The sequence below is a fragment of the Leclercia sp. LSNIH3 genome (assembly GCF_002935105.1).
GTDB lineage: Bacteria > Pseudomonadota > Gammaproteobacteria > Enterobacterales > Enterobacteriaceae > Enterobacter > Enterobacter adecarboxylatus.
This window is the reverse complement of the sequence record NZ_CP026387.1, coordinates 1,719,981-1,776,700: the sequence shown is the minus strand read 5'-3', so window position 1 is coordinate 1,776,700 and position 56,720 is coordinate 1,719,981. Positions and strand designations below refer to the sequence as shown.

General features: G+C 55.9%; 55 protein-coding genes, 3 tRNA genes, 1 pseudogene and 1 other annotated feature (2 of these 60 cut by a window edge). Of the genes and pseudogenes, 39 read left to right on the top strand and 20 right to left on the bottom strand.

Features of this window, described 5'->3' with window-relative positions:
* Positions 1-42 carry the 3' portion of a PTS sugar transporter subunit IIC gene (locus C3F35_RS08605; RefSeq protein ID WP_103792698.1) on the top strand. It extends 1,302 nt beyond the left edge of the window, so 42 of the gene's 1,344 nt are visible here — the last part of the coding sequence; its start codon lies beyond the left edge, outside the window; its stop codon occupies positions 40-42.
* Between the two features lie 78 nt (positions 43-120).
* On the opposite strand, the gene fhuF is transcribed toward C3F35_RS08605, so the two are convergent.
* Complete coding sequence (gene fhuF, locus C3F35_RS08600; RefSeq protein WP_103792699.1) at positions 121-909, bottom strand: siderophore-iron reductase FhuF; 789 nt, start codon at positions 907-909, stop codon at positions 121-123.
* A 166-nt stretch (positions 910-1,075) separates the two neighbouring features.
* Here fhuF and C3F35_RS08595 point away from each other — a divergent pair, with 166 nt between their 5' ends.
* Positions 1,076-1,306 carry a DUF1435 domain-containing protein gene (locus C3F35_RS08595; RefSeq protein ID WP_032616400.1) on the top strand — a complete coding sequence of 77 codons (231 nt, stop codon included), beginning with the start codon at positions 1,076-1,078 and terminating at the stop codon, positions 1,304-1,306.
* 39 nt (positions 1,307-1,345) lie between these two features.
* Here the strand turns inward: C3F35_RS08595 and C3F35_RS08590 are convergent.
* The 4 genes from C3F35_RS08590 to rsmC form a co-directional block, all read right to left on the bottom strand.
* A tRNA-Leu gene (locus C3F35_RS08590) sits at positions 1,346-1,431 on the bottom strand.
* Positions 1,432-1,463: 32 nt separating this feature from the next.
* A tRNA-Leu gene (locus C3F35_RS08585) sits at positions 1,464-1,549 on the bottom strand.
* A gap of 29 nt (positions 1,550-1,578) precedes the next feature.
* Positions 1,579-1,664, bottom strand: a tRNA-Leu gene (locus C3F35_RS08580).
* A gap of 141 nt (positions 1,665-1,805) precedes the next feature.
* Positions 1,806-2,834 carry a 16S rRNA (guanine(1207)-N(2))-methyltransferase RsmC gene (rsmC, locus tag C3F35_RS08575; RefSeq protein ID WP_103792700.1) on the bottom strand — a complete coding sequence of 343 codons (1,029 nt, stop codon included), beginning with the start codon at positions 2,832-2,834 and terminating at the stop codon, positions 1,806-1,808.
* A gap of 102 nt (positions 2,835-2,936) precedes the next feature.
* Between rsmC and C3F35_RS08570 the strand changes: the two genes are divergently transcribed.
* From C3F35_RS08570 to C3F35_RS08535, 8 genes are all read left to right on the top strand, one after another.
* Positions 2,937-3,350 carry a DNA polymerase III subunit psi gene (locus C3F35_RS08570; RefSeq protein ID WP_032616402.1) on the top strand — a complete coding sequence of 138 codons (414 nt, stop codon included), beginning with the start codon at positions 2,937-2,939 and terminating at the stop codon, positions 3,348-3,350.
* Positions 3,319-3,762, top strand: coding sequence for a ribosomal protein S18-alanine N-acetyltransferase (gene rimI / locus C3F35_RS08565; protein WP_103792701.1), 444 nt, complete (start codon positions 3,319-3,321; stop codon positions 3,760-3,762). Before C3F35_RS08570 ends, rimI begins: the two co-directional genes overlap by 32 nt.
* Before the next feature lie 17 nt (positions 3,763-3,779).
* Positions 3,780-4,457, top strand: coding sequence for a pyrimidine 5'-nucleotidase (gene yjjG / locus C3F35_RS08560; protein ID WP_059308773.1), 678 nt, complete (start codon positions 3,780-3,782; stop codon positions 4,455-4,457).
* 90 nt (positions 4,458-4,547) lie between these two features.
* Positions 4,548-6,137 carry a peptide chain release factor 3 gene (prfC, locus tag C3F35_RS08555; RefSeq protein WP_032616405.1) on the top strand — a complete coding sequence of 530 codons (1,590 nt, stop codon included), beginning with the start codon at positions 4,548-4,550 and terminating at the stop codon, positions 6,135-6,137.
* A gap of 304 nt (positions 6,138-6,441) precedes the next feature.
* Positions 6,442-7,059, top strand: coding sequence for a molecular chaperone OsmY (osmY, locus tag C3F35_RS08550; RefSeq protein ID WP_032616406.1), 618 nt, complete (start codon positions 6,442-6,444; stop codon positions 7,057-7,059).
* 123 nt (positions 7,060-7,182) lie between these two features.
* Positions 7,183-7,344: a DUF1328 domain-containing protein gene (locus C3F35_RS08545; protein ID WP_002887716.1), complete on the top strand. Its 162-nt coding sequence runs from the start codon at positions 7,183-7,185 to the stop codon at positions 7,342-7,344.
* Positions 7,345-7,491: 147 nt separating this feature from the next.
* Positions 7,492-8,562 (top strand): patatin-like phospholipase family protein, encoded by a 1,071-nt coding sequence (locus tag C3F35_RS08540; protein WP_032616407.1) that lies wholly within the window; start codon positions 7,492-7,494, stop codon positions 8,560-8,562.
* Positions 8,559-9,341: a metal-dependent hydrolase gene (locus tag C3F35_RS08535; RefSeq protein ID WP_032616408.1), complete on the top strand. Its 783-nt coding sequence runs from the start codon at positions 8,559-8,561 to the stop codon at positions 9,339-9,341. The genes C3F35_RS08540 and C3F35_RS08535 overlap by 4 nt, the downstream gene beginning before the upstream one ends.
* On the opposite strand, the gene C3F35_RS08530 is transcribed toward C3F35_RS08535, so the two are convergent.
* The gene (locus C3F35_RS08530) at positions 9,336-10,196 is read right to left on the bottom strand and encodes a YjjW family glycine radical enzyme activase (RefSeq protein WP_103792702.1); all 861 of its coding nucleotides are present in this window, start codon (positions 10,194-10,196) and stop codon (positions 9,336-9,338) included. The genes C3F35_RS08535 and C3F35_RS08530 overlap by 6 nt on opposite strands.
* The gene (locus tag C3F35_RS08525) at positions 10,168-11,709 is read right to left on the bottom strand and encodes a YjjI family glycine radical enzyme (RefSeq protein WP_103792703.1); all 1,542 of its coding nucleotides are present in this window, start codon (positions 11,707-11,709) and stop codon (positions 10,168-10,170) included. The genes C3F35_RS08530 and C3F35_RS08525 overlap by 29 nt, the downstream gene beginning before the upstream one ends.
* A gap of 260 nt (positions 11,710-11,969) precedes the next feature.
* Here C3F35_RS08525 and deoC point away from each other — a divergent pair, with 260 nt between their 5' ends.
* From deoC to deoD, 4 genes are all read left to right on the top strand, one after another.
* Positions 11,970-12,749, top strand: a complete 780-nt coding sequence (gene deoC, locus C3F35_RS08520) for a deoxyribose-phosphate aldolase (RefSeq protein WP_059308769.1) — start codon at positions 11,970-11,972, stop codon at positions 12,747-12,749.
* A 55-nt stretch (positions 12,750-12,804) separates the two neighbouring features.
* A complete protein-coding gene (gene deoA, locus C3F35_RS08515) occupies positions 12,805-14,127 on the top strand; it encodes a thymidine phosphorylase (RefSeq protein ID WP_032616412.1) in 1,323 nt (440 codons plus the stop codon).
* A gap of 50 nt (positions 14,128-14,177) precedes the next feature.
* Positions 14,178-15,401: a phosphopentomutase gene (gene deoB, locus C3F35_RS08510; protein ID WP_059308768.1), complete on the top strand. Its 1,224-nt coding sequence runs from the start codon at positions 14,178-14,180 to the stop codon at positions 15,399-15,401.
* Positions 15,402-15,528: 127 nt separating this feature from the next.
* Complete coding sequence (deoD, locus tag C3F35_RS08505; protein WP_006174049.1) at positions 15,529-16,248, top strand: purine-nucleoside phosphorylase; 720 nt, start codon at positions 15,529-15,531, stop codon at positions 16,246-16,248.
* A gap of 51 nt (positions 16,249-16,299) precedes the next feature.
* Here deoD and lplA read toward each other — a convergent pair whose 3' ends face one another.
* Both lplA and C3F35_RS08495 read right to left on the bottom strand, forming a co-directional pair.
* Complete coding sequence (gene lplA / locus C3F35_RS08500) at positions 16,300-17,316, bottom strand: lipoate--protein ligase LplA (protein ID WP_103792704.1); 1,017 nt, start codon at positions 17,314-17,316, stop codon at positions 16,300-16,302.
* 39 nt (positions 17,317-17,355) lie between these two features.
* Positions 17,356-18,000, bottom strand: a complete 645-nt coding sequence (locus C3F35_RS08495) for a YtjB family periplasmic protein (RefSeq protein WP_032616416.1) — start codon at positions 17,998-18,000, stop codon at positions 17,356-17,358.
* A gap of 121 nt (positions 18,001-18,121) precedes the next feature.
* On the opposite strand from C3F35_RS08495, the gene serB reads away from it, so the two are divergent.
* The 3 genes from serB to nadR are packed head-to-tail and all read left to right on the top strand — an operon-like array spanning position 18,122 to position 21,755.
* The gene (serB, locus tag C3F35_RS08490) at positions 18,122-19,090 is read left to right on the top strand and encodes a phosphoserine phosphatase (protein ID WP_103792705.1); all 969 of its coding nucleotides are present in this window, start codon (positions 18,122-18,124) and stop codon (positions 19,088-19,090) included.
* 11 nt (positions 19,091-19,101) lie between these two features.
* Positions 19,102-20,487 carry a DNA repair protein RadA gene (gene radA / locus C3F35_RS08485; RefSeq protein WP_032616418.1) on the top strand — a complete coding sequence of 462 codons (1,386 nt, stop codon included), beginning with the start codon at positions 19,102-19,104 and terminating at the stop codon, positions 20,485-20,487.
* Between the two features lie 35 nt (positions 20,488-20,522).
* Positions 20,523-21,755 (top strand): multifunctional transcriptional regulator/nicotinamide-nucleotide adenylyltransferase/ribosylnicotinamide kinase NadR, encoded by a 1,233-nt coding sequence (gene nadR, locus C3F35_RS08480; RefSeq protein WP_103792706.1) that lies wholly within the window; start codon positions 20,523-20,525, stop codon positions 21,753-21,755.
* Between the two features lie 78 nt (positions 21,756-21,833).
* Here nadR and ettA read toward each other — a convergent pair whose 3' ends face one another.
* Positions 21,834-23,501 carry an energy-dependent translational throttle protein EttA gene (gene ettA / locus C3F35_RS08475; RefSeq protein ID WP_032616421.1) on the bottom strand — a complete coding sequence of 556 codons (1,668 nt, stop codon included), beginning with the start codon at positions 23,499-23,501 and terminating at the stop codon, positions 21,834-21,836.
* A gap of 220 nt (positions 23,502-23,721) precedes the next feature.
* Here ettA and sltY point away from each other — a divergent pair, with 220 nt between their 5' ends.
* On the top strand, positions 23,722-25,659 hold the full coding sequence (gene sltY, locus C3F35_RS08465; protein ID WP_032616422.1) for a murein transglycosylase: 1,938 nt from the start codon (positions 23,722-23,724) through the stop codon (positions 25,657-25,659).
* A 56-nt stretch (positions 25,660-25,715) separates the two neighbouring features.
* Entirely contained in the window at positions 25,716-26,042 is a 327-nt protein-coding gene (gene trpR / locus C3F35_RS08460; RefSeq protein ID WP_032616423.1) for a trp operon repressor, read from the top strand.
* A 75-nt stretch (positions 26,043-26,117) separates the two neighbouring features.
* On the opposite strand, the gene yjjX is transcribed toward trpR, so the two are convergent.
* A complete protein-coding gene (gene yjjX, locus C3F35_RS08455; protein ID WP_032616510.1) occupies positions 26,118-26,633 on the bottom strand; it encodes an inosine/xanthosine triphosphatase in 516 nt (171 codons plus the stop codon).
* Positions 26,634-26,682: 49 nt separating this feature from the next.
* Here yjjX and gpmB point away from each other — a divergent pair, with 49 nt between their 5' ends.
* Entirely contained in the window at positions 26,683-27,330 is a 648-nt protein-coding gene (gpmB, locus tag C3F35_RS08450) for a 2,3-diphosphoglycerate-dependent phosphoglycerate mutase GpmB (RefSeq protein WP_032616424.1), read from the top strand.
* Here gpmB and robA read toward each other — a convergent pair.
* Positions 27,327-28,196 (bottom strand): MDR efflux pump AcrAB transcriptional activator RobA, encoded by an 870-nt coding sequence (robA, locus tag C3F35_RS08445; RefSeq protein ID WP_032616425.1) that lies wholly within the window; start codon positions 28,194-28,196, stop codon positions 27,327-27,329. The genes gpmB and robA overlap by 4 nt on opposite strands.
* 213 nt (positions 28,197-28,409) lie before the next feature.
* Between robA and creA the strand changes: the two genes are divergently transcribed.
* Positions 28,410-28,880 (top strand): protein CreA, encoded by a 471-nt coding sequence (gene creA / locus C3F35_RS08440; protein WP_103792707.1) that lies wholly within the window; start codon positions 28,410-28,412, stop codon positions 28,878-28,880.
* Between the two features lie 54 nt (positions 28,881-28,934).
* On the opposite strand, the gene arcA is transcribed toward creA, so the two are convergent.
* Positions 28,935-29,651, bottom strand: a complete 717-nt coding sequence (arcA, locus tag C3F35_RS08435; RefSeq protein ID WP_032616427.1) for a two-component system response regulator ArcA — start codon at positions 29,649-29,651, stop codon at positions 28,935-28,937.
* A gap of 95 nt (positions 29,652-29,746) precedes the next feature.
* Here arcA and yjjY point away from each other — a divergent pair, with 95 nt between their 5' ends.
* The 7 genes from yjjY (at position 29,747) to C3F35_RS08400 (ending at position 36,590) form a co-directional block, all read left to right on the top strand.
* Positions 29,747-29,887: a protein YjjY gene (gene yjjY / locus C3F35_RS08430; RefSeq protein WP_001541509.1), complete on the top strand. Its 141-nt coding sequence runs from the start codon at positions 29,747-29,749 to the stop codon at positions 29,885-29,887.
* Between the two features lie 399 nt (positions 29,888-30,286).
* Positions 30,287-30,973: a tRNA/rRNA methyltransferase gene (locus tag C3F35_RS08425; protein ID WP_059308764.1), complete on the top strand. Its 687-nt coding sequence runs from the start codon at positions 30,287-30,289 to the stop codon at positions 30,971-30,973.
* Positions 30,974-31,185: 212 nt separating this feature from the next.
* Positions 31,186-31,254 (top strand): thr operon leader peptide, encoded by a 69-nt coding sequence (thrL, locus tag C3F35_RS08420; protein ID WP_103181027.1) that lies wholly within the window; start codon positions 31,186-31,188, stop codon positions 31,252-31,254.
* Positions 31,193-31,310 (top strand) — a sequence feature (Thr leader region). It overlaps the preceding gene by 62 nt.
* A gap of 25 nt (positions 31,311-31,335) precedes the next feature.
* Complete coding sequence (thrA, locus tag C3F35_RS08415) at positions 31,336-33,798, top strand: bifunctional aspartate kinase/homoserine dehydrogenase I (RefSeq protein ID WP_032616429.1); 2,463 nt, start codon at positions 31,336-31,338, stop codon at positions 33,796-33,798.
* A gap of 1 nt (position 33,799) precedes the next feature.
* Positions 33,800-34,729, top strand: a complete 930-nt coding sequence (thrB, locus tag C3F35_RS08410) for a homoserine kinase (RefSeq protein ID WP_077227122.1) — start codon at positions 33,800-33,802, stop codon at positions 34,727-34,729.
* Between the two features lie 3 nt (positions 34,730-34,732).
* Positions 34,733-36,019 carry a threonine synthase gene (gene thrC / locus C3F35_RS08405; protein WP_032616431.1) on the top strand — a complete coding sequence of 429 codons (1,287 nt, stop codon included), beginning with the start codon at positions 34,733-34,735 and terminating at the stop codon, positions 36,017-36,019.
* Positions 36,020-36,302: 283 nt separating this feature from the next.
* The gene (locus C3F35_RS08400; RefSeq protein WP_032616432.1) at positions 36,303-36,590 is read left to right on the top strand and encodes a DUF2502 domain-containing protein; all 288 of its coding nucleotides are present in this window, start codon (positions 36,303-36,305) and stop codon (positions 36,588-36,590) included.
* Positions 36,591-36,620: 30 nt separating this feature from the next.
* Here C3F35_RS08400 and yaaA read toward each other — a convergent pair whose 3' ends face one another.
* The gene (gene yaaA / locus C3F35_RS08395) at positions 36,621-37,394 is read right to left on the bottom strand and encodes a peroxide stress protein YaaA (protein ID WP_103792708.1); all 774 of its coding nucleotides are present in this window, start codon (positions 37,392-37,394) and stop codon (positions 36,621-36,623) included.
* Positions 37,395-37,460: 66 nt separating this feature from the next.
* On the bottom strand, positions 37,461-38,891 hold the full coding sequence (locus C3F35_RS08390) for an alanine/glycine:cation symporter family protein (RefSeq protein WP_103792709.1): 1,431 nt from the start codon (positions 38,889-38,891) through the stop codon (positions 37,461-37,463).
* A gap of 261 nt (positions 38,892-39,152) precedes the next feature.
* Here C3F35_RS08390 and tal point away from each other — a divergent pair, with 261 nt between their 5' ends.
* The 3 genes from tal to C3F35_RS08375 all read left to right on the top strand — a co-directional run bounded on the left by tal (position 39,153) and on the right by C3F35_RS08375 (position 42,217).
* Positions 39,153-40,106, top strand: a complete 954-nt coding sequence (tal, locus tag C3F35_RS08385) for a transaldolase (protein WP_032616436.1) — start codon at positions 39,153-39,155, stop codon at positions 40,104-40,106.
* Positions 40,107-40,216: 110 nt separating this feature from the next.
* Positions 40,217-40,804, top strand: a complete 588-nt coding sequence (mog, locus tag C3F35_RS08380; protein ID WP_032616437.1) for a molybdopterin adenylyltransferase — start codon at positions 40,217-40,219, stop codon at positions 40,802-40,804.
* Positions 40,805-40,927: 123 nt separating this feature from the next.
* Entirely contained in the window at positions 40,928-42,217 is a 1,290-nt protein-coding gene (locus C3F35_RS08375) for an MFS transporter (RefSeq protein ID WP_103792710.1), read from the top strand.
* A gap of 38 nt (positions 42,218-42,255) precedes the next feature.
* Here the strand turns inward: C3F35_RS08375 and C3F35_RS08370 are convergent, their stop codons facing one another.
* From C3F35_RS08370 to satP, 4 genes are all read right to left on the bottom strand, one after another.
* On the bottom strand, positions 42,256-43,392 hold the full coding sequence (locus tag C3F35_RS08370) for an ABC transporter substrate-binding protein (protein ID WP_103792711.1): 1,137 nt from the start codon (positions 43,390-43,392) through the stop codon (positions 42,256-42,258).
* An 18-nt stretch (positions 43,393-43,410) separates the two neighbouring features.
* Positions 43,411-44,187 carry an ABC transporter ATP-binding protein gene (locus C3F35_RS08365; RefSeq protein ID WP_103792712.1) on the bottom strand — a complete coding sequence of 259 codons (777 nt, stop codon included), beginning with the start codon at positions 44,185-44,187 and terminating at the stop codon, positions 43,411-43,413.
* A complete protein-coding gene (locus C3F35_RS08360) occupies positions 44,184-45,257 on the bottom strand; it encodes a FecCD family ABC transporter permease (protein ID WP_103792713.1) in 1,074 nt (357 codons plus the stop codon). The genes C3F35_RS08365 and C3F35_RS08360 overlap by 4 nt, the downstream gene beginning before the upstream one ends.
* 255 nt (positions 45,258-45,512) lie before the next feature.
* A complete protein-coding gene (gene satP / locus C3F35_RS08355; RefSeq protein WP_059308758.1) occupies positions 45,513-46,082 on the bottom strand; it encodes an acetate uptake transporter in 570 nt (189 codons plus the stop codon).
* 296 nt (positions 46,083-46,378) lie between these two features.
* On the opposite strand from satP, the gene dnaK reads away from it, so the two are divergent.
* The 4 genes from dnaK (at position 46,379) to nhaR (ending at position 51,829) form a co-directional block, all read left to right on the top strand.
* Positions 46,379-48,298 carry a molecular chaperone DnaK gene (gene dnaK / locus C3F35_RS08350; protein WP_032616446.1) on the top strand — a complete coding sequence of 640 codons (1,920 nt, stop codon included), beginning with the start codon at positions 46,379-46,381 and terminating at the stop codon, positions 48,296-48,298.
* Positions 48,299-48,384: 86 nt separating this feature from the next.
* Positions 48,385-49,521, top strand: a complete 1,137-nt coding sequence (gene dnaJ / locus C3F35_RS08345) for a molecular chaperone DnaJ (RefSeq protein WP_032616447.1) — start codon at positions 48,385-48,387, stop codon at positions 49,519-49,521.
* A gap of 174 nt (positions 49,522-49,695) precedes the next feature.
* Entirely contained in the window at positions 49,696-50,871 is a 1,176-nt protein-coding gene (gene nhaA, locus C3F35_RS08340; protein ID WP_103792714.1) for a Na+/H+ antiporter NhaA, read from the top strand.
* A 58-nt stretch (positions 50,872-50,929) separates the two neighbouring features.
* The gene (gene nhaR, locus C3F35_RS08335; protein ID WP_103792715.1) at positions 50,930-51,829 is read left to right on the top strand and encodes a transcriptional activator NhaR; all 900 of its coding nucleotides are present in this window, start codon (positions 50,930-50,932) and stop codon (positions 51,827-51,829) included.
* Between the two features lie 57 nt (positions 51,830-51,886).
* Here nhaR and rpsT read toward each other — a convergent pair whose 3' ends face one another.
* Positions 51,887-52,150 (bottom strand): 30S ribosomal protein S20, encoded by a 264-nt coding sequence (gene rpsT / locus C3F35_RS08330; RefSeq protein WP_032616451.1) that lies wholly within the window; start codon positions 52,148-52,150, stop codon positions 51,887-51,889.
* Positions 52,151-52,251: 101 nt separating this feature from the next.
* On the opposite strand from rpsT, the pseudogene C3F35_RS27040 reads away from it, so the two are divergent.
* The 4 genes and pseudogenes from C3F35_RS27040 to lspA all read left to right on the top strand — a co-directional run.
* Positions 52,252-52,470, top strand: a pseudogene (locus tag C3F35_RS27040) (DUF2575 domain-containing protein).
* A gap of 7 nt (positions 52,471-52,477) precedes the next feature.
* Positions 52,478-53,416: a bifunctional riboflavin kinase/FAD synthetase gene (gene ribF, locus C3F35_RS08320; RefSeq protein ID WP_032616452.1), complete on the top strand. Its 939-nt coding sequence runs from the start codon at positions 52,478-52,480 to the stop codon at positions 53,414-53,416.
* A gap of 33 nt (positions 53,417-53,449) precedes the next feature.
* Positions 53,450-56,266, top strand: coding sequence for an isoleucine--tRNA ligase (ileS, locus tag C3F35_RS08315; RefSeq protein WP_077227132.1), 2,817 nt, complete (start codon positions 53,450-53,452; stop codon positions 56,264-56,266).
* On the top strand, positions 56,266-56,720 hold the 5' portion of the coding sequence (gene lspA / locus C3F35_RS08310; RefSeq protein WP_032616454.1) for a signal peptidase II. The gene runs 46 nt beyond the window's last position; 455 of the gene's 501 nt are visible here — the first part of the coding sequence; it begins with the start codon at positions 56,266-56,268; the stop codon falls past the right edge of the window. Before ileS ends, lspA begins: the two co-directional genes overlap by 1 nt.

Sequence of the window (56,720 nt, the reverse complement as noted above, 5' to 3'; positions counted from 1 at the left end):
GAGGCCCAACGTGCCGACGAAGAAAGTCAGCAGGTGGCATAGGTAAAAGCAAAACGGCGACCAGAGGTCGCCGTTTTGAGTATTTGTTGGGAGAGGGTGAGGGCATCAGGCCGCACCCGTTTATTTAAGCGTGCAATCCCCACATTGCTGAACATCCGGCAGGCGATAACGCTGGCAGCAGGTACGACGCACCAGCAGCCCGTCGCGCGGCACCACGGTGCGGTAAAGCGGGTTATCACGCCCATCCGACAGCTGGCGGGCAAAGAAAATGGCCTGACGCAATGCGTCCACCTTCTCATCACCCAGCAGGGTTTTCATTTCGGTCAGATACCAGTGAATTAAATATCCGGTATTGCTCCAGATAAGTTTGCCGTTGATCTCACCTGTCTCTTCCAGCGCCTCAACCACCGGGATCAGCGCCCGGGTAATCAGCACTTCCATTCGTTGCTGTGCAGAAAGCGAGGTCGTCTGGCTGTCTTCCTGGACGTCGATCCAGAAGCAGGCGGCACGCCCGGTTTCATGAAACTCAACGTGGAAGTGTTCAGGGGAGAGATCCAGCGCCACGTCCTGGGTAAGCAGAGCCAGCATCATCGGCGGTACCATTAGCCCGATATACCATTGCGCCCAAAGTGACAGCAGCGGCTTGTTCTCGCGCGCCAGAGTAGGTTGGTTGCGGTAGATATGATCGGAGTAGGTGGCCAGCAGTGACTGTAGCTCGGCAGGGCGTTGCCACTGTGCCAGCGTCAGGGCATGGTGCGGAGGCGTTTCATCCAGCTTGATGACATCCAGCATATGCGCACGCGTCTCGGCAATGGCGTCACGCACCGCATCCGCAAGCCCTGAAGGCCCGGTCGGAAGGCGGGTTTGCCAGATGACATTCTCAATGACGTGTGCAGAGCGTATGGCCATAATTGGGCTGGATAAAAATCTAAATGATAATGATTGCCAATCCTAACTATAGATAAAACCGGGCGCAAGATGTTTTACACAATTAAGCATCACATAAGCCCACGCTGACAAATGAGAAATTATGTCATATGATATTGGTTATCATTATCGGGTTGGGAGACAGATCATGTTGAGCAGAGCGTTAGGGAGTGGATGGGGAGTGATATTGCCGGGGGCGATGATTGCCGGGCTGGCATTTACCGATCTGTCGCTGGCGGTCTGGAAACTGATTATCGTGTCGGGATTACTCATGTCATCCGCCATGATCTGGCATAAACAACTGCGGCACTTTGTGCTGCTGCCATCATGTGTTGCGCTTATTGCGGGAATGTGGGTTCTGGTGATGAATCTAAACTGAAAGGGTAACAAGAGAGAAAATCAGGAGAGATAAGATAATTGGTGCGAGGGGGGGGACTCGAACCCCCACATCCTAAGGACACTAACACCTGAAGCTAGCGCGTCTACCAATTCCGCCACCTTCGCACAGTCATCTTATTGTATTGATATCGCCTCGTTGGTGCGAGGGGGGGGACTCGAACCCCCACATCCTAAGGACACTAACACCTGAAGCTAGCGCGTCTACCAATTCCGCCACCTTCGCCCAGTGCGAGCAATATCAATCATGGTTATTGGTGCGAGGGGGGGGACTCGAACCCCCACATCCTAAGGACACTAACACCTGAAGCTAGCGCGTCTACCAATTCCGCCACCTTCGCATACCATCGATACAAAAAAAGTATCGTAACCACGGAGGCGCATTCTAGATGTTTTCAGCTATTCGTCAATAGATAATTGTGCCGGATGTTTTGATCGTTGCAAAAATGGCCTGATCGCGCAGATCAGGCCGGAGGGAGACGTTACTTCTTCGCCTGACGGGTCATGATCGCACGGTAGATCTTAAAGCGGCCCGTTTGCGCCAGCACTTCGTGGAAGCCGAAGACTTCGTCCAGCACTTTTGGATACGGCAGGAAGGCGTTAGCCACGATGCGCAGCTCACCGCCGCTGTTCAGATGGCGTACCGCAGTGCGGATCAATGTCTGCGCGGCCTCGAGGGTGGTTTCTACCCCGTCATGGAACGGCGGGTTGGAGATAATCATATCGAAACGACCGGTCACGTCGGAGAGCACGTTGGAGGCGAACACCTCGCCCTCAATGCCGTTGGCGGCCAGGGTCGCACGGCTGGCTTCAATGGCGGATGCGCCGACGTCGGTGAGGGTCAAACGCACCTTTGGTGAGTGGCTGGCGAGTACGGCGGAGAGCACGCCTGCGCCACAGCCGACATCCAGCACTTTGCCTTTGGTGTGCGGCGTAAAGGTGGAAAGCAGCAGTTGGCTGCCAACGTCCAGACCATCACGGCTGAATACGCCCGGCAGCGTTTTGATGGTCAGGCCATCCAGGTGATATTCGCCCCAGTATTTTTCCGCGTCGAAGGTTGGTTTTTTGTCCAGACGGCCATGGTACAGGCCGCAGCGGCGAGCGCTGTCAACTTTGTTCAGTGTGGTGTAATCCGCCAGCATCTGCTCGGCGCTACGCACGCCGCTGCGGTTTTCACCGACCACGAAAATATCGCAGCCCACCGGCAGCAGGGAGAGCAGGTTCATCAGCTGGAACTGGGCTTCAGGTTTGTTCTTCGGCCAGTAGTAGATCAGCGTATCGCAATCCGCGATGTCGCTCTGCTCAGCCACCAGGCTAAAGCGAACGCGCTCGCCCATCTGGCGGCTCAGTACCTGCCAGTGGTGATACTGCTGGGTGTGCGCGCGGCTCGCGGCGCACTCGAAACGGGCAGGCAGGTCATCCTGCATATCTCCGGCAAACAGAATACGGCTTTGTTCGAAATCATCACTGTGGCGCAGCAAGACTTCACTTGCCGGGGTAAATGCAGACATGAATTGTTCCTCAATAAACTCAGGCGGGGATTATAGTAGGTAGATGGCGCAGATTCGACACATTTGGTATATTTGCGCGCCTGACAGACAGGAGTTTTCGCAATGGCATCCCGACGAGACAGGCAATTACAGCAACTGGGTATCACCCAGTGGGCGCTGCGCCGCCCGGCGGCCTTGCAGGGCGAAATCGCCATCTCGCTTCCGGCGCACATTCGTCTGGTGATGGTGGCGCAGAGCCTGCCCGCGCTGAACGAGCCGCTGATTGCCGACGTGCTGCGCGCCCTGAAGCTGGGGGCCGACCAGGTGCTCCAGCTCACGCCCGATCGCGTGGCCATGCTACCGCCAGACGGTCGCTGTAACAGCTGGCAGCTTGGCGTGATGGAAGAAATAGCGCTGGAGGGCGGCAACCTGGCCACCCCGGCATTGGACGAACTTAACGCGAACCCGGCGGCACGTCGCGCGCTGTGGCAACAAATCTGCGAACATGAACACAATTTCTTCCCTCACGACGACTGATTTAGCGCAGGCTTTTGAGATCGAAAAACGCGCCCACGCCTTTCCGTGGAGTGAAAAAACGTTTGCCAGCAACCAGGGCGAGCGTTACCTCAACTATCGACTGGATGTCGATAGTACCCTGGCGGCTTTCGCCATTACGCAGGTCGTTCTGGATGAGGCGACGCTGTTTAACATCGCCGTAGATCCTGCTTTCCAGCGCCGTGGGCTGGGCAGAGAACTGCTGGAACATTTAATTCGCGAGCTGGAAGCACGAGACGTGTTCACGCTGTGGCTGGAAGTACGGGCCTCGAACGCCGCCGCCATCGCACTCTATGAAAGCCTGGGCTTCAACGAGGCGACGATCCGCCGTAACTATTACCCCACCGCAGAAGGACGTGAAGACGCCATCATCATGGCTCTGCCGCTTGGATAACTAAAAAGGTTGTAACGATGAACTGGGACTGGATTTTCTTTGATGCTGACGAAACGCTGTTTACCTTCGATGCGTTTGGTGGCTTACAGCGGATGTTTCTCGACTACAGCGTGACCTTTACCGCTGAAGATTTCCAGGATTACCAGACGGTGAATAAACCGCTGTGGGTCGATTACCAGAACGGGGCGATCACCGCGTTACAGCTGCAGCATCAACGTTTTCAGGGATGGTCTGAGCGCCTGAACGTCCCGGCGGGCGATCTGAATTATGCGTTCCTGAACGCGATGGCAGAGATCTGCGCCCCCCTGCCGGGCGCCGCGTCGCTGCTCGCCTCCCTGAAAGGAAAAGCGAAGCTCGGGATCATCACCAACGGCTTTACCGCGTTACAGCAGGTCCGCCTTGAGCGCACCGGTTTTCGTGACTACTTTGATTTATTAGTGATCTCCGAACAGGTGGGTGTGGCCAAACCGGCAGCTAAAATCTTCGATTATGCGCTGGACCAGGCCGGAAACCCTGATCGGTCAAAGGTGCTGATGGTGGGGGATACGGCCGAGTCCGATATCCTCGGCGGGATGAACGCCGGGCTGTCCACCTGTTGGCTGAATGCGCACAATCGCCCCCTGCCGGAGGGAATCAACCCGACCTGGACCGTGGCCTCCCTGAGCGAACTGGAGCAACTCCTGTGTAAACATTGATTGCCTGCCCCCCATTGATGGGTAAAATAGCCGCATTTTCGTATTCATGATGCGTGGCCTGCTGCCGCGCTTTTTATAGAAGATTCTATTATGACGTTGTCTCCTTATCTGCAAGAGGTGGCGAAGCGCCGTACTTTTGCCATTATCTCTCACCCGGATGCCGGTAAAACCACCATCACCGAAAAGGTGTTGCTGTTCGGACAGGCGATCCAGACCGCCGGTACGGTAAAAGGCCGTGGCTCCAGCCAGCATGCAAAATCTGACTGGATGGAGATGGAAAAGCAGCGTGGTATCTCGATCACCACCTCCGTAATGCAGTTCCCGTATCACGACTGCCTGGTGAACCTGCTTGATACCCCGGGGCACGAAGACTTCTCCGAAGATACCTACCGTACCCTGACGGCGGTGGACTGCTGTCTGATGGTGATCGATGCCGCAAAAGGTGTAGAAGACCGTACCCGTAAGCTGATGGAAGTTACCCGTCTGCGCGATACGCCGATCCTCACCTTTATGAACAAACTCGACCGTGACATCCGCGATCCGATGGAAGTGATGGACGAAGTGGAACGCGAGCTGAAGATCGCCTGTGCGCCAATCACCTGGCCTATTGGCTGCGGCAAGCTGTTTAAAGGGGTTTACCACCTCTATAAAGACGAAACTTACCTGTATCAGACCGGTAAAGGTCACACCATCCAGGAAGTGCGCGTCGTTAAAGGGCTGGATAACCCTGAGCTGAACGCGGCAGTGGGCGATGAGCTGGCAGAGCAGCTGCGTGACGAGCTGGAGCTGGTCAAAGGTGCTTCCCACGAGTTCGACCAGGAGCTGTTCCTGAGCGGTGAAATCACCCCGGTCTTCTTCGGTACCGCGTTGGGTAACTTCGGCGTTGACCATATGCTGGACGGCCTGGTGGAGTGGGCGCCGCAGCCAATGCCGCGTAACACCGACACCCGTGAAGTGGTTGCCAGCGAAGAGAAGTTCACCGGTTTCGTGTTTAAAATTCAGGCCAACATGGACCCGAAACACCGCGACCGCGTGGCCTTTATGCGTGTGGTGTCCGGTAAATATGAAAAGGGCATGAAGCTGCGTCAGGTGCGTACCGGTAAAGACGTGGTGATCTCCGATGCACTGACCTTTATGGCCGGCGACCGTTCCCACGTGGAAGAGGCGTATCCGGGCGACATCATTGGTCTGCATAACCACGGCACCATCCAGATCGGTGACACCTTCACCCAGGGCGAGATGATGAAGTTCACCGGTATTCCGAACTTCGCGCCGGAACTGTTCCGTCGTATCCGCCTGCGGGATCCGCTGAAACAGAAACAGCTGCTGAAAGGGCTGGTTCAGCTGTCGGAAGAGGGTGCGGTACAGGTGTTCCGTCCTATTTCCAATAACGATCTGATTGTCGGTGCCGTCGGTGTACTGCAGTTCGACGTGGTTGTTGCCCGCCTGAAGAGCGAATACAACGTTGAAGCGATTTACGAATCGGTCAACGTGGCGACGGCGCGCTGGGTTGAGTGTTCTGACGTCAAGAAATTCGAAGAATTCAAGCGTAAGAACGAAGTCCAGCTGGCGCTGGATGGCGGTGATAACCTCACGTATATCGCCCCAACCATGGTTAACCTGAACCTGGCGCACGATCGTTACCCGGATATTCAGTTCCGTAAAACCCGCGAGCACTAATCCCTTCTCAGAGCACGGCAGCCGCCGTGCTCTGCTTAAATCCCTGCCTTATTAATCCCTTGCGGAATGTTCTTAATTCATCATCTTTTGTTACTTATTGCTCATTTATTAGCCAATTCTGAAAGCAGCGCTGCGAGAGTGATCTATATTTAACTCAGTGTTTAACACCGGGCGCAGATGAAAGCTCCACTCAATGCGTGTTGATAAGGTTCTCATCTCGCCCGAGTGTTGATTAGTAGGATGAAAGACTACTTACACATGATGATTTACGCTCGAATTCGGAGCAAACCACAGGAATACATCGATGAATACTAAAAAACTGAAGATTTCGAAAACTCTGCTGGCGGTAATGATGGGTAGCGCTCTGGTATGCGGTTCTGCAATGGCAGAAACCACCGCCACTGATAAAGCGCAATCCACAGCAAACACCGCTGGGGAAAAAATCGATAACTCTATGAATAAAGTCGGTAACTTCATGGATGACAGCTCTATCACAGCGAAAGTAAAAGCGGCGCTGGTGGATGCTGATGATATTAAGAGCACCGACATCTCCGTAGAAACCGAGAAAAATGTGGTCACGCTGAGTGGCTTTGTCGAGAGTCAGGCGCAGGCTGAAAAAGCGGTTGCCGTGGCGAAGAAGGTAGAGGGTGTGACCTCTGTCAGCGACAAACTGCATGTGCGTGACGGTAAAGAGCAGTCTGCCAAAGGCTATGCCGGAGATACTGCAACTACCAGCGAAATCAAAGCTAAACTGTTAGCTGATGACATCGTGCCATCACGTAAAGTGAAAGTTGAAACCACCGACGGTGTTGTTCAGCTGAGCGGTACTGTGGATTCAAAAGCACAGAGCGATCGTGCCGAGAGCATCGCAAAAGCCATTGATGGCGTGAAAAGCGTTAAAAACGACCTGAAAGTTAAATAAAACACCACAATCGCCCTTCTGGCTGAGGCCAGAAGGCGAGATAAGAATTAAACCTTAGTATCGCCGTGAGCAACCTGAGCGCTCACCATGCGGTCGACATTAACTATGGTAAAGGAGAGTCTTATGTTTCGTTGGGGCATCATTTTTCTGGTTATCGCGTTAATTGCCGCCGCTCTGGGTTTTGGTGGTCTGGCGGGTACCGCGGCGGGTGCGGCGAAAATTGTCTTCGTCGTCGGTATTATCCTGTTCCTGGTTAGCCTGTTCACCGGACGCCGTCGTCCATAGCTCAGGTTATGGGTTAGTTGACGAAAAAGGCTCATGCTCTGCATGAGCCTTTTTTATGGCTGGCGTTTGTCGGCATCCGATTTGAGTAATACGCCGGGTGTACGCTACTGTGTAATAACAAAACAAATAAAAAACAGGACAGCAGAGGTGGGACAGCGAATTCCGGTTACGCTCGGCAACATTGCGCCGCTGGCGCTGAAACCCTTTCGACCAGGCCAGATGGCCCTGGTGTGTGAGGGCGGCGGACAGCGAGGGATCTTCACGGCTGGCGTGCTGGACGAATTTATGCGCGCGCAGTTTAACCCGTTTGATCTCTACCTTGGCACCTCCGCCGGGGCGCAAAATCTCTCGGCCTACGTCTGTCATCAGCCGGGCTATGCCCGGAAAGTGATCATGCGTTACACCACGTCCCGCGAATTTTTCGATCCACTGCGCTTTGTACGCGGCGGGAATCTTATCGACCTCGACTGGCTTCTGGAGGCCACTGCCAGCCAAATGCCGCTGGCAATGGATACCGCTTCGCGCCTGTTCGATACCGGAAAAGCTTTCTGGATGTGCGCCTGTCGCGGCGATGACTACTCGGCCAGCTACTTCTCCCCGCAAAAAGAGAACTGGCTGGATATTCTTCGCGCCTCCAGTGCCATCCCTGGTTTCTATCGCACCGGCGCAGCGCTGGACGGCATTGCCTATCTGGACGGTGGGGTTAGCGACGCGATCCCGGTGCAGGAGGCGGCCCGCCGCGGTGCCCAGACCATCGTGGTGATCCGCACCGTGCCGTCGCAGATGTACTATACGCCGCAGTGGTTTAAGCGGATGGAACGTTGGCTGGGCACCAGCAGCCTGCAACCGATGCTGAATCTGGTTTCACATCATGAGGCCAGCTACCACACCATCCAGCGTTTTATCGAGAAGCCGCCGGGTAAGCTGCGCATCTTTGAAATCTATCCCCCGCGTCCGCTTAACAGCATGGCGCTGGGCAGCCGCGTGCCCGCCCTGCGGGACGACTACAAAACCGGGCGCCTGTGCGGGCGTTATTTCCTGGCCACGGTGGGCAAGCTGTTAGCTGAACGTCCGCCGCTGCGCCGCCATCAGCATATTATTGCCCCTGCTCCGGTGGTGGTTCCCCCGGCAAGCGTGGCCAACGATGCTGTCACCACGCCGCTGGTGATGGCCCCTGAGGCCAATGACACCCTGTTTGATAACGAGGATCTGGCGTGACTTACCGCTTTATCGATACCCATTGCCACTTTGATTTCCCGCCTTTTACTGACGATGAGCCTGCCAGCATTCAGCGTGCCGCCGATGCGGGAGTGATGGCGATTGTGGTGCCATCGATTGATGTGGCGAGCATCGATCGCGTCCTGCGCCTCGGGGCGCGCTATCCGACGCTGTATATGGCGCTGGGCCTGCATCCGATTGTGATCGAATCCCACCAGGATGCACATCTGGATCAACTGGAAGCGGCGCTGGCTGCGCGCCCGGAAAGACTGGTGGCGGTAGGGGAGATCGGCCTCGATCTTTATCGGGAGGATCCGCACTTTGATCGTCAGGAGGCGATCCTCGACGCACAGCTGAAGCTGGCGAAACGCTACGATCTGCCGGTGATCCTCCACTCCCGGCGTACCCACGACAAACTGGCGATGCACCTTAAACGGCAGGATCTGCCGCGTACCGGCGTGGTCCATGGTTTTGCTGGCAGCCTGCAGCAGGCGCAGCGCTTTGTCGAGATGGGCTATAAAATTGGCGTCGGCGGCACGATCACCTATCCACGGGCCAGTAAAACGCGCGATGTAATGGCACAATTACCGCTCTCCGCTCTGCTGCTGGAAACCGATGCCCCCGACATGCCGCTCAACGGTTTTCAGGGCCAGCCGAACCGCCCGGAGCAGGCGGCGCGGGTGTTTTCGACTCTGTGTGAACTGCGTGACGAGCCTGCGGATGAGATCGCTGCGGCATTGCTGAACAACACCCGCACGCTGTTCGATCTGCCGCTATAAATAGAGCGCCGGGCGGATCACCCTGATCCGCGCATGCTCCAGCATCCCGGCCAGTGGTTCGACATCCTCTGCCGTGGCGCTACGCCAGTGTCGGGCTTCGCCATAGACGCCGTGCGCATGGAAGGCGTTGATCCTGACTGGCACATCCCCTAACTGGCGAATAAACGCGACCAGCTCCCGGCGGTGCGTCAGGTAATCGCAGCGATCCGGGATCACCAGCAGACGCAGCTCGCTCAGCCGGTGGTGCGCGGCCAGCCAGTGGATGCTGCGCTTGATAAGCGCGTTGTCGCGCCCGGTCAGATAGCGATGGTGCGCCGCATTCCAGGCTTTAAGATCCAGCATCGCACCGTCAAACACCGGGAGCAGTTTTTGCCAGCCGGTTTCGCTTAACAGACCGTTACTGTCCACCAGACAGGTCAAATGTTGCAGCTGTGGATCGGCCTTCAGGGCTGAAAACAGCGCCAACAGAAACGGCAGCTGTGTGGTGGCTTCTCCGCCGCTGACGGTGATGCCGGAGATAAAGGGTGACACGTTGCGGATCTGCGCCACCACCTCCTCCACGCTTAAACGCAGCGCCATGGGCGTCGCCTGCTGCGGGCACATCTGCAGACAGGTGTCGCACTGCTGACAGCGGGCATCATCCCACCAGACCCGTCCAGCCTGAATGTTCAGCGCGTCATGCGGGCAGTGCGGCACGCACGACGCGCAGTCGTTGCAGCGGCCTATCGTCCACGGGTTGTGGCAGGTTTTGCAGCGCAGGTTGCACCCTTGCAGAAACAGGGCCAGGCGGCTGCCAGGCCCGTCAACGCAGGAGAACGGGATAACCTTACTGACTAAAGCGCATCTGTTGTTCATGGCTTATCACGCGCGGCTGGCGCTCCAGAATACGGGTGTTACGGGCGGCCTCTTCACCCAGCCAGGTGGTGTTGGTACGCGAGCCTTCGGCGCGGTATTTCTCCAGATCGGAAAGCCGCACCATATAGCCAGTGACGCGCACCAGATCGTTACCCGAAATATTGGCGCTGAACTCGCGCATCCCGGCGCGGAAGGCACCCAGACAAAGTTCCACCACCGCCTGCGGATTGCGTTTGATGGTTTCGTCCAGAGTCAGGATATCGCTGATCCCGGCGTGATAGTGCTGATGATGCGGCGCAACCGCCAGCAGATGGCTGATCGGATCGGGCTCTTCACCATAAGGCAGACGCGCGCCCGGCGTGGTGCCAACGTCAGAGCTGATCCCCGACTGGGCATGCAGCAGGGCGCGTTGCTTCCAGCCGTACCTGACCGGGGTATTTTCCACAAAGGTCGCTAACTGTTCGCTGATGCGATACCCCAGGGCGTTGGCCTGCTGATCTTTACCGTAGCGCCCCGTAATCCCGGCTTTCTCGCACAGCACATTCACCGCTTCGGCCAGGCCATACATGCCGAACATCGGCACAAAACGGTCGGGATCGATCAGCCCTTCTTTTACCAGGAAGCTATTCTCAAAGAAGCCGGATTGTTGATACAGGAAGTCGCAGCGCGCATTGATGATGGCGATCTGCTGCTGGCAATAGTAAGGCAGCGTGCGGGTAAAGAACGCCTCAGGCGTTTCGCTTTTTTCCGCGATGGCTTTCAGGTTGAGACGTACCAGGGTACTGCCGCCGCCCGCCAGCGGCAGGGAGTTGTAACAGCTGACGACGCCAAAGCCTTTTTTTGTGAAAATTTTATCATTTACCGGCCCGTTGGCGATGTGCGGTTTGCTGCATTCGCAGATGTTGCTGGCTACCTCCAACAGCAGATCATCCGGGGTGATCTCAGGATCATAAATAAAGGTTAGATTGGGTGAAACCTGCTTAAGCTCTGCATCTGCGCGTAAAATGGCGCGTGTCACGGGGCCGTCTGCCGGGCCGATATTGACGTGGGTAAAGGCATCCGGCAGGGTACGGTCGAGATAGCGCCAGAAACGTTTTATTCGAAAATCGATTTCTTGTTGTGTTAGAATTCTAACATACGGCTGCAGCAGCGTATCGAGATGGCCGAGGTACACCGGCATGCCGGTAACGGACGGAACATGGTGGTAAAGGATGGTTAACAGCGACAGGGCATCGTCCAGATCCTTTGCGCCTTCCAGCTCCAGCCATTCCGAGCCCTGTTTCAGGAACATCGCATAGTCGGGTAACACATAGCGTGGCTTGTACGGCGCATGGCCCTCAAACATATCGCAGATAAACCCCGCCTCCAGCGCCTGACGCGCTTCGGGGGCTAACGTCGGGTAGGGCAGGTTGTTTTCTGCCTCCAGCGCCAGAAAATGGCGTTTTTGTTCGGGGCTTAACACCGGGCTTGTCACAATTTGCTGGCAACGTTGTTGCAGGGCATCGGGGGTCATGTTCGCTTCCTTTTTCTTCTGCATGATGGGGAAGGATTGTAAAAAGAGTCCCGACCACTGCCTTTGATCCCGGGCGTGTACCTGACGCTTTAATCAGCAGTTGTAGCTAAATTATTTGAAGTTGATCTCATTACTGTTATGCAAATTTGTACGCCTATTTCATTAACTGTGATGAATGTCGAAGTGAGAATGCGGGTGGATGTTAGAATACTCACAGACCCGCAAGGTAAAATTTTACGGCTATACGCCGGGAGAATGTTATGACCGATTTAACCGCAAGCAGCCTGCGCGCCCTGAAACTGATGGATCTGACCACCCTGAATGACGACGACACCAACGAGAAAGTAATCGCTCTGTGTCATCAGGCAAAAACGGCCGTGGGCAATACCGCTGCTGTCTGTATCTACCCGCGTTTCATTCCGATCGCCCGCAAGACCCTGAAAGAGCAGGGTACGCCGGATGTGCGCATCGCCACCGTCACCAACTTCCCGCACGGTAACGACGATATCGAGATCGCGCTGGCTGAGACCCGCGCCGCTATCGCTTACGGTGCTGACGAAGTTGACGTGGTCTTCCCGTACCGTGCGCTGATCGCCGGTAACGAGCAGGTTGGTTTCGATCTGGTTAAAGCCTGTAAAGAAGCTTGCGCTGCGGCAAACGTGCTGCTGAAAGTGATCATCGAAACCGGCGAACTGAAAGAAGAAGCGCTGATTCGTAAAGCGTCTGAAATCTCCATCAAAGCAGGTGCCGATTTCATCAAAACCTCTACCGGTAAAGTCCCTGTGAATGCCACCCCGGAAAGCGCACGCATCATGATGGAAGTGATCCGCGACATGGGCGTGGAAAAAAGCGTGGGCTTTAAACCGGCAGGCGGCGTGCGTACCGCGGAAGACGCGCAGCAGTTCCTGGCGATTGCCGACGAGCTGTTCGGTGCCGACTGGGCCGACGCCCGTCACTACCGCTTCGGTGCCTCCAGCCTGCTGGCCAGCCTGCTGAAAGCGCTGGGTCATGGCGACGGTAAGAGCGCAAGCAGCTATTAAGATTTGATTTGCCGGGTGGCGCTACGCTTACCCGGCCTACTTTCGGGAGGTTACCGTGTTTCTCGCACAAGAAATTATTCGTAAAAAACGTGATGGTCATGCTTTAAGCGACGAAGAGATCCGTTTCTTTATCAACGGCATTCGCGACAATACCATCTCTGAAGGGCAGATTGCCGCCCTGGCGATGACCATTTTCTTCCACGATATGGCGATGCCGGAGCGCGTGTCGCTGACCATGGCGATGCGGGATTCAGGAACCGTTCTGGACTGGAAGAGCCTTAACCTTAATGGCCCGATCGTGGATAAACACTCCACCGGCGGCGTGGGTGATGTGACCTCGCTGATGCTGGGGCCAATGGTCGCTGCCTGCGGCGGCTATATCCCAATGATCTCCGGGCGCGGCCTCGGCCATACTGGCGGCACGCTCGATAAACTGGAAGCCATCCCGGGCTTCGATATCTTCCCGGATGACAGTCGCTTCCGTGACATTATTAAAGACGTTGGTGTGGCGATTATCGGCCAGACCAGCTCTCTTGCCCCGGCGGATAAGCGTTTTTACGCCACGCGTGACATTACCGCGACCGTTGACTCCATCCCGCTGATCACCGCCTCTATCCTCGCCAAAAAACTGGCTGAAGGGCTGGATGCATTGGTGATGGACGTGAAAGTGGGCAGCGGCGCCTTTATGCCGACCTATGAACTCTCCGCTGCGCTGGCCGAAGCGATCGTTGGCGTCTCCAACGGCGCAGGCGTGCGCACCACCGCGCTGCTCACTGACATGAACCAGGTGCTGGCCTCCAGCGCCGGTAACGCGGTCGAAGTGCGCGAAGCAGTCCAGTTCCTGACTGGCGAATACCGCAACCCGCGCCTGTTCGACGTGACCATGGCGCTGTGCGTCGAGATGCTGATCTCCGGTAACCTCGCCAAAGACGACGCCGAGGCCCGTGCCAAACTGCAGGCGGTGCTGGATAACGGCAAAGCGGCCGAAATCTTTGGCCGGATGGTTGCTGCGCAGAAAGGCCCGACCGACTTCGTGGAAAACTATGCCAAATACCTGCCAACGGCGATGCTGAGCAAAGCGGTTTACGCAGATACGGAAGGTTTTGTCTCTGCCATGGACACTCGCGCGCTGGGCATGGCGGTAGTATCGATGGGTGGCGGTCGTCGTCAGGCATCGGACAGCATTGATTACAGCGTCGGCTTTACCGATATGGCCCGTCTGGGCGACAGCGTTGACGGCCAACGTCCGCTGGCGGTGATCCACGCGAAAGATGAAAACAGCTGGCAGGATGCGGCGAAAGCAGTGAAGGCCGCCATCACCCTGGCAGATAAAGCTCCAGAAAGCACACCAACCGTCTATCGTCGCATTACCGAATAGCGGTATACTGATCTGATCGCTTTTTTATAAGCACTGAGTACGGAGAACATATGAAACGTGCATTTATTATGGTGCTGGACTCTTTCGGCATCGGCGCTACAGAAGATGCAGATCGCTTTGGTGACACCGGTGCAGATACCATGGGTCACATCGCTGAAGCCTGTGCTAAAGGCGAAGCAAACAACGGGCGTCAAGGCCCGCTGAATCTGCCAAACCTGACCCGCCTGGGTCTGGTAAAAGCCCACGAAGGCTCTACCGGCCACGTTGCCGCGGGTATGGATGGTAACGCGGAAGTGGTGGGCGCATACGCCTGGGCGCACGAGCTTTCTTCCGGGAAAGACACCCCGTCAGGTCACTGGGAAATCGCTGGTGTACCGGTTCTGTTCGACTGGGGCTATTTCTCCGATCACGAGAACAGCTTCCCGCAGGAGTTGCTGGATAAGCTGGTTGAGCGCGCTAACCTGCCGGGCTATCTCGGCAACTGCCACTCTTCCGGGACCGTGATTCTGGACCAGCTTGGCGAAGAGCACATGAAAACCGGCAAACCGATTTTCTATACCTCCGCTGACTCCGTGTTCCAGATTGCCTGCCATGAAGAGACCTTTGGCCTGGATCGCCTGTACGAGCTGTGCGAAATCGCCCGTGAAGAGCTGACCGAAGGTGGCTACAACATTGGCCGCGTGATCGCGCGTCCGTTTGTTGGCGACAAGCCGGGTAACTTCCAGCGTACCGGCAACCGTCACGACCTGGCTGTGGAGCCGCCAGCACCTACCGTGCTGCAAAAACTGGTTGATGAGAAAGATGGCCAGGTGGTCTCCGTCGGTAAAATCGCGGATATCTATGCCAACTGCGGTATCACCAAAAAAGTGAAAGCCACCGGTCTGGACGCGCTGTTCGACGCGACCGTGAAAGAGATGAAAGAAGCGGGCGACAAGACGATCGTCTTTACCAACTTCGTTGATTTCGACTCCTCCTGGGGCCACCGTCGTGACGTCGCAGGCTATGCTGCGGGTCTGGAACTGTTCGACCGCCGTCTGCCGGAGCTGATGGAGCTGGTGGGGGAAGATGACATTCTGATCCTGACCGCCGACCACGGCTGCGACCCGACCTGGACCGGTACCGACCACACTCGCGAGCACATTCCAGTGCTGGTGTACGGCCCGAAAGTCAAACCAGGCTCGCTGGGGCACCGTGAAACCTTCGCGGACATCGGCCAGACCATTGCGAAATACTTTGGTACGTCCGACATGGAATATGGCAAGGCTATGTTCTGATGTCACGGTGGGGGCGGCCTGATGCCCTCACCCCAGCCCTCTGCCACAGGGAGAGGGAGAACAGCATGTAGGCCGGGTAAGGCGCAGTCGCCACCCGGCAAAAACAACAATGTAAAAGGAACTGAAGATGGCAACTCCTCACATTAATGCAGAGATGGGTGATTTCGCTGACGTCGTTTTGATGCCGGGCGACCCGCTGCGCGCGAAGCATATCGCTGAAACTTTCCTCGAAGACGTGCGTGAAGTGAACAACGTTCGCGGCATGCTGGGCTTCACCGGTACGTACAAAGGCCGCAAAATTTCCGTAATGGGTCACGGCATGGGTATCCCATCCTGCTCCATCTACACCAAAGAGCTGATCACCGATTTTGGCGTGAAGAAAATCATCCGTGTTGGCTCCTGTGGCGCGGTGCGCATGGACGTTAAGCTGCGCGATATCGTTATCGGCATGGGTGCTTGCACCGATTCCAAAGTGAACCGTATTCGCTTTAAGGATCACGACTTTGCCGCCATCGCAGACTTCGACATGGTGCGTAACGCGGTAGACGCGGCGAAAAACCTGGGCGTTGACGCGCGCGTGGGCAACATCTTCTCTGCTGACCTGTTCTACTCCCCGGACGGCGAAATGTTCGACGTGATGGAGAAGTACGGCATCCTGGGCGTGGAAATGGAAGCGGCAGGTATCTACGGCGTGGCAGCAGAGTTCGGCGCGAAAGCTCTGACCATCTGCACCGTGTCTGACCATATCCGTACTCACGAGCAGACCACTGCCGCTGAACGTCAGACCACCTTCAACGACATGATCAAAATCGCGCTGGAATCCGTTCTGCTGGGCGATAAAGAGTAATTATCTCCTCCTCCCTCTCCCTTTGGGGGAGGGAGGAAGCAAGGCCGTTCGTTACCGTACCGCCCGCGCAATCCACGCCGACAGCTCCCGCAACTCTCTCTCCTGCTCCGGGAAATCGCCAATCAGGGCGTCACACGCCTGCTGCAGCATATCTGCCCGATACAAACAGCCCTGCAAACGCGCTGCGAGAGCCTCTAACGGCGCCGGGTTCAGGCTATCGGTAAAGACCTGCGTGCGCGAGATGTGGCCCTTCTCGACGTCGAAGTGCAGCTCCACGCCGCCCCAGGTAAACCGCTCATCCAGCAGGTGCGAGAAGGCAGGGGCCTGGCCGAAGTTCCACTCCCAGCTGCTCTGGCGGGCAAAGGTCTCGGCAAAGTTTGGCAGATCCGGCGTCTTATCCGGGGAGATTACTTCAGCCTCTACGCGCTCGCCATAATGGGCGAAAAAGGCCTCACGGATCGCGTCGCAGATCTGTTCGTGAGTCACGCCGGGCAGCAGATCCACCAGATTCGCAACCCGGCCACGCACCGAGGTGATCCCTTTGGCCTGCAGCTTTTTCTGGTCGGGATTGAGGTAGTTTGCCAGGCGGCTGAGATCGGCATTCAGCAGCAGGGTGCCGTGGTGAAAACCGCGGTCCATGGTTTCACGATAGGCCGATCCCGAGACCTTACGATCGCCCTCGGCGGTCTTGACCACCAGATCGTTGCGCCCGGACGCTTCCGCGGTCGCGCCCAGCGCCTGTAATGCGCTCAGCACGATGTTGGTGGAGATGGTTTTGTCGTACTCCGGCTTGCCGGCCATAAAGGTAAAGCAGGTATTCCCGAGATCGTGGAACACCGCGCCGCCGCCGCTGCTACGACGCGCCAGGCGCACGTTGTCCTCTTCCATGCGGCGCGTGTTGCACTCTTTCCACGGGTTTTGCGCCCGGCCAATGACCACCGTATCGGCGTTGCGCCACAGGAACAGCACCCGCTGCGTGGCGGGCATCTGGCGGAAGATGCACTCTTCTACGGCGAGATTAAACCAGGGATCGTAAGAGTCAGAGATAAGCAGGCGTAATGTCGTCATAGCAAAGTTCCTTTTCTGAATCGTTTGGTTACTTTAATACTATTCCTTCTTCTCGCTCTCTTCCTCTTCGGGTACCGACTTGCTGGCGGTGAGCAGGAATGGCGACTGCTGCCAGCGGGTGCGTTTGCCCTGTAACAATGTGCGGGTCAGCACCACGCCAATCGCCAGCGACAGCAGCAGCATCAGGCGCAGGATATTGGTGGTGTTATCCACCTGCTTGGCCTCAGTGGCTAAGGTATGGGTGTCAAGGGTAAGACGCAGGTAGCCGAGAGGGCCATTTTTGCCCTGAATCGGCTCCACCAGCTGCTGGTTGAAGTAGCCGCCGGCTTTTTTACCATCCAGCGCCAGCCTGTCGCGCACCTCAACATGCTCTCCCGCCCGGGCGATCAGCGCGCCTTCGTTGTCATACACGCTGGCATCCAGAATGCGGCTCTCGTCGGTCAGCAGACGTAGCACCTGCCCAATGCGCTTTTCATCTGGCGTTTCGGTACGCATCAGAGGGGCGACGTTAAGCGACACCTGTCGCGCCAGCGTGTGCGCCAGCTCTTCAAGCTGTGGGTTACGCTGTCGTTGATGATTCTGGCTGAACCAGGATGCGCCCTGCATCAGCGCCACTAACAGGGCCAGACAGGAGAGGACAATCACGGCTCGATGAAGCCGGAATTTTAGTTTTGCACGAGCCATATTCCACCTGCTGAAAATTTTCGGGGTTAATGTTGCCAGAAGTGATGGTTACAAGGTAGCCTCATGCGTTATTTTCACCCCCTGGATGATTCCCGGCGCGAACGATTTTACAGGAGCTTTAATGCCAAACATTACCTGGTGCGACCTGCCCAATGATGTCTCTTTATGGCCAGGATTGCCGCTCTCATTAAGTGGCGATGAGGTAATGCCGCTGGACTACCATGCTGGTCGTAGCGGCTGGCTGCTGTATGGCCGCGGCCTGGATAAACAACAGTTAACCCAATATCAGAGCAAGCTGGGTGCCGCGATGGTGATCGTCGCCGCCTGGTGCGTGGAAGATTACAAGGTCATTCGTCTGGCCGGTTCTCTGACCCCGCGCGCCACCCGTCTGGCGCACGACGCCGGGCTGGATGTGGCTCCGCTCGGTAAAATCTCGCATCTGAAAACCCCGGGGCTGCTGGTAATGGACATGGACTCCACCGCCATTCAGATCGAGTGCATCGACGAGATCGCCAAACTGGCCGGCACCGGAGAGATGGTGGCCGAAGTAACCGAGCGCGCGATGCGCGGCGAACTGGACTTCACCGCCAGCCTGAAACAGCGCGTGGCGACCCTGAAGGATGCCGACGCCAATATTCTGCTCCAGGTCCGCGAAAAGCTGCCGCTGATGCCTGGTCTGGTGCAGCTGGTACTGAAGCTGGAGACGCTGGGCTGGAAAGTGGCGATCGCCTCCGGCGGGTTCACCTTCTTTGCCGAGTATCTGCGCGACAAGCTGCGTCTGGATGCCGTGGTCGCCAACGAACTGGAGATCCTTGACGGTAAGCTGACCGGAAACGTAGTGGGCCAGATTGTCGATGCCCAGTTTAAAGCCAGCACCCTGACCCGTCTGGCGGAAAAGTATGATATCCCGGTTGCCCAGACGGTGGCGATTGGCGACGGCGCGAACGACCTGCCGATGATTAAAGTGGCCGGGCTTGGCATTGCTTACCATGCTAAACCGACCGTGAATGAAAAGACGGAAGTGATTATCCGTCATGCTGACCTGATGGGGGTGTTCTGCATTCTCTCCGGCAGCGTGAACCAGAAATAAAGAGGTAAAACGTGGCGAAAGCTCCAAAACGCGCATTTGTCTGTAATGAATGTGGTGCGGATTATCCGCGCTGGCAGGGGCAGTGCAGTGCCTGCCATGCCTGGAATACCATCACCGAAGTGCGCGGGGTTGCCGCTTCGCCAACCGTTGCCCGTAACGAGCGTCTCAGCGGTTATGCGGGCAACGCGGGTGTATCGAAGGTTCAGAAGCTCTCCGACATCAGCCTGGAAGCCCTGCCGCGCTTCTCCACCGGGTTTAAAGAGTTTGACCGGGTGCTGGGCGGCGGCGTCGTGCCGGGGAGCGCCATTCTGATTGGGGGTAGCCCGGGCGCGGGGAAATCAACCCTGCTGCTGCAAACCCTGTGTAAGCTCGCGTCGCAGATGAAAACCCTGTACGTCACCGGTGAAGAGTCATTACAGCAGGTGGCGATGCGCGCGCACCGGCTCTCTTTGCCCACCAACGATCTGAATATGCTCTCCGAGACCAGCATCGAGCAGATCTGCATGATTGCTGAGGAAGAGCAGCCGAAGCTGATGGTGATCGACTCCATCCAGGTGATGCACATGGCCGATGTGCAGTCCTCGCCGGGCAGCGTCGCCCAGGTGCGTGAGACCGCGGCCTACCTGACGCGCTTCGCCAAAACCCGCGGCGTGGCGATCATTATGGTCGGCCATGTCACCAAAGATGGCGCCCTGGCCGGTCCGAAGGTGCTTGAACACTGTATCGACTGCTCGGTGATGCTGGATGGCGATGCCGATACCCGTTTCCGTACTCTGCGCAGCCATAAAAACCGCTTCGGTGCGGTGAATGAGCTGGGCGTGTTTGCCATGACCGAGCAGGGGCTGCGTGAAGTCAGTAACCCGTCGGCCATCTTCTTAAGCCGTGGTGATGAAGTCACCTCCGGTAGCTCGGTGATGGTGGTCTGGGAAGGGACGCGCCCGCTGCTGGTGGAGATTCAGGCGCTGGTCGATCATTCGATGATGGGCAACCCGCGTCGCGTTGCGGTGGGCCTGGAACAAAACCGTCTGGCGATTTTGCTGGCGGTGCTGCACCGCCATGGCGGCCTGCAGATGGCCGATCAGGATGTGTTTGTGAACGTGGTCGGTGGGGTAAAAGTCACCGAAACCAGTGCCGACCTGGCCCTGCTGCTGGCGATGGTCTCCAGCCTGCGCGACCGTCCACTACCGCAGGATCTGGTGGTCTTTGGCGAAGTCGGGCTGGCAGGGGAGATCCGTCCGGTGCCGAGCGGCCAGGAGCGTATCTCCGAGGCGGCAAAACACGGCTTCCGCCGGGCGATTGTGCCTGCCGCGAACGTGCCCAAAAAATTACCGGAAGGGATGCAGGTCTTCGGGGTGAAAAAACTCGCAGATGCGTTAAACGTCTTTGACGACTTATAATTACCTCTTCGATGTTGCAGGAGGCACCGTAATTTATGTCGTCATTTGACTATATCAAGACCGCTATCCGCCAAAAGGGCTGCACCTTGCAGCAGGTGGCGGAAGCCAGCGGTATGACCAAAGGCTATTTAAGCCAACTGCTGAATGCCAAAATCAAAAGCCCCAGCGCGCAGAAGCTGGAAGCGCTGCATCGCTTTTTGGGGCTTGAATTTCCGCGCATGCAAAAGAACATCGGCGTGGTGTTCGGCAAGTTTTATCCGCTGCATACCGGGCATGTCTACCTCATCCAGCGCGCCTGTAGCCAGGTGGACGAACTGCATATCATCATGGGCTACGATGATAAGCGCGACCGCGAGCTGTTCGAAGCCAGCGCCATGTCCCAGCAACCTACCGTATCCGATCGCCTGCGCTGGTTGCTGCAAACCTTTAAATACCAGAAAAACATTCGTATTCATGCCTTTAACGAAGAGGGCATGGAGCCGTATCCCCACGGCTGGGACGTGTGGAGCAATGGCATAAAAGCCTTTATGGAAGAGAAAGGGATTCAGCCTAACTGGATCTATACCTCTGAAGAGTCCGATGCCTCGCAATACCCGGAACACCTGGGAACGGAGACGGTGCTGATTGACCCCAAACGCACCTTTATGAACATCAGCGGAGCGCAGATCCGCGAAAACCCGTTCCGCTATTGGGAGTACATTCCCACCGAAGTGAAGCCGTTCTTTGTGCGCACCGTGGCGATCCTCGGCGGGGAGTCCAGCGGTAAATCCACGCTGGTCAACAAGCTGGCGAACATCTTTAACACCACCAGCGCCTGGGAGTATGGCCGGGATTATGTCTTCTCACACCTCGGCGGGGATGAGATGGCGTTGCAGTATTCCGACTACGATAAAATCGCGCTGGGCCATGCGCAATACATTGATTTTGCGGTTAAATACGCTAATAAAGTGGCGTTCATTGACACCGATTTCGTCACTACTCAGGCGTTTTGTAAGAAGTACGAAGGGCGCGAGCACCCGTTTGTGCAGGCCCTGATCGACGAATACCGCTTTGACCTGGTGATCCTGCTGGAGAACAACACGCCGTGGGTAGCGGATGGGATGCGCAGCCTGGGCAGCTCGGTGGACCGGAAAGAGTTCCAGACCATGCTGTTGGAGATGCTGGAAGCGAACAATATCGACTTTGTGCATGTGGAAGAGGCAGATTATGACGGCCGTTTCTTGCGTTGCGTGGAGCTGGTGAAAGAGATGATGGGGGAGAAGGGGTAACCCCCTTACAGCAATCCTCTTCCACAAGGGGAGGGGCAGGCATAAAAAAACGGCAACCTGTAGGTTGCCGTTTTGCTTTTATTTCGAGATACGCTTGTACTTGATACGCTTCGGCTCCAGCGCGTCGGCGCCCAGCGTGCGTTTCTTGTACTCTTCGTATTCGGTGAAGTTACCTTCGAAGAACTCCACTTTACCTTCATCCTGGTAGTCCAGAATGTGGGTCGCGATACGGTCAAGGAACCAACGGTCGTGCGAGATAACCATCGCGCAGCCCGGGAACTCCAGCATGGCGTTTTCCAGCGCACGCAGGGTTTCGATGTCCAGGTCGTTGGTTGGTTCATCGAGCAGCAAGACGTTACCGCCAACCTGCAGCAGTTTGGCCAGGTGTAGACGGCCACGCTCACCACCGGACAGCTCGCCCACACGTTTACCCTGATCAACACCTTTGAAGTTAAAGCGGCCTACATAAGCGCGGCTTGGCATCTCGGTGTTGCCGATACGCATGATATCCTGCCCGCCGGACACTTCTTCCCAGACGGTTTTGCTGTTATCCATGGCGTCACGGAACTGGTCAACGGAGGCCAGCTTCACGGTCTCACCCAGGGTGATGGTGCCACTGTCAGGGGCTTCCTGACCGGACATCATACGGAACAGGGTTGATTTACCCGCGCCGTTCGGGCCGATGATGCCCACGATCGCGCCTTTCGGTACCGAGAAGCTCAGATCGTCGATCAGCACGCGGTCGCCGTAAGACTTACGCAGGTTGCTGACTTCCACCACTTTGTCACCCAGACGTGCTCCAGGCGGAATGAACAGTTCGTTGGTTTCGTTACGTTTCTGGTATTCGGCGTTGTTCAGCTCTTCGAAGCGTGCCAGACGGGCTTTACCCTTAGACTGACGGCCTTTCGCGCCCTGACGAACCCACTCCAGCTCTTTCTCAATCGACTTACGACGCGCCGCTTCCTGAGAAGCTTCCTGCGCCAGACGTTGATCTTTCTGCTCCAGCCAGGAGGAGTAGTTACCTTCCCACGGAATACCTTCACCGCGGTCCAGCTCCAGGATCCAACCGGCAACGTTATCGAGGAAGTAACGGTCGTGGGTGATCGCCACAACGGTACCTTCGAAGTCGTGCAGGAAGCGTTCCAGCCAGGCTACGGATTCCGCATCCAGGTGGTTCGTTGGTTCGTCGAGCAGCAGCATGTCTGGTTTTTCCAGCAGCAGACGGCACAGCGCGACGCGGCGGCGTTCACCACCGGACAGTTTTTCAATTTTTGCATCCCAGTCTGGCAGACGCAGGGCATCGGCCGCGCGCTCCAGCTGCACGTTCAGGTTGTGACCGTCATGTGCCTGGATGATCTCTTCAAATTTGCCTTGCTGGGCGGCGAGCTTGTCGAAGTCGGCATCCGGCTCGGCGTACTTCGCGTAGACCTCGTCCAGGCCTTTCAGCGCGTTAACCACTTCAGAAACGGCTTCTTCAACGGATTCGCGAACAGTGTGTTCCGGGTTCAGCTTCGGTTCCTGCGGCAGGTAACCGATTTTCAGGCCAGGCTGCGGACGGGCTTCACCTTCGATGTCTGTATCGATGCCCGCCATGATGCGCAGCAAGGTGGACTTACCGGCACCGTTGAGACCCAGCACACCAATTTTTGCGCCCGGGAAAAAGCTCAGCGAGATATTTTTAAGAATATGACGTTTCGGCGGGACCACTTTGCCGACACGATGCATGGTATAAACGAATTGAGCCACGTTGGACTTCGCCTCTTTTATCGTGATGAGAATAGTGGCGAAGTGTAGCCTTTTTCCCTCTCTAATCCCAGCCATCGACGCCGGGAGTGTTAAAGCGCGCAAGAAAGGTAAAAATGTGTCCATGACGTGGCGCGTTAAGCGATGCCTGGTTAGCATAAGTTAAAGACGCTTTTGCGCGGCAAGACGCTGCATTTAACGACGATTAACAGAGGACGAGCGTGTGGTAAAAGCCAAACAGGTGGCCTGGCGAGTACTGGCTGCCAGCGTATGTGTGCTGACCATCAGCAGCGCAGCGCGAGCCGATTCACTGGATGAACAACGTAACCGTTATGCCCAGATCAAACAGGCGTGGGATCAGCGACAGATGGAGACGGTGCAGGCCCTGATGCCGACGCTTAAAAACTATCCGCTGTATCCCTATCTGGAATACCGTCAGCTGACTGACGATCTGATGAACCAACCGACGATCACCGTCAAAAACTTTATTCAGGCCAACCCGACGTTGCCGCCTGCGCGCACGTTGCAGTCGCGTTTTGTGAACGAACTGGCGCGTCGCGAAGACTGGCGCGGCCTGCTGGCCTTTAGCCCGGAGAAGCCTGGCACCACCGAAGCGCAGTGTAACTACTACTACGCGAAGTGGGCGACCGGTCAGCAAGAGGAAGCCTGGGACGGTGCCAAAGCATTGTGGCTTACCGGGAAAAGCCAGCCGAACGCCTGCGACTCGCTGTTTGGCGCCTGGCGCGCGTCCGGCAAGCAGGATCCACTGGCCTATCTTGAGCGCATCCGTCTGGCGATGAAAGCGGGTAATACCCGTCTGGTGACCACCCTCGCCGGGCAGATGCCGCCGGAGTACCAGACCATCTCCAGCGCCCTGATCCAGCTGGCGAACGATCCGAAGACGGTGATGGACTTTGCCCGCAATACCGGCGCTACCGATTTTACGCGTCAGATGGCGGCGGTGGCCTTTACCAGCGTGGCACGGGATGACGTGGAAAACGCGCGGTTGATGATCCCCTCCCTTGCCCAGGCACAGCAGTTGAATGACGATCAGACTCAGGAGTTGCGCGATATCGTGGCGTGGCGACTGATGGGCAATGACCTCACCGACGAACAGGCCCGCTGGCGCGACGACGCGATCATGCGCTCGCAGTCTACCTCGCTGGTAGAGCGCCGCGTGCGTATGGCGCTGGGCAACGGCGATCGCCGCGGCCTGAACACCTGGCTGGCGCGCCTGCCGATGGAGGCCAAAGAGAAGGATGAATGGCGCTACTGGCAGGCCGATCTCCTGCTGGAGCGAGGCCGCGATGACGAAGCGAAAACCATTCTGCATACCTTGATGCAGCAGCGCGGATTCTATCCGATGGCCGCGGCCCAGCGGCTGGGCGAAGAGTACAATCTCAAGATTGATAAAGCGCCGGCTGGCGTCAACGCGGCGCTGGTGAATGGGCCGGAGATGGCCCGGGTGCGTGAGTTGATGTACTGGAATCTGGATAACACGGCCCGCAGTGAATGGGCGAATCTGGTGACCAGCCGTACCGTGGAAGAGAAAGCGCAGCTGGCGCGCTACGCCTTCGATAACCGCTGGTGGGATCTGAGCGTGCAGGCGACGATCGCCGGCAAGCTGTGGGATCATCTTGAAGAGCGTTTCCCGCTGGCCTATAAGGATCTGTTTGAACGCTACACCAGCGGGAAAGACATTCCGCAGAGCTACGCGATGGCGATTGCCCGTCAGGAGAGCGCCTGGAACCCGAAAGTGCGCTCGCCGGTGGGGGCCAGCGGTCTGATGCAGGTGATGCCTGCCACGGCCGCCCATACGGTGAAGAAGTTTAATATTCCAGGCTACAGCAGTCCGTCGCAGCTTCTGGATCCCGAGACCAACATCAACATCGGCACCACCTATCTGCAGAGTGTCTACAACCAGTTCGGGGATAACCGTATCTTCGCTTCGGCGGCCTACAACGCTGGCCCGGGTCGCGTGCGTACCTGGCTTGGCAACAGCGCCGGACGCATTGATGCCGTGGCCTTTGTTGAGAGCATTCCGTTCTCGGAAACACGCGGCTATGTGAAGAACGTGCTGGCGTATGATGCTTACTATCGCTATTTCATGGGAGAGAAAGATGCCCTGATGAGCGACAGTGAGTGGCAGCGACGTTACTGATCGGTGTGGGTTATGTTATGCTTGTACTCGTTTAAGAGTACGACAGGCGGCATAACATGACCCAGCATTCCCCTTATTCATCGGCTATGGCCGAACAACGGCATCAGGAGTGGCTTCGTTTTGTGGAGCTGCTTCGCCAGTCTTATGAACAGGATCTGCATTTGCCGCTGCTGCAGCTGATGCTCACGCCCGACGAGCGCGAGGCGCTGGGCACGCGGGTGCGGATTATCGAGGAGTTGCTGCGCGGCGAGATGAGCCAGCGCGAGCTGAAAAGCGAGCTGGGGGCGGGGATCGCCACCATCACTCGCGGATCGAACAGCCTGAAATCAGCGCCGGTTGAACTGCGCCAGTGGCTTGAAAATATCCTGTTGAAAAACGCCTGATGGCGCTGCGCTCATCAGGCCTGCAACTGACAGTGTTTACCTCAGGCTGCATAAGGCGAAGCCGCCATCCGGCAATTAGCGGTAAATGGCGTTATGAAACGGACTTAACGCCAGAATCACCGCCTGGTGGTAAACGCTTGAACGCGTCAGCGCCCCGGCGGTAAAGACCCCAATCGCCCCCTCTTTACGGCCAATCTCATCAATGCCCGTGTAGTGTGACATCACCGGGCCGAGGGCTTCGCCTTCGCGCACTTTATCCAGAATGACCTCCGGCAGTGGCAGGGTGGCAGAACGCGCTTCGCCGCGCTGTTCGCGGCTCTCGATAACCACCCAGCTAAAAGTTGCGCCTTCGTCAATTCCCGCTTCAATCGCCACCCAAAAATCCGCGTCAGGACGGGCTGCACGGGCGTTAGCCACGCGGTTGCGGGCGCCAGCCCGTGTTTCTTCGCTGCCGAATGGCTGTTCCGGGACGCCGCTCTCGACGTTGACGGACTCAATGTGGCAGGATCCTTCGCCGTAAATCTCGTCAAATGCCCTTAGAATTGCCTGAATTTTGGCAGGATTAGTGGTAGCAGAGATAACCTGGTGCATAATTAAGCCTAACTCTAAAAATATCATCGCAGTATAACGGAAAAAAAGTATGTTACAGGTATACCTTGTTCGCCACGGTGAAACGCAGTGGAACGCCGAGCGACGTATTCAAGGCCAGTCAGACAGTCCACTTACTGCCAAGGGCGAGGAACAGGCCCGTCAGGTTGGCGAACGCGCCAGAACGCTGGGCATCACCCATATCATCGCCAGCGATTTAGGTCGTACGCGACGCACAGCAGAGATTATCGCCCAGGCCTGCGGCTGCGATGTCACTGTGGACGCCCGCCTGCGCGAGCTGGATATGGGGGTGCTGGAAAAGCGTCTTATCGATACCCTGACCGAAGAAGAAGAAGCATGGCGTCGCACGCTGGTTAATGGCACAGAAGCGGGCCGTATCCCGGAAGGCGAATCTATGCTGGAGTTGAGCGAGCGTATGCACGCGGCGCTGGCGGCCTGTCTGGATCTGCCCGAGGGGAGTCGACCGCTGTTGGTGAGTCATGGTATGGCGTTAGGTTGCCTGGTCAGTACCATTCTCGGGCTGCCAGCATGGGCTGAGCGTCGCCTGCGTCTGCGCAACTGCTCGCTTTCCCGCATTGATTATCAGCAGAGTCCGTGGCTGGCATCAGGCTGGATAGTGGAGATGGCAGGGGACATTTCGCATCTCGATGCCCCTGCATTAGATGAGCTACAGCGTTAACGGCGTACGGGAATCAGGTATTCGCAGCGCAAATCAATTGGGCGTTCGTCCGGTTTAACATCCGTTGACGGATAGTAACGCTCAATATCCTGCCCCTTTCTGCGGTTCAGGTTCAGCATCGGCATGCAGGTACCGTATACCGTCATGATAAAATCCTGTACCCCGGTGCCCAGCCCTTCATAGGTGAACATCACGTATTCGCCGCCTTCGACCACCACCGGCTTCGAACCCTGGATATAGCCGTTGGCCATCTCAGGCGTTAATGCCGTGGTGTAGAAGACCTCCTGCTCGTCATCTTTTTCCAGACTTGGACGCGTCTCGTTCAGGCCATACAGCAACGGCGGAATAGCCGGTGCGTGGCTGAGGAAATCACGCCAGAACTGGACACGCATCTGGTGACGGAATTCGGAGATCTGCTCCAGCGAGCAGGAGTAACTTTGGGTGGTGCCGACCAGATGTGTTTCCGGCAGGGTAACCATCTCGTGCTTCGGCATCTCGAATTCGCCCAGACGCAGCGGCGGGCGCATCCCGAACGAACTCCAGTCTGGCGAGCGGCGATAGAGCGCAGGGGTCAATGAGAACTGTTTTTTAAACGCACGGGTAAAGGTCTGCTGCGAATCAAAGCGATACTGTAATGCGATATCCAGAATCGGACGCGCAGTCAGGCGAAGCGCCACAGCGGATTTGGAAAGACGACGCGCGCGGATATAGGCGCCGATGGCATGACCGGTGACATCCTTGAACATCCGTTGTAAATGCCACTTAGAATATCCCGCTTTTGCCGCCACGTTGTCGAGTGACAAAGGCTGGTCCAGATGGCCTTCCAGCCAGGTAAGAAGATCGCGAATAATTCCAGCCTGATCCATATACTATCCTCATCCTTAATACAGCAGAGACCCTGCTAAACAGGTTAGCGGATAATAGCATTTTTTGATGTTTTAGCATTCAGTGTTTTTTTTGCGCTTAAATGCGCTTTGCCCGGCATTGCGCCGGAATATATTCTAATCCTGTGATCTTGCTACGCTTTTCACATGATTGTTGAATAATGACTCAGTGTAATATTTAAATATGGTAACAATATGAAATACAAGACATTGATCCTCACAACGCTGCTGGTTTTAGCCGGTAATGCGGCGCAGGCAGAAGAAATTGGTTCCGTTGATACCGTATTTAAGGTTTTCGGGCCTGACCATAAAATCGTTGTTGAAGCTTTTGACGATCCCGATGTGAAAAACGTGACCTGCTATATCAGCCGGGCGAAAACCGGCGGGATTAAAGGCGGGCTGGGGCTGGCGGAAGACACCTCCGATGCGGCCATTTCCTGCCAGCAGGTGGGGCCGGTTGAATTGAGCGATAAGATCAAAAACGGCAAGTCGCAGGGCGAAGTGGTATTCCAGAAGCGCACCTCGCTGGTGTTCAAAAAACTTCAGGTCGTGCGTTTCTATGATGCGAAGCGTAACGCGCTGGCGTACCTGGCCTATTCGGATAAGGTGGTGGAAGGGTCGCCAAAGAATGCGCTCAGCGCCGTACCGATTATGCCGTGGCATTAAAAAGGCATAAAAAAAACGGCGCAAATGCGCCGTTTTTAATTGCTGACGTGAGGATTACTCCTGCAGGTCGCCGCAGAAACGATAGCCTTCACCGTGGATGGTGGCGATGATTTCTGGGGTGTCCGGTGTGGATTCGAAGTGTTTACGAATACGACGGATGGTTACGTCAACGGTACGGTCGTGCGGCTTCAGCTCACGGCCGGTCATTTTTTTCAGCAGTTCTGCACGGGACTGGATCTTGCCCGGGTTTTCGCAGAAGTGCAGCATGGCGCGGAATTCACTGCGCGGCAGTTTGTACTGGTCGCCCTGGGGGCTTACCAGTGAACGGCTATTAATATCAAGTTCCCAGCCGTTGAATTTGTAGCTATCTACGCTACGACGCTCTTCGCTGACGGTGCCCAGGTTCATGGTACGGGACAGCAGATTGCGTGCACGAATGGTTAACTCGCGTGGGTTAAACGGTTTGGTGATATAGTCATCCGCACCGATTTCCAGGCCAAGAATTTTATCAACTTCATTGTCGCGGCCAGTCAGGAACATTAACGCAACGTTCGCCTGCTCACGCAGCTCGCGCGCCAGCAGAAGGCCGTTTTTACCCGGCAGGTTAATGTCCATGATGACCAGGTTGATATCATTTTCAGAAAGGATCTGATGCATCTCTGCGCCATCGGTCGCTTCAAAGACATCGTAGCCTTCTGCTTCGAAAATGCTCTTTAACGTGTTGCGTGTTACCAACTCGTCTTCAACGATAAGAATGTGCGGGGTCTGCATGTTTGCTACCTAAATTGCCAACTAAATCGAAACAGGAAGTACAAAAGTCCCTGACCTGCCTGATACATGCCATAAATTAACATGACCGGCGTAACGTGACTAAAGTACGTAATTGCGTTCTTGATGCACTTTCCATCAACGTCAACAACATCATTAGCTTGGTCGTGGGTACTTTCCCTCTGGACCCGACAGTGTCAAAAACGGCTGTCATCCTAACCATTTTAACAGCAACATAACAGGTTAAGAGGCACCGGACACCCAATAAAACTACGCTTCGTTGACATATATCAAATTCAATTGTAGCACGTTAACAGTTTGATGAAATCATCGTAGCGGATTGCTAGCTTTTGTCACATTTTTTCAATAAACCAACCAGTTGCGTTCATTGATTAATAAACAGGGTGAATCCAATGTCAATAACCAACATAAGAAAGCATTATCATTATTAAACATAGGGATAAGTGCTATTCTTTAACATTATCGCGTAAAGTTCCTGCATGAAATAGTTTAGTAATTTTAATTTGTACTGAAACACGATTTCGGTGATTTGTGTTGCAATTTTGTAAATTCGCGCTGCGTAATATGATGATGTCCATCACATTATTTGCGGCTAACTGCCTAAAAAGAGAGCATAAATGCATTTGTCAATTGTACTGGTATCCCCCGCAAGAGCAGAAAACATCGGTGCCGCCGCACGTGCCATGAAGACCATGGGGTTTACTGATTTACGTATCGTTGCCAGTGACGCACATAACGATCCGGCGGCGCGGCGTGTGGCCCATGGATCGGGAGATATTCTTGATAATTTAACCACTTACGAAACACTCGCGGACGCGCTGCACGACATTTCTTTTACGGTGGCGACCACTGCACGCGGTCGTTCGAAATTCCATTACTACGCCACGCCAGCGGAACTGGTGCCGCTAATGGCTGAGAAAAGTCAGTGGTTGCCGAAGATGGCGCTGGTATTTGGCCGCGAAGATTCCGGCCTGACTAACGATGAACTCGCCCTGGCAGATGTATTGACTGGCGTGCCGATGGTGGCGGATTACCCGTCGCTGAATTTAGGCCAGGCGGTCATGGTGTATTGCTATCAATTAGCCTCTCTGATGCAAATGCCGGTTGCCCCGGTGGCGGAAGTTGATGAAAACCAGCTTGCCGCTTTACGTGCGCGCACCGATCGTCTGCTGACCGCGTTGAATGTCGCTGACGATCAAAAAATGGCGGAGTGGTTACAGCAGCGGCTGGGTCTGTTAGCTCAGCGAGACACGGCGATGTTGCACCGATTACTGCACGATATCGAAAAAAAGCTGGCAGAGTAAACGTCTGTCATAAATTTTTATTATGGTTAAATATTCCAGAATAGAGGTTGCATACGGCCCGATCCGGGAAGAAATAAAATCTCAGGCAGCAAGACGTCACAGGGCCGGGAAAGCCGCTTAAATGAGAAATTCGTTGACTTAGCGGCACGTATGCTTTAACCAATAGAGGTAGACAGCACAGACAGATAATAATGACAGAGTACACAACATCCATGAAACGCATCAGCATCACCACCATTACCACAACCATCATCATTACCACAGGTAACGGTGCGGGCTGACGCGTACAGGAAAGAAAGAAAAAAGCCCGCACCTGAACAGTGCGGGCTTTTTTTTCGGCTAAAGATCACGAGGTAACAACCATGCGAGTGTTGAAGTTCGGCGGTACATCAGTGGCAAATGCAGAACGATTTCTGCGTGTTGCCGACATCCTGGAGAGCAATGCCAGGCAGGGGCAGGTGGCGACGGTACTCTCTGCCCCGGCTAAAATTACCAACCATCTGGTGGCAATGATTGAAAAAACCATCGGGGGGCAGGATGCACTGGTGAACATCAGCGACGCAGAGCAGATCTTCGCTAACCTGCTGCAGGGCCTGGCGGACGCCCAACCCGGCTTTCCGCATGCTCAGTTGAAGGCTTTTGTTGAGCAAGAATTTGCCCAGATTAAACACGTTTTGCATGGTATCAGTCTGTTGGGGCAGTGCCCGGACAGCATTAACGCGGCACTGATCTGCCGCGGTGAAAAACTCTCCATCGCCATTATGGCGGGTCTGCTGGAAGCCCGTGGCCATAACGTCACGGTGATCGATCCTGTCGAAAAACTGCTCGCTGTTGGTCATTACCTCGAATCCACCGTAGATATTGCCGAATCTACCCGCCGCATTGCCGCAAGCAAAATCCCTGCTGATCATATGATCCTGATGGCGGGTTTCACCGCCGGGAATGAAAAAGGGGAGCTGGTGGTGCTGGGCCGTAACGGCTCTGACTACTCTGCCGCCGTACTGGCCGCCTGTTTGCGTGCCGACTGTTGCGAGATCTGGACTGACGTGGACGGTGTGTATACCTGTGACCCGCGTCAGGTGCCGGATGCCCGCCTGCTGAAGTCGATGTCGTATCAGGAGGCGATGGAGCTTTCCTACTTCGGCGCCAAAGTGCTTCACCCGCGTACCATTGCCCCTATCGCCCAGTTCCAGATCCCATGCCTGATTAAAAACACCGGCAATCCACAGGCGCCAGGCACGCTGATTGGGGCCAGCAACGACGACGATGGCCTGCCGGTTAAAGGTATCTCTAACCTCAACAACATGGCGATGTTCAACGTCTCTGGTCCGGGGATGAAAGGCATGGTGGGCATGGCGGCACGCGTGTTCGCGGCCATGTCGCGCAACGGCATCTCGGTGGTGCTGATCACCCAGTCCTCTTCCGAATACAGCATCAGCTTCTGCGTACCGCAGGTGGACTGCCTGCGCGCCCGCCGGGCGCTGGAAGAGGAGTTCTACCTCGAGCTGAAAGAAGAATTGCTGGAGCCGATGGCCATCCAGGAGCATCTGGCGATTATCTCTGTCGTCGGTGATGGCATGCGCACTCTGCGCGGTATCTCCGCGAAATTCTTTGCCGCGCTGGCGCGGGCAAACATCAATATTGTTGCCATTGCCCAGGGGTCTTCCGAGCGTTCCATCTCAGTGGTGGTGAATAACGACGATGCCACTACTGGCGTGCGCGTGACCCATCAGATGCTGTTCAACACCGATCAGGTGATTGAAGTGTTCCTGATTGGCGTGGGCGGTGTGGGTGGTGCATTACTGGAGCAGCTTAAGCGTCAACAGGAGTGGCTCAAGAAAAAGCATATCGATCTGCGTGTCTGCGGTATCGCAAACTCCAAAGCGCTGCTGACCAACGTCCACGGGCTGAACCTGGAGAACTGGCAGTCAGAGCTGGCAGAAGCAAAAGAGCCGTTTAATCTGGGCCGCCTGATCCGTCTGGTGAAAGAGTACCACTTGCTGAACCCGGTGATTGTTGACTGTACTTCGCACCAGGCGGTGGCCGATCAGTACGCAGACTTCCTGCGCGAAGGCTTCCACGTGGTGACGCCGAATAAAAAGGCCAACACGTCGTCGATGGATTACTACCATCAGATGCGCCACGCAGCGGCGAAATCCCGCCGTAAGTTCCTCTACGACACCAACGTTGGCGCAGGGCTGCCGGTTATCGAAAATCTGCAAAACCTGCTCAATGCCGGTGATGAACTGCAACGTTTCTCCGGGATCCTGTCCGGCTCGCTCTCCTTTATCTTCGGCAAACTCGACGAAGGCATGAGCCTGTCGGAAGCGACCAAAGTGGCGCGCGAACTGGGCTACACCGAGCCAGATCCGCGTGATGACCTTTCGGGCACCGACGTGGCGCGCAAGCTGCTGATCCTTGCCCGTGAAACGGGACGTGAGCTGGAGCTGTCGGATATCGTGATCGAACCGGTTCTGCCGGAAAGTTTTGATGACTCCGGCGATGTGGCGACCTTTATGTCCAGGCTGCCGCAGCTGGACGATGCCTTCGCCGCGCGCGTTGCAAAAGCCCGTGATGAAGGGAAGGTATTGCGCTATGTTGGCAACATCGAAGAAGACGGCGTTTGCCGGGTGAAGATGGCGGCAGTAGACGGTAACGATCCGCTGTACAAAGTGAAAAATGGCGAAAACGCCCTCGCGTTTTACAGCCACTATTATCAGCCACTGCCGTTGGTCCTTCGCGGCTATGGCGCAGGAAACGATGTGACGGCGGCGGGCGTCTTTGCCGATCTGCTGCGTACCCTGTCATGGAAGTTAGGAGTTTAACATGGTCAAAGTTTATGCCCCGGCTTCCAGCGCCAATATGAGCGTCGGGTTTGATGTGCTGGGTGCGGCGGTGACGCCGGTGGATGGTTCATCGCTGGGGGATACGGTCACGGTAGAGGCCGCAGACAGTTTTAGCCTAAGCAACGTCGGGCGTTTCGCCAGCAAGCTGCCGACCGATCCGCGTGAGAATATCGTTTATCAGTGCTGGGAGCGTTTCTGTCAGGAGATCGGTAAAAACGTGCCGGTCGCAATGACCCTGGAAAAGAGTATGCCGATCGGCTCCGGGCTGGGGTCGAGCGCCTGTTCGGTCGTGGCCGCGCTGGTGGCGATGAACGAACACTGCGGCAAGCCGCTGAATAATACCCGCCTGCTGGCCCTGATGGGTGAGCTGGAAGGGCGCATCTCCGGCAGTATTCATTACGATAACGTCGCCCCCTGTTTCCTGGGCGGCATGCAGCTGATGATCGAAGAGAACGGCATCATTAGCCAGCAGGTGCCAGGCTTTGACGAGTGGTTGTGGGTGCTGGCCTATCCGGGCATCAAAGTGTCCACCGCGGAAGCGCGCGCCATTCTGCCAGCGCAGTACCGTCGTCAGGACTGCATTGCACACGGTCGTCATCTGGCGGGCTTTATTCACGCCTGTTACACCCGCCAGCCAGCTCTGGCTGCAAAACTGATGAAAGATGTTATTGCCGAACCATACCGCACCAAACTGCTGCCGGGCTTCAACGAAGCGCGCAGTGCGGCGCTGGATATCGGCGCCCTGGCCTGCGGCATTTCCGGTTCGGGTCCGACGCTGTTTGCCCTGTGCGACAAGCCGGATACGGCACAGCGGGTCGCTGAGTGGCTGGGAAAAAATTACCTGCAAAATCAGGAAGGCTTTGTTCATATTTGCCGTCTGGATACGGCCGGCGCACGAGTACTGGGATAAACGATGAAACTCTACAATCTTAAAGATCATAACGAGCAGGTGAGCTTTGCACAGGCCGTCACACAGGGCCTCGGCAAAAACCAGGGGCTGTTCTTCCCGCACGACCTGCCAGAATTTGGTCTGACCGAAATCGACGAGATGCTGAAACAGGATTTCGTCACCCGTAGCACCAAAATTCTCTCTGCCTTTATCGGGGATGAGATCCCGCAGGAACTGCTGGAAGAGCGCGTCCGCGCTGCCTTTGCTTTCCCGGCACCGGTAAGCCAGGTGGAGCCTGACGTCGGTTGCCTGGAGCTATTCCATGGCCCGACGCTGGCATTTAAAGACTTCGGCGGCCGCTTTATGGCGCAGATGCTGACTCACATCAGCGGCGATAAGCCGGTCACCATTCTGACCGCGACGTCCGGCGATACCGGCGCGGCGGTTGCGCATGCCTTCTATGGCCTGAAAAACGTGCGCGTGGTGATCCTCTATCCGCAGGGCAAAATCAGCCCGCTGCAGGAAAAACTGTTCTGTACCCTCGGGGGCAACATTGAGACTGTCGCCATCGACGGCGATTTCGATGCCTGTCAGGCGCTGGTTAAGCAGGCCTTCGACGACGAAGAGCTGAAGGTCGCGCTGGGTCTGAACTCCGCGAACTCCATCAACATTAGCCGCCTGCTGGCGCAGATTTGTTACTACTTCGAAGCGGTCGCTCAGCTGCCGCAGGAAGCGCGTAACCAGCTGGTGATCTCAGTGCCGAGCGGCAACTTTGGCGACCTGACTGCGGGCCTGCTGGCGAAGTCTCTCGGCCTGCCGGTGAAACGCTTTATCGCCGCCACCAACGCCAACGACACGGTGCCGCGTTTCCTGAAAGAGGGCAAGTGGACGCCAAACACCACGCAGGCCACTCTGTCCAACGCGATGGATGTGTCCCAGCCTAACAACTGGCCGCGTGTGGAAGAGCTGTTCCGCCGTAAAATCTGGCGTCTCAATGAGCTGGGTTATGCTGCGGTGACTGACGACACCACCAAAGAGACCATGCGCGAGCTGAAGCAGGTGGGCTACACCTCCGAGCCGCACGCGGCGGTGGCGTATCGCGCCCTGCGCGATCAACTGAACCCGGGCGAGTACGGCCTGTTCCTCGGCACGGCCCATCCGGCGAAGTTTAAAGAAAGCGTGGACGCGATCCTCGGTGAGTCGCTGCCGCTGCCGAAAGAGCTGGCCGAGCGTGCCGATCTGCCGCTGCTGTCGCACAACCTCCCGGCTGATTTTGCGGCGCTGCGTAAGTTGATGATGACGCGCGGATAAGCCTGATTGCCCGGTTGCGCTACGCTGACCGGGCCTACGCAAAGCATTTGTAGGCCGGGTAAGGCGAAGCCGCCACCCGGCAAAAATCCAGCGCGGGTGCGCGCCATCGCCACCCGGCTTTTTTTATGGAGAAATTAAGGAGAAAAATAGCAGGGAAAAAGCAGAAATTCCCAATAAATGCGGTAACTTACAGAATAGGATTGCAGAGAATAACATCCTTCCTACCCCTCACGTAATCTCCTCACATCGGCTCATAACGGGCAAGATCAATAAGGAGTAACCTATGTCTACACTGAAACCTGTGCTTATTGCACTTTCGCTGATGCTGGTGGCTCCGATGGCGGCTCAGGCCTCTGAAATCACGCTGTTACCGGCGGTTAAACTGCACATCGGCGATCAGGACAGGCAGGGACACTACTGGGATGGCGGCCGCTGGCGCGACCATGACTGGTGGAAGTCTCATTACGAGTGGCGTGACAATCGCTGGCATCCGCATGGCGAGCATCATGATAATCGCCATCACGATCGTCATGACGATCACCGTCCGGGACCGGACTGGAAACACCATTAAACTCACCCCGCCAGCTGGCGGGGTTTTGCATTACTGCTCGTGGCGCTTAAACACCAGTTCACCTTTCCCTGACGCTTCTTCGTCAAAGAAATAGCCGTCGCTGTTGAATGCGGTCAGCTGCTCTGGCTGCGTCAGGCGGTTTTCAATGATGTAACGGCTCATCAGCCCGCGCGCTTTTTTGGCGTAGAAGCTGATGACCTTAAACTTGCCGTTCTTCTCATCGAGGAACACCGGCTTGACGATCTCCGCGTTCAGCTTTTTCGGTTTGACCGATTTGTAGTACTCGTCCGACGCCAGGTTGATCAGGATATTGTCGCCCTGCGCCTTCAGCGCATCGTTCAGGGTGTCGGTGATGGTCTCGCCCCAGAACTGATACAGATCTTTGCCTTTCGCGTTCTCCAGACGGATCCCCATCTCCAGACGGTAAGGTTGCATCAGATCCAGCGGACGCAGCACACCGTACAGACCGGAGAGCATGCGTAAATGCTGCTGGGCAAAATCAAAGTCCGCTTCGCTAAAGGTCTCTGCCTGCAGGCCAGTATAGACATCACCTTTGAAGGCCAGAATTGCCTGGCGGGCGTTGGCCGGGGTGAAGTCCGGGTGCCAGTCGTGGAAGCGAGTGGCATTAAGATCCGCCAGCTTATCGCTGATCCCCATCAGGCTGGCAATTTGCGGCGCCGAAAGCTTGCGTGCCTCGCGGATCAGCTGTTGCGAGTGATCCAGCAGTTCAGGCTGGGTATAACGCTCGGTGGCGAGGGCGCTCTGGTAGTCGAGCGTTTTAGCAGGTGAAATCAGAATCAGCATATCCAGTCCTTGCAGGAGATTTAGGGCGACTTTAACAAAAAAATCGCCTGTATTGATCGATGGCTGTTATTGACGCGGCAAATCATCCCAGGCGCCTGGCGCAAGTTGCGCTTCAATCTCGGGGTAACGCGCGACATCAAACACAGGCCGAACCCCCAGTTTTCGCTGACGCAGATAATCCCGCGCTATCAGGGTAACCACGGGGGAGAGGAGCAGAATTGCCGTCAGGTTGGTGATCGCCATCAGCGCCATAATAATATCTGCCAGTTGCCAGACCATCGGCAGGCTTAACAGGGAGCCGAGCAGCACCATCAGCACCGCGCCACCCCTTAACAGCCAGCGGGATTTGTGGGCATCAGCGTGCAAAAAGATCAGGTTGTTTTCAGCGTAGATGTAGTTCATCACGATGGAGCTAAAGGCGAACAACACGATAATAAAAGCCGCGAAATCGGCACCCCAGTCCCCGGTAAGATTGACCAGCGCCTGCTGCATCAGCTGCACGCCTGTGGTATTGGCCGGGAGGTCCACTGGGCCTGCCAGCAGCACAATCATCGCGCTGGCAGTACAGATGATAATGGTATCCACGAAGACGCCAATCATCTGCACGATCCCCTGGGAGGCCGGGTGAGGGGGCCAGGAGGCAGCAGCCGCGGCGGCATTCGGCGTTGACCCCAGGCCCGCTTCGTTGGAAAACATACCGCGCTGAAAACCAGCCGTCAGGGCCTGGCTCAGGGTATAGCCCAGCGCACCCGCAGCGGCTTCGTGCCAGCCAAAAGCACTTTTTACGATCAGCGTAAAGACGGCGGGTAGCTGGTCGGCATGCCAGGCGCAGACCAGCAGACTGGCGCCCACCCACAGCAGGGCCATCACCGGCACCATCCATTGCATCAGCCGGGCAACGCCTTTTATACCGGTGATGATCACCCCCAGGGTGAACAGCGCCATCACGCTACCGGTAACGATTTCCGGGCAGTCGAAGGCGAAACGCAGCGCGTGGGAGACAGAGTGGGCCTGAACGGTATTAAAGATCAGGCCGTAGGCGATGAGTAAAAAGAGCGAAAACAGCACACCCATCCAGCGCATGCCCAGGCCGCGGGCCATATACCAGGCCGGGCCGCCGCGAAATTGTCCCTGTTTATCCGCTTCTTTATACAACTGGGCCAGCGAGCACTCGGCAAACGAGGTCGCCATGCCGATGAGGGCGGTCATCCACATCCAGAAGATGGCTCCCGGGCCGCCTGCCGAGATCGCCAGCGCGACCCCGGCTAAGTTACCGCTGCCCACCCGGGCCGCCAGGCTGGTACAGAGCGCCTGGAACGACGTTAGGCCTCCCGGCAGAGGGCTTAGGCTATTTTTCAAATTATTGTGCAGCTGGCGAAAGGCGCGAAACTGAATAAAACCGCAGCGAAAAGTGAACCAGATACCTGCCGCAAACAGCAGGTAAATCATCACCGAACCCCACAGAATTTCATTAATAAATGACAGAAAATCAGGCATTAACGTCCCTCTTGTTGATGCCAAAGTGCATAGGTAATCGCTTCCAGTGAGTGGGCAAACAGATTATGAGCAGGGTGGAGTTTTGCCAAGTTTATCACAGTATCTTTCAGCGCATTGTCTGCGGTTGCGCTGACCTTCCGTCGTGTTATCATCAGGGCAGACCGGTTACATCCCCCTAACAAGTAAACCTGTCATTTTTCCGTTTCTGGCCTTCAGCTGGTAACGCGAATTATCCAGGGCAAGTTAAAGAGAAACACTATCATGACGGATAAATTAACCTCCCTTCGTCAGTTCACGACTGTTGTCGCTGACACCGGAGATATCGCGGCAATGAAGTTGTACCAGCCGCAGGATGCCACAACGAACCCTTCTCTGATCCTTAACGCTGCACAGATCCCTGAATACCGCAAACTGATCGACGACGCCGTTGCCTGGGCGAAAACCCAGAGCAGCTCACGCGAGCAGCAGATTGTTGATGCCTCGGATAAACTGGCTGTTAACATTGGTCTGGAAATTCTGAAGCTGGTTCCGGGCCGTATCTCGACAGAAGTCGATGCGCGTCTGTCTTACGACACCGAAGCGTCTATCGCGAAAGCCAAACGCCTGATCAAACTGTACAACGATGCTGGCATCAGCAACGACCGTATCCTGATCAAACTGGCCTCTACCTGGCAGGGCATCCGTGCTGCAGAGCAGCTGGAAAAAGAAGGCATCAACTGTAACCTGACCCTGCTGTTCTCCTTTGCCCAGGCGCGTGCTTGTGCAGAAGCGGGCGTGTTCCTGATCTCCCCGTTCGTGGGCCGTATTCTGGACTGGTACAAAGCCAATACCGACAAGAAAGAGTACGCAGCGTCTGAAGATCCGGGCGTGGTTTCCGTTACCGAAATCTACGAGTATTACAAACAGCACGGCTATGAAACCGTGGTGATGGGCGCAAGCTTCCGTAACGTTGGCGAAATCCTGGAACTGGCTGGCTGTGACCGTCTGACCATCGCACCTGCGCTGCTGAAAGAGCTGGCAGAAAGCGAAGGCGCGATCGAGCGTAAGCTGAGCTTCAGCGGCGAAGTGAAAGCCCGTCCTGAGCGTATCACTGAATCCGAATTCCTGTGGCAGCACAACCAGGATCCAATGGCCGTAGACAAACTGGCGGACGGTATCCGTAAGTTTGCTATCGACCAGGAAAAACTGGAAAAAATGATCGGCGAACTGCTGTAATCATTCCCGCGTGACCGGGCTTCCGGTCACGCGACTTCGCTTGCTCCCTGTCTGAATCCCCCGCCTGCGTGTATCATTCCCTCAATCTGTATTGTTTGAATGGAATGAATATGAATACCTTACGCATTGGCTTAGTTTCCGTCTCCGATCGCGCCTCCAGCGGTGTTTATGAAGATAAAGGCATCCCCGCACTGGAAGCCTGGCTGGCGTCTGCCCTGACCACCCCCTTTGAAGTGCTAACCCGCCTGATCCCGGATGAACAGGCCATCATCGAGCAAACCTTATGTGAACTGGTTGATGAAATGAGCTGCCACCTGGTGCTGACCACAGGCGGCACAGGGCCAGCGCGTCGCGACGTGACGCCGGATGCGACCCTCGCCATTGCCGATCGTGAAATGCCGGGCTTTGGCGAACAGATGCGCCAGATCAGCCTACACTTTGTGCCAACGGCGATCCTCTCCCGCCAGGTAGGGGTGATCCGCAAGCAGGCGCTGATCCTCAATTTACCGGGCCAGCCAAAGTCCATTAAAGAGACGCTGGAAGGGGTGAAAGAGGCTGACGGTAAGGTGGTCGTGGCGGGTATCTTTGCAAGTGTACCTTATTGTGTACAGCTCCTTGAGGGGCCTTACGTTGAAACGGACCCGCAGGTGGTAGCAGCTTTTCGCCCGAAAAGCGCGAGGCGTGAAATAATCTCCTGAAATTAACAATAATGTGACATAAGCTGTAACGGCAGTGGCGTGCTAATTGATTTACGGTATAGTAATTTTTTCTTTACGATCGCTGTAAATATAACTCAACAACTCAGCCCAAAATGGTTCGCTATGCCACATTACAACCGGCCTCTCAATCGTCAGGATTATAAAACCCTCACGCTTGCCGCTCTCGGCGGCGCGCTGGAGTTTTATGACTTCATCATTTTCGTCTTTTTTGCGGCGGTCGTCGGGGCGTTGTTCTTCCCGGCTGACATCCCCGAATGGCTGCGTCAGGTACAGACTTTTGGCATCTTTGCCGCCGGGTATCTGGCTCGTCCGCTGGGGGGCATCATCATGGCGCACTTCGGCGATCTGGTGGGACGCAAAAAGATGTTCACCCTCAGCATCCTGCTGATGGCCGTACCGACGCTGGCTATCGGCCTGCTGCCTACCTATGCCTCGATGGGGATTATCGCCCCGGTATTGCTGTTGTTGATGCGCATTTTGCAGGGGGCGGCAATCGGCGGGGAAGTGCCCGGTGCCTGGGTGTTTGTGGCGGAGCATGTTCCGGCCCGGCGGATCGGTATTGCCTGCGGGACGCTTACCGCAGGGCTGACGGTTGGTATTCTGCTCGGTTCGGTGGTGGCGACGTTGGTGAACACCAGCATGACCCAACAGGCGGTGCTCGACTGGGGCTGGCGTATTCCGTTCCTGCTGGGCGGCGCTTTCGGGCTGGTGGCGATGTATCTGCGTCGCTGGTTGCAGGAGACGCCGATCTTCCTCGAGATGCAGCAGCGCAAGGCGCTGGCGCAGGAGCTGCCGGTCAAGGCGGTGGTAGTGCGGCACAAAAAAGCGGTGGTGGTGTCGATGCTGCTCACCTGGCTGCTGTCGGCGGGCATCGTGGTGGTGATTTTGATGTCGCCGGTCTGGCTGCAAAAACAGTATGGCTTTGCCCCGGCGGTAACCTTGCAGGCCAACAGTATCGCGACCATCATGCTCTGCTTTGGATGCCTGATTGCCGGGCTGGTGGTGGATCGTATCGGTTCCAGCCTGACCTTTATCATCGGTAGCCTGCTGCTGGCCGGGGCGAGCTGGGCGTTCTATCACCTGGTGGGTAGCCACCCGGAACAGCTGTTCCTGCTGTACGGCATGGTCGGGCTGTGTGTTGGCGTAGTAGGGGCCGTGCCGTACGTCATGGTGCGCGCCTTCCCGCCGGAAGTGCGCTTCACTGGTATCTCCTTCTCGTATAACGTTTCTTACGCCATCTTCGGTGGGCTGACGCCGATTGCCGTCACCCTGCTGATGGGCGTATCGCCAATGGCTCCTGCCTGGTACGTGCTGGCGCTCTCGCTGATGGGGCTGGCATTAGGTCTCTGGCTGCGCCAGAAGCCCGTAGAAGTGCCTGTCCTGGCCGGTTAACGCTTTGGCCGGGGAGGCGAAGCCCCCCGGCCTTGTCGTTAGTGCGATGGGGTATAGCTCAGGATGATGTTGTCATCCGGGATCTGAGTAAAGTCTTTGATAATGCGATGGTAATCCGCGACCGGATCTACATCGTTAAACAGCGTCGGGTAGAAAATTTTGCTCAGTGTCTCAATGGCGACGATGTTGTACGGATTGTTATAGAAGTGGTGATAGAGCGCGCCGGTGTGGCCTTGTGCGACGGCCGGAATACTGCTGACACCCTGACGCGACAGCAGAGCGTTGAAGGCGGCGGTGACATCATCCGCCGGAACGTTGTAGCCAAACGGGATAATCGCCGTACCTTTACCTGGTCGTCTGGAGCCGGTCATCAGGTAATAATCCGGGTTCAGCGAGATAATTTTCTCTACCGCGATATTCCCGGTTGCCCCCGGTAGCAGCTGCGAGCCGATGTTGGTGCCGCCTGCTGCTTCGACCAGACCACCCCAGCCGTTACGCGCGTGGGTAAAGCAGCAGCCATTATCCAGCCCGCCGACGCCAGCAATAGGTTCGATAAAGACCAGCGGTTTTTTACTGGTCGTTGCCAGACGCTGGTGGATCCTATCCAGCCGCTGCTGATAGAAATCCATGTAGGCCTGCGCACGCGCGGTTTGTCCCATCACCTTACCTAACAGGGCAATACTCGGCAGGGTGTTCTCCACCGGGTGCAATTCGTAATCCACGAAGATAACCGGAATATGCAGGGCGTCGAGCTTCGCCAGTACGCCGGTCTGCACCAGGGACGGCTTAGCGCGTAGCTGGGCAATCATCAGGTCGGGCTGACGGGAGATTACCGTTTCAAGATCGACATTGCCCTGGTCGGAAAACTTCATGTCGAGGATCTTCTCCGCTTCCGGCCATTTACGCTTCAGCACGTTCCAGGTTTCGGTGTCCTGTTTTTTCGGCAGATTGTTCCACGCCACCACTTTAGCGAACGGGTTATCGCGCTCCAGCAGCGCCAGGGCGAAGATGTCGCGTCCGTCCTGCAGGATGATACGCTGCGGTTCGTGTTCAACGGTGACCGTGCGGTTATCCAGATCCTTAACCGTTACCGGCCAGCTCTGCGCCTGGGCGAGCAAAGGTGAAAGTAGCAATGCCAGGCCGCCTGCGGCGGCAATGAGTTTTTTCAGCGTCATGTTTTCCCCGTCTTTTTCTTATGGTGTTAACCCATCGACCACCACATGCGGCAGCCCACGGGAACAGTATTCAACCCGGCCATCCACGCCATACACCGTTGCCAGGTTGGCTGGAGTAACAACCTCACCCGGCAGGCCGCTGGCAATCAGTTCTCCACCTTTCAACATCAGTGCAAAATCCGCATGGCGCAGGGCAATGTTGATGTCGTGGATCACCACGACGGTGACGATATTGCGCAGACGCGTTTCGCGGGCAACGATATCCATCACATGGAACTGGTAGTTAAGATCGAGTGCGCTTAGGGGTTCATCCAGCAACAGCAGATCCGGTTCGCGGATAAGGGACTGGGCAAGGCCAATAAGCTGCTTTTGCCCGCCGGAGAGTTGATCGAGAAAGCTCATCGCCAGATGGGCAACCCCCAGTTTGTCCAGAATGGACCAGGCTTCGTGTTCGACATCCAGACCCGAAGTGCCGCCGCTGGCCCGGCGGGCAACAATAATCGATTCCAGCGCGTGCAGATGCACGCCCTGCGGCAGGGATTGCGGCAGATAAACCACTTTTTGCGCCCGCGTAGCAGAGGGAAGGGTCATCAGATCTTCGCCGTTAAGCTGCAATGCCCCTTGAGCGGGGTTCAGGTCAGCCAGGGCGCGCAGCAGGGTGGATTTGCCCGAGCCATTCGGCCCCAGCAGAGCGGTGATCTGCCCGCGAGGGAGAAGCGGGGTGTTCAGCCCACTGATAATCTTTTTCTTGCGATAGCCGGTGTGCAGATCGCAGACGCGCAGACCTTCGGTCATACGTTCCCCCGGTTGCGAATAATGATGCTGAGGAAGAACGGCACGCCCACCAGCGAGGTGACAATGCCCACAGGAATAATGACGCCGGGAACGATGTTCTTGGAAAATACCGAGGCCAGCGACAGCACCAGCGCGCCAATCAGCATGCTGCCGGGCAGATAAAACCGGTGATCTTCGCCAAACATCATGCGGGCGATATGCGGGGCCACCAGGCCGATAAAGCCAACGGGGCCGACAAAGGCGACCGTCAGGGCCGAGATAATACTGATGCGTAACAGCGTCGCCAGACGCAGCTTTTTCACGTTAATGCCAAAGCTGACGGCACGATCTTCACCCAGACGCAGCGCCGTAAGCTTCCAGGCATTTTTCAACGACAGCGGCACGATAATCAGCAGCGCCACGGCCAGGATCGCCAGCTTATCCCACGAGGCTCTCGCCAGGCTGCCCATCGTCCAGAAGACCAGCCCCTGCAGCGTGTCTTCGCTGGCCACAAATTGCAGGATGGAAATCAACGCGTTAAAGGTAAAGACCAGGGCGATACCAAACAGCACCACGCCGGAGGTGGCCACACGGGTCCAGCGGCTGATGCCATCCAGAATAAAGCAGGCCAGCAGCGCAAAAACAAAGGCGTTTGCCGGAATGAACCACTTGTCGGCAATGCCGGGAATGCCTAAACCGAGCACAATCGCCAGCGCGGCGCCGAAAGAGGCCGCAGACGACACGCCCAACGTAAACGGGCTGGCGAGCGGATTATTGAGGATGGTTTGCATCTCCGCCCCGGCCAGCCCGAGTGCCATGCCGACGGCAACGGCCATCAGCGCGAACGGTAACCGCAGTTCCCAGACGATCACCCGGGTTCCGGCGTCGGCCGCGGCGGCGTTGATTAAGGTATGCCAGAGGGTGGAAACGGAAATGCCTGACGGGCCGAGCGTGAAGTCGAGTAACAGGGAGCAAATAATAAAGAAGAATAGCGCCCCTGCCAGGGCAAAGCGCCGGACAAGAACCTTACGGTATCGTGACGCGATAATGGATTCGCCAGTGTGATCGCTGGCAGCAAGGCTGGAATTCATCAGTTAACCTTATGCAACACAACAAAATCATTTCATCCCCTTGGGTTCCATTTCGGGTGCTACCTGATATCCATTCTCCGGGATGCGCCGGGTCACACTAATCGCAATGATAATGCTTATCAATTGTATGAGGTGATTATTGCCATCCTGTTTAATCATCGTTTCTGTTGTGACTGAAAATTGAGCGGAGTGAAACAAGAGAGGGTATGCACGGAGGAGGCGATATCGTGCCCGCAGGGCGGGCACGAAGGGGGATCAGTGTTTTTCACCAATCGGCAGAACGGTGCGACCGAACTGTTCGTTCAGGACTTCACCCATTGCCAGGTAGATGGCGCTGGCGCCGCAGACCAGGCCAATCCAGCCCGCTACGTGAATAATAGATTCGCCGTTTTCCACCAGATGACCTACAGCCAGCAGTGCAAACAGCACGGTCAGGCTCAGGAACACAAACTGCAGCGCACGGTTACCTTGCAGCGTACCGAAGAACATGAACAGGGTGAAGACACCCCACAGGCCCAGATAGACGCCCAGGAATTGTGCATTCGCCGCATCGGCCAGACCCATTTTCGGCATCAGCAGAATGGCGACCAGGGTCAGCCAGAAAGAGCCGTAAGAGGTGAATGCGGTTAAACCGAAGGTATTGCCTTTCTTATATTCCAGCAGGCCCGCAAAGATCTGTGCGATACCGCCGTAAAAAATGCCCATCGCCAGGATAATGCCGTCCATCGGGAACATCCCGATATTGTGCAGGTTCAGCAGAATGGTGGTCATGCCGAAACCCATCAGGCCCAGCGGAGCCGGATTAGCCAACTTAGTGTTGCCCATAAGTCCTCAAAAAAATCATCATTAATATGGTGAAATGGTGAATCCCACGCCAATTCTCCCTGGCGGGGCGCGGCATCATAATGGGCGGCATCAGCGCCGTCTATGATCTAATCAGGGTGAAATTAAAAATTTTTTTATCCTCCCCCCTTGATGGATGCCGTTGCGACCCCATCTTGTAGTCAACCGCAGTGTGTGGACCTGAAAAAATTCAAATCTGGACAGTTGAAAAAGCACCTTCTGCCCTTATTACAGGTACACAACCACATGTTGACTGAATTTTTAGTGGAGACGTTTAGATGGGTAAAATTATTGGTATCGACCTGGGTACTACCAACTCTTGTGTAGCGATTATGGATGGCACCACTGCACGTGTGCTGGAGAACGCCGAGGGCGATCGCACCACGCCTTCTATCATTGCTTATACCCAGGATGGTGAAACTCTGGTTGGTCAGCCGGCTAAACGTCAGGCAGTGACAAACCCGCAAAACACCCTGTTTGCGATTAAACGCCTGATTGGCCGTCGCTTCCAGGACGAAGAAGTTCAGCGTGATGAAGCCATCATGCCGTACAAAATCATCGGCGCTGAGAACGGCGACGCATGGATTGACGTTAAAGGTCAGAAAATGGCACCGCCGCAGATCTCTGCTGAAGTGCTGAAGAAAATGAAGAAAACGGCTGAAGATTACCTGGGCGAAGCGGTAACTGAAGCAGTTATCACCGTACCTGCTTACTTCAACGATGCTCAGCGTCAGGCAACCAAAGACGCCGGTCGTATCGCAGGTCTGGAAGTCAAACGTATCATCAACGAACCAACCGCAGCGGCACTGGCCTACGGTCTGGATAAAGAAGTTGGCAACCGTACTATCGCGGTTTACGACCTCGGTGGTGGTACTTTCGATATCTCTATTATCGAAATCGACGAAGTTGACGGCGAAAAAACCTTTGAAGTTCTGGCAACCAACGGTGATACCCACCTGGGTGGTGAAGACTTCGACAGCCGTATGATCAACTACCTCGTTGACGAGTTTAAGAAAGACCAGGGCATTGACCTGCGTAACGACCCGCTGGCGATGCAGCGTCTGAAAGAAGCCGCAGAAAAAGCGAAGATCGAGCTTTCTTCTGCACAGCAGACCGACGTGAACCTGCCGTACATTACTGCAGACGCGACCGGTCCAAAACACATGAACATCAAAGTGACTCGCGCGAAACTGGAAAGCCTGGTTGAAGACCTGGTTAACCGTTCCATCGAGCCGCTGAAAGTTGCTCTGCAGGACGCGGGTCTGTCCGTATCCGAAATCCAGGACGTTATCCTGGTGGGTGGTCAGACACGTATGCCAATGGTTCAGAAGAAAGTGGCTGAATTCTTTGGTAAAGAGCCACGTAAAGACGTTAACCCGGACGAAGCTGTTGCCATCGGTGCAGCGGTTCAGGGCGGCGTTCTGACCGGTGAAGTTAAAGACGTACTGCTGCTGGACGTTACCCCGCTGTCTCTGGGTATCGAAACCATGGGCGGTGTGATGACGGCGCTGATTGCCAAAAACACCACCATCCCAACCAAGCACAGCCAGGTGTTCTCTACCGCTGAAGACAACCAGTCTGCGGTAACCATCCATGTGCTGCAGGGTGAGCGTAAACGCGCCGCAGATAACAAAGATCTGGGTCAGTTTAACCTCGATGGTATCAGCCCGGCACCGCGCGGTATGCCGCAGATCGAAGTGACCTTCGACATCGATGCCGACGGTATCCTGCACGTTTCCGCGAAGGACAAAAACAGCGGTAAAGAGCAGAAGATCACCATTAAGGCCTCTTCCGGTCTGAACGAAGAAGAGATCCAGAAAATGGTTCGCGAAGCGGAAGCTAACGCCGAGTCTGACCGTAAGTTCGAAGAACTGGTTCAGACCCGCAACCAGGGTGACCATCTGCTGCACAGCACCCGTAAGCAGGTTGAAGAAGCCGGCGATAAACTGCCAGCTGACGACAAAACTGCTATCGAGTCTGCACTGAGCGCGCTGGAAGCGTCCCTGAAAGGCGAAGACAAAGCTGATATCGAAGCGAAAATGCAGGCGCTGGCCCAGGCTTCTGAGAAGCTGATGGAGATCGCGCAGCAGCAACACGCACAGCAGCAGGCTGGTGCAGGTGCTGACGCTTCTGCAAACAACGCGAAAGATGACGATGTTGTCGACGCAGAGTTTGAAGAAGTGAAAGACAAAAAATAATCGCCCTTTGAACGGGTAATACACTGGCACGGGCGAAGAGGTTTCCTCTCCGCCCGTGCACGCATGTTAGGGGCAGATAAAACAAGATGGCTAAGCAAGACTATTACGAGATTTTAGGCGTTTCCAAAACAGCGGAAGAGCGTGAAATCAAAAAGGCGTATAAGCGCCTGGCCATGAAATTTCACCCGGACCGCAACCAGGGTGACAAAGAGGCCGAAGCCAAGTTTAAAGAGATCAAAGAAGCCTACGAAGTCCTGACCGATGCCCAGAAACGTGCGGCATACGATCAGTACGGTCATGCTGCGTTTGAACAGGGCGGCATGGGCGGCGGCGGCGGATTTGGTGGCGGCGGCGCAGATTTCAGCGATATTTTTGGTGACGTCTTTGGTGACATCTTCGGCGGCGGTCGCGGTCGTCAGCGTGCGGCCCGTGGCGCAGACCTGCGCTACAACATGGAACTGTCGCTGGAAGAAGCGGTACGCGGCGTAACGAAAGAGATCCGCATTCCGACCCTGGAAGAGTGTGACATCTGCCACGGCAGCGGCGCGAAAGTGGGTACCAAGCCGCAGACCTGTCCAACCTGTCACGGTTCCGGCCAGGTACAGATGCGCCAGGGCTTCTTTGCCGTACAGCAGAGCTGTCCACACTGTCAGGGGCGCGGTACGCTGATCAAGGATCCGTGCAACAAGTGTCACGGTCATGGTCGCGTTGAGAAGACCAAAACCCTGTCCGTTAAAATCCCGGCAGGCGTGGATACCGGCGATCGTATTCGTCTGTCTGGCGAAGGCGAAGCGGGTGAACATGGTGCACCAGCGGGCGATCTGTACGTTCAGGTGCAGGTGAAGCAGCACGCGATTTTCGAACGTGAAGGCAACAACCTCTACTGCGAAGTGCCGATCAACTTTGCGATGGCGGCCATGGGCGGCGAAATTGAAGTGCCAACCCTCGACGGTCGCGTAAACCTGAAAGTGCCTGGCGAAACGCAGACCGGCAAGCTGTTCCGCATGCGCGGGAAAGGCGTGAAATCGGTGCGTGGCGGCGCGCAGGGCGACCTGCTGTGTCGCGTGGTGGTTGAAACACCGGTTGGCCTGAATGAGAAACAGAAGCAGCTGCTGAGAGAGTTGCAGGAGAGCTTTGGCGGCCCGACGGGTGAGAATAACAGCCCGCGCTCCAAAAGCTTCTTTGATGGCGTGAAAAAATTCTTTGACGATTTGACTCGCTAATCGGTGAGCTGACGTTTTTCTCAAAGCCCGGAAGCGATTCCGGGCTTTTTTTATGGCTGAAAAACATAGCTCGGAAAAACTGAGTGCATACTCAATATTAACCTGCTTTTACCGATGAATATCCACGAGTATGATGGTTTTAACGAAGAATTTCCGTAAAAAGAGAGAGTAAAAGTGAAACTTCTGCACCGTTTTTTCAGTAATGAGGCCGCCGGCGGCATCATACTTATTCTGGCGGCCGCGCTGGCAATGCTGCTGGCTAATATGGGCGGTACCCGCGACCTCTATCATTCTTTTCTGGAAACGCCTGTCGAACTACGGGTCGGCGTGCTCGAAATCAATAAGAACATGCTGCTGTGGATCAACGATGCACTGATGGCGGTCTTTTTCCAGCTGGTAGGCCTTGAGGTGAAGCGTGAGCTGGTACAAGGCTCACTCGCCAGTCGCCAGCGCGCTGCGTTCCCGGTGATTGCCGCTATCGGCGGGATGGTGGTACCCGCGCTGATCTACCTGGCGTTTAACTACCAGGACCCTCTTGCCCGCCAGGGCTGGGCAATCCCCGCAGCAACGGACATCGCCTTTGCGCTGGGCGTTCTGGCTCTGCTGGGCAACCGCGTGCCAATGGCGCTAAAAATCTTTCTGATGGCGCTGGCTATCATTGACGATTTGGGCGCAATTATCATCATTGCCCTGTTCTATACCAGCGAACTGTCGATGTTGTCGCTGGGTGTCGCAGCGGCGGCCATTGCGGCACTGGCGCTGCTGAATATCTTCAACGTTCGTCGGATTGGCATCTATGTGCTGGTGGGGATGGTTCTGTGGACGGCGGTACTGAAATCGGGCGTGCATGCCACCCTGGCCGGGGTGATTATCGGCTTCTTCGTCCCGCTGAAGTCGCAGGAGGGCAAATCCCCGGCGAAACAGCTGGAGCATGTTCTGCATCCATGGGTCGCTTTTCTGATCCTGCCGCTGTTTGCCTTTGCGAATGCGGGTGTCTCCCTTCAAGGGGTGACCTTCGCAGGACTGACATCAATGTTGCCGCTGGGGATCATTGCCGGGCTGTTTATCGGCAAGCCGCTGGGAATTAGCCTCTTCTGCTGGCTGGCGCTGAAACTGAAGCTGGCCTCGTTGCCACACGGCACCACCTGTCGGCAGATCATGGCCGTTGGCGTGCTGTGCGGGATTGGCTTCACGATGTCGATCTTTATCTCGACGCTGGCATTTGGCGCACATGCCCCGGAGCTTATCGTCTGGGCTAAACTGGGTATTCTGACCGGGTCACTGCTGGCGGCGTTTGTTGGTTATGCCTTACTGAAAATGAAATTGTCGGGGCAGGTACATCCGGCATAACAGGACATCGGGAGGGCAGGCCGCCCTCCCGTAAACACTATCAGGGAGCGAGGATCGTATGTCTCATCTTAATTACAACCACCTGTACTACTTCTGGCATGTCTATAAAGAAGGGTCGGTTGTCGGCGCTGCAGAAGCGCTCTACCTGACGCCACAAACCATTACCGGGCAGATCAAAGCCCTGGAAGAGCGCCTGCAGGGGAAGCTCTTCAAGCGCAAGGGACGTGGCATCGAACCCAGCGAGCTTGGTGAGCTGGTGTTTCGCTACGCCGACAAAATGTTCACCCTGAGCCAGGAAATGCTCGATATCGTCAATTATCGCAAGGAGTCGAACCTGCTCTTTGACGTGGGCGTCGCGGATGCGCTGTCAAAAAGGCTGGTCAGCGGCGTGCTGGATGCGGCGGTGGTTGAAGATGAACAAATCCACCTGCGCTGTTTTGAATCCACCCACGAGATGCTCCTGGAGCAGCTAAGCCAGCATAAGCTGGATATGATTATCTCGGATTGCCCGATCGATTCTACCCAGCAGGAAGGGCTGTTTTCGGTGAAAATTGGCGAATGTGGCGTGAGCTTCTGGTGTATCAATCCCCCGCCGAAAAAACCCTTCCCTGCCTGTCTGGAAGAGCGACGTTTACTGGTGCCAGGGCGGCGTTCAATGCTCGGCCGCAAGCTGCTGAACTGGTTTAACTCGCAGGGGCTGAACGTGGAGATTCTGGGTGAGTTTGATGATGCGGCGCTAATGAAAGCCTTTGGCGAAGCGCACAACGCGATCTTCGTTGCCCCGACGCTTTACGCACAGGACCTCTATACGGACATCAGGATTACGGAGATTGGCAGGGTGGATAACGTGATGGAGGAGTATCACGCGATATTCGCCGAAAGAATGATTCAGCATCCGGCAGTGCAGCGTATTTGTAACCGTGACTACTCGGCACTGTTTACGCCACCAGCAATCTGAAGGCATAAAAAAACCCGCGTTAAGCGGGTTCTTTAAACAAGCAACAACAAGTGACGATTAAGCCAGTTTGTTGATCTGCGCGATCAGGTTTGCTTTATGACGCGCTGCTTTGTTTTTGTGGATCAGACCTTTAGCAGCCTGACGATCCACGATTGGTTGCATTTCGTTAAATGCGTTCTGCGCTGCAGCTTTGTCGCCAGCTTCGATTGCTGCGTATACTTTCTTGATGAAAGTACGCATCATAGAGCGACGGCTTGCGTTGTGCTTACGAGCCTTTTCAGACTGAACGGCACGTTTCTTAGCTGATTTGATATTAGCCAAGTCCAACTCCCAAATATGATCTATGTGGACAATTCAAAGGCCGAGGAATATGCCCTCTCTGCCTTCTTTTGTCAATGGATTTGTGCAAATAAGCGCCGTTAATTAGCGACGCTACGTTACGTAGTGATGGCGCAGGATTCTACCAGCTTGTCGCTCCTGAATACAGCTTTTCGACATAAAAATCCTCATCCGCAGACAGATTTTTTCGCTGTGAAAGGCAACCCTGATGAAATCATTACGGCTTTCTGTTTTGCGTGAACAATCGCCGGTTAACCTTAACCGCTGTACAAGGTATACTTTGGCGATTTTCACTGTTTTGAGCCAGTCATGAAGCTGATACGCGGCATACATAATCTCAGTCAGGCCCCGCACGGGTGTGTGCTGACTATTGGTAATTTCGACGGCGTGCATCGTGGACATCAGGTGCTGTTGCAGGGGTTACGTGAAGAGGGGCGGGCACGAGGTCTGCCGGTAGTAGTCATGATTTTTGAGCCGCAGCCGCTGGAGCTTTTTGCCAGCGAGAAGGCGCCTGCGCGCCTGACCCGCCTGCGTGAAAAATTACGTTACCTGGCCCAGTGCGGCGTGGACTACGTCCTGTGCGTCCGTTTTGATCGGCGCTTCGCCGCGCTGACGGCACAAAATTTTGTCAGCGACCTGTTGGTTGATCGCCTCGGGGTGCGCTTTCTGGCCGTGGGTGATGATTTCCGCTTTGGCGCTGGTCGTCAGGGGGATTTCTTGCTATTACAGAAGGCTGGCCTGGAGTATGGCTTTGACGTCACCAGCACCCAGACCTTTTGCGAAGGCGGCGTACGCATCAGCAGCACGGCAGTACGCCAGGCGCTGGCTGATGACGATCTGGATGCCGCCGCAACGCTGCTCGGCCGCCCGTTCTCCATCTCCGGGCGCGTAGTGCATGGCGATGAACTGGGTCGCACCATTGGTTTCCCTACGGCGAACTTACCGCTGCGCCGTCAGGTTTCCCCGGTAAAAGGGGTCTTTGCGGTAGAGGTAACGGGGCTGGGCGATAAGCCTCTGCCCGGCGTTGCCAATATTGGTACCCGTCCGACAGTGGCCGGTGTACGTCAGCAACTCGAAGTGCATTTGCTGGACGTTGTAATGGACCTTTATGGTCGCCATATAGATGTAATCCTGCGTAAAAAAATACGCAATGAGCAGCGATTCGCCTCGCTCGATGAGCTGAAAGCGCAAATAGCGAGAGATGAATTAACAGCCCGCGAAATTTTTGGGCTTTCAAACCCGGCTTAATGCCTGAGATATAAATACGGAACCGAGAATCTGATGAGTGACTATAAATCAACCCTGAATTTGCCGGAAACAGGGTTCCCGATGCGCGGCGACCTCGCTAAGCGTGAACCGGGAATGCTGGCGCGTTGGACCGATGATGACCTGTACGGCATCATCCGTGCAGCCAAAAAAGGCAAAAAAACCTTCATTCTGCATGATGGCCCTCCTTATGCGAATGGCAGCATTCATATTGGTCACTCTGTAAACAAGATTCTGAAAGACATTATCGTGAAGTCCAAAGGCCTCATGGGCTTTGACTCGCCTTACGTTCCAGGCTGGGACTGTCACGGTCTGCCAATTGAGCTGAAAGTAGAGCAAGAGTTCGGTAAGCCAGGCGAGAAGTTCACCGCAGCTGAATTCCGCGCGAAATGCCGCGAATACGCTGCCACCCAGGTTGACGGTCAGCGTGAAGACTTTATCCGTCTGGGCGTGCTGGGCGACTGGTCGCATCCGTACCTGACCATGGACTTCAAAACCGAAGCCAACATCATTCGTGCGCTGGGTAAAATCATCGGTAACGGCCACCTGCACAAAGGCGCCAAGCCGGTGCACTGGTGCGTGGACTGCCGTTCTGCGCTGGCTGAGGCAGAAGTTGAATATTACGACAAAACTTCTCCATCCATCGATGTGGCCTTCGAAGGCGTCGATCAGGAAGCGCTGCAGGGCAAATTTGGTCTGCCAGGCGTCGAAGGCCCAATCTCGCTGGTGATCTGGACCACCACGCCATGGACCCTGCCTGCCAACCGTGCGATCTCCCTCTCTGCGGAGTTCGAATACGCGCTGGTACAGGTTGAAGGCCGTGCGCTGATCCTGGCGAAAGACCTGGTGGAGAGCGTGCTGAAGCGCGCGAACATCACCGAGTACAGCATTCTGGGTACGGTTAAAGGTGCCGAGCTGGAGCATCTGCGCTTCAAGCATCCGTTCCTTGATTTCGATGTGCCAGCGATTCTGGGCGAACACGTCACCCTCGAAGCGGGTACCGGTGCGGTACATACCGCCGGTGGCCACGGCCCGGACGACTACAGCATCAGTTTGAAATACGGTCTGGAAATCGCCAACCCGGTTGGCCCGGACGGCGCTTACCTGCCAGGCACCTATCCGACCCTGGACGGCGTGAACGTCTTTAAAGCTAACGACATCATCGTCAACATGCTGCGCGACAACGGCTCGCTGCTGCATGTTGAGAAAATGCAGCACAGCTATCCGTGCTGCTGGCGTCATAAGACACCAATCATCTTCCGCGCGACCCCACAGTGGTTTGTCAGCATGGATCAGAAAGGCCTGCGCGCGCAGTCTCTGAAAGAGATCAAAGGCGTGCAGTGGATCCCGGACTGGGGCCAGGCGCGCATCGAATCTATGGTTGCGAACCGTCCTGACTGGTGTATCTCCCGTCAGCGTACCTGGGGCGTACCGATGTCTCTGTTCGTCCATAAAGAGACCCAGGAACTGCACCCGAATACCCTGGAACTGATGGAAGAAGTGGCGAAGCGCGTCGAAGTTGACGGCATTCAGGCGTGGTGGGATCTCGACGCCCGCGACATCCTGGGCGCGGACGCGGATAACTACGAGAAAGTGCCAGATACCCTGGACGTGTGGTTCGACTCCGGTTCAACGCACGCCTCTGTTGTTGACGTGCGTCCAGAGTTTGCCGGCCACGCTGCCGACATGTATCTGGAAGGTTCTGACCAACACCGTGGCTGGTTCATGTCATCCCTGATGATTTCCACCGCTATGAAGGGTAAAGCACCTTACCGTCAGGTACTGACTCACGGTTTCACCGTGGATGGTCAGGGTCGTAAGATGTCCAAATCTATCGGTAACACCGTTTCTCCGCAGGACGTGATGAACAAACTGGGCGCCGACATTCTGCGTCTGTGGGTGGCATCAACTGACTACACCGGCGAAATGGCGGTGTCTGACGAGATCCTGAAACGTGCTGCCGACAGCTATCGTCGTATCCGTAACACCGCGCGCTTCCTGCTGGCGAACCTGAACGGGTTCGATCCGGCAAAAGACATGGTGAAACCGGAAGAGATGGTCGTTCTGGATCGCTGGGCCGTGGGCTGCGCGAAAGCGGCACAGGAAGATATCCTGAAAGCTTACGAGTCTTACGACTTCCACGAAGTGGTGCAGCGCCTGATGCGCTTCTGCTCCATCGAAATGGGTTCGTTCTACCTCGACATCATCAAAGACCGTCAGTACACCGCGAAAGCCGACAGCGTGGCGCGTCGCAGCTGCCAGACCGCACTGTTCCATATCGCAGAAGCGCTGGTGCGCTGGATGGCACCGATCATGTCCTTCACCGCGGATGAGATTTGGGGCTACCTGCCAGGGGATCGTGAGAAGTATGTCTTCACTGGCGAGTGGTACGAAGGTCTGTTTGGCCTGTCCGGGACCGAAGCCATGAACGACAGCTTCTGGGACGAGCTGCTGAAAGTGCGCGGCGAAGTGAACAAAGTGATCGAGCAGGCGCGTGCCGACAAGAAAGTGGGCGGCTCCCTGGAAGCGGCAGTGACCCTGTACGCGGAACCTGAGCTGGCTGCGAAGCTGACTGCGCTGGGCGATGAATTACGATTTGTTCTGTTGACCTCCGGTGCGAATGTTGCGGATTATGCCGACGCGAGCGCTGATGCCCAGCAGAGCGAACTGCTCAAAGGGTTGAAAGTGGCGCTGGTGAAAGCCGAAGGTGAGAAGTGCTCGCGCTGCTGGCATTACACGACCGATGTCGGCAAGGTGGCGGAACACGCAGAGATCTGCGGACGCTGTGTCAGCAACATCGCCGGTGATGGCGAAAAACGTAAGTTTGCCTGATGAGTAAATCACTCTCTTCAACAGGGCTGCGCTGGCTGTGGCTGGTGGTAGTCGTGCTGATTATTGATTTGGGCAGCAAATACCTGATCCTCCAGAACTTTGCTCTGGGGGATACGGTTTCGCTGTTCCCGTCGCTTAATCTGCACTATGCGCGCAACTACGGCGCGGCGTTTAGCTTCCTGGCTGACAGCGGCGGCTGGCAGCGCTGGTTCTTCGCAGGTATCGCTCTCGGTATCTGCGTTGTGCTGGCAGTGCTGATGTACCGCGGGAAAGCCACGCAAAAGCTGAACAACATCGCCTACGCACTGATCATTGGCGGTGCGCTGGGTAACCTGTTTGACCGTCTGTGGCACGGCTTTGTGGTCGATATGATCGACTTCTATGTCGGCAACTGGCACTTCGCCACCTTTAACCTGGCCGATACTGCAATTTGTATTGGTGCGGCGTTAATCGT

Excerpts from the sequence above, each read along its gene's own strand:
- C3F35_RS08530 (WP_103792702.1), bottom strand. The coding sequence starts at position 10,196 with ATGAACAACAGATGCGCTTTAGTCAGTAAGGTTATCCCGTTCTCCTGC.
- arcA (WP_032616427.1), bottom strand. The coding sequence starts at position 29,651 with ATGCAGACCCCGCACATTCTTATCGTTGAAGACGAGTTGGTAACACGC.
- yaaA (WP_103792708.1), bottom strand. The coding sequence starts at position 37,394 with ATGCTGATTCTGATTTCACCTGCTAAAACGCTCGACTACCAGAGCGCC.
- serB (WP_103792705.1), top strand. The coding sequence starts at position 18,122 with ATGCCAAACATTACCTGGTGCGACCTGCCCAATGATGTCTCTTTATGG.
- C3F35_RS08495 (WP_032616416.1), bottom strand. The coding sequence starts at position 18,000 with ATGGCTCGTGCAAAACTAAAATTCCGGCTTCATCGAGCCGTGATTGTC.
- mog (WP_032616437.1), top strand. The coding sequence starts at position 40,217 with ATGAATACCTTACGCATTGGCTTAGTTTCCGTCTCCGATCGCGCCTCC.
- creA (WP_103792707.1), top strand. The coding sequence starts at position 28,410 with ATGAAATACAAGACATTGATCCTCACAACGCTGCTGGTTTTAGCCGGT.
- C3F35_RS08570 (WP_032616402.1), top strand. The coding sequence starts at position 2,937 with ATGGCATCCCGACGAGACAGGCAATTACAGCAACTGGGTATCACCCAG.
- thrC (WP_032616431.1), top strand. The coding sequence starts at position 34,733 with ATGAAACTCTACAATCTTAAAGATCATAACGAGCAGGTGAGCTTTGCA.
- yjjG (WP_059308773.1), top strand. The coding sequence starts at position 3,780 with ATGAACTGGGACTGGATTTTCTTTGATGCTGACGAAACGCTGTTTACC.
- gpmB (WP_032616424.1), top strand. The coding sequence starts at position 26,683 with ATGTTACAGGTATACCTTGTTCGCCACGGTGAAACGCAGTGGAACGCC.
- fhuF (WP_103792699.1), bottom strand. The coding sequence starts at position 909 with ATGGCCATACGCTCTGCACACGTCATTGAGAATGTCATCTGGCAAACC.
- dnaJ (WP_032616447.1), top strand. The coding sequence starts at position 48,385 with ATGGCTAAGCAAGACTATTACGAGATTTTAGGCGTTTCCAAAACAGCG.
- nadR (WP_103792706.1), top strand. The coding sequence starts at position 20,523 with ATGTCGTCATTTGACTATATCAAGACCGCTATCCGCCAAAAGGGCTGC.
- C3F35_RS08400 (WP_032616432.1), top strand. The coding sequence starts at position 36,303 with ATGTCTACACTGAAACCTGTGCTTATTGCACTTTCGCTGATGCTGGTG.
- C3F35_RS08370 (WP_103792711.1), bottom strand. The coding sequence starts at position 43,392 with ATGACGCTGAAAAAACTCATTGCCGCCGCAGGCGGCCTGGCATTGCTA.
- C3F35_RS08365 (WP_103792712.1), bottom strand. The coding sequence starts at position 44,187 with ATGACCGAAGGTCTGCGCGTCTGCGATCTGCACACCGGCTATCGCAAG.
- C3F35_RS08375 (WP_103792710.1), top strand. The coding sequence starts at position 40,928 with ATGCCACATTACAACCGGCCTCTCAATCGTCAGGATTATAAAACCCTC.
- satP (WP_059308758.1), bottom strand. The coding sequence starts at position 46,082 with ATGGGCAACACTAAGTTGGCTAATCCGGCTCCGCTGGGCCTGATGGGT.
- deoB (WP_059308768.1), top strand. The coding sequence starts at position 14,178 with ATGAAACGTGCATTTATTATGGTGCTGGACTCTTTCGGCATCGGCGCT.
- deoD (WP_006174049.1), top strand. The coding sequence starts at position 15,529 with ATGGCAACTCCTCACATTAATGCAGAGATGGGTGATTTCGCTGACGTC.
- thrB (WP_077227122.1), top strand. The coding sequence starts at position 33,800 with ATGGTCAAAGTTTATGCCCCGGCTTCCAGCGCCAATATGAGCGTCGGG.
- ileS (WP_077227132.1), top strand. The coding sequence starts at position 53,450 with ATGAGTGACTATAAATCAACCCTGAATTTGCCGGAAACAGGGTTCCCG.
- rimI (WP_103792701.1), top strand. The coding sequence starts at position 3,319 with ATGAACACAATTTCTTCCCTCACGACGACTGATTTAGCGCAGGCTTTT.
- C3F35_RS08595 (WP_032616400.1), top strand. The coding sequence starts at position 1,076 with ATGTTGAGCAGAGCGTTAGGGAGTGGATGGGGAGTGATATTGCCGGGG.
- osmY (WP_032616406.1), top strand. The coding sequence starts at position 6,442 with ATGAATACTAAAAAACTGAAGATTTCGAAAACTCTGCTGGCGGTAATG.
- prfC (WP_032616405.1), top strand. The coding sequence starts at position 4,548 with ATGACGTTGTCTCCTTATCTGCAAGAGGTGGCGAAGCGCCGTACTTTT.
- rsmC (WP_103792700.1), bottom strand. The coding sequence starts at position 2,834 with ATGTCTGCATTTACCCCGGCAAGTGAAGTCTTGCTGCGCCACAGTGAT.
- C3F35_RS08545 (WP_002887716.1), top strand. The coding sequence starts at position 7,183 with ATGTTTCGTTGGGGCATCATTTTTCTGGTTATCGCGTTAATTGCCGCC.
- robA (WP_032616425.1), bottom strand. The coding sequence starts at position 28,196 with ATGGATCAGGCTGGAATTATTCGCGATCTTCTTACCTGGCTGGAAGGC.
- C3F35_RS08360 (WP_103792713.1), bottom strand. The coding sequence starts at position 45,257 with ATGAATTCCAGCCTTGCTGCCAGCGATCACACTGGCGAATCCATTATC.
- yjjX (WP_032616510.1), bottom strand. The coding sequence starts at position 26,633 with ATGCACCAGGTTATCTCTGCTACCACTAATCCTGCCAAAATTCAGGCA.
- dnaK (WP_032616446.1), top strand. The coding sequence starts at position 46,379 with ATGGGTAAAATTATTGGTATCGACCTGGGTACTACCAACTCTTGTGTA.
- C3F35_RS08525 (WP_103792703.1), bottom strand. The coding sequence starts at position 11,709 with ATGACCCCCGATGCCCTGCAACAACGTTGCCAGCAAATTGTGACAAGC.
- ribF (WP_032616452.1), top strand. The coding sequence starts at position 52,478 with ATGAAGCTGATACGCGGCATACATAATCTCAGTCAGGCCCCGCACGGG.
- nhaR (WP_103792715.1), top strand. The coding sequence starts at position 50,930 with ATGTCTCATCTTAATTACAACCACCTGTACTACTTCTGGCATGTCTAT.
- trpR (WP_032616423.1), top strand. The coding sequence starts at position 25,716 with ATGACCCAGCATTCCCCTTATTCATCGGCTATGGCCGAACAACGGCAT.
- lplA (WP_103792704.1), bottom strand. The coding sequence starts at position 17,316 with ATGACGACATTACGCCTGCTTATCTCTGACTCTTACGATCCCTGGTTT.
- tal (WP_032616436.1), top strand. The coding sequence starts at position 39,153 with ATGACGGATAAATTAACCTCCCTTCGTCAGTTCACGACTGTTGTCGCT.
- deoC (WP_059308769.1), top strand. The coding sequence starts at position 11,970 with ATGACCGATTTAACCGCAAGCAGCCTGCGCGCCCTGAAACTGATGGAT.
- thrA (WP_032616429.1), top strand. The coding sequence starts at position 31,336 with ATGCGAGTGTTGAAGTTCGGCGGTACATCAGTGGCAAATGCAGAACGA.
- C3F35_RS08425 (WP_059308764.1), top strand. The coding sequence starts at position 30,287 with ATGCATTTGTCAATTGTACTGGTATCCCCCGCAAGAGCAGAAAACATC.
- C3F35_RS08390 (WP_103792709.1), bottom strand. The coding sequence starts at position 38,891 with ATGCCTGATTTTCTGTCATTTATTAATGAAATTCTGTGGGGTTCGGTG.